Below are 55,028 nucleotides of genomic sequence, written 5' to 3' on the forward strand. Positions count from 1 at the left end.
CCGAAGGTGATGAGTTCGTCACTTCCAACGACGAGATCGCCGCTGAGGGTATCGCTATCGTAGCCGGCAACGGTGTCGTAACGATCCAGGGCGCAGCCGGTAAGTCTGTAGTGATCACGAACATCTTAGGTAAGGTAGTCGCTGAGACGGTTCTTACTTCCGACAACGCCGCGATCGCCGTACCGGCAGGTATCGTAGCAGTGGCTGTTGAAGGCGAGGAGGCTGTGAAGGCTATCGTAAAATAAGAATGATGAAATAATAAGATAATCAAAAATCATTCCCGTGCGGGAAACCAAGTACCCCGAGAGGGCGAACAGGCGGGAATGGATTAATATTAATACTAAAATTAAAGTTCATCCGCCGTTACCTCCGTGAGGAGGGAAGGTGGGAAAAAAATACAGGCCTTGGCGATTTTGATTGCCAAGGCTTGTTGTGTAATGACGGTAGAGGATCCGACCTCCGGGTCTTCTTCTGGGTTATCCCCGCGTCTGTATGTATTATCCGTTCGTGTCTTTGTCCCGGATCTCTACCCGTCGGATCTTTCCGCTGATGGTTTTCGGCAGTTCGTCCACGAACTCGACGACGCGGGGATATTTGTAAGGAGCGGTGACGCGTTTCACGTGGTTTTGCAACTCCTTGATCAAGGCTTCGCCCGCTTTCTCCTTATAATCTTTCGCCAATACGATCGTAGCCTTTACGACCTGTCCGCGGATCTCGTCGGGGACTCCGGTGATCGCGCATTCCACCACGGCCGGGTGGGTCATCAGGGCGCTTTCCACCTCGAACGGCCCGATGCGATAGCCGGAGCTCTTGATCACGTCGTCCGCGCGGCCTACGAACCATAGGTAACCGTCCTCGTCGCGCCAAGCCACGTCTCCCGTGTAATACAAGCCATCGTGCCAAGCTTCCCGGGTACGTTCCGCGTCCCGGTAATATTCCTTGAACAGGCCGATCGGCTTGCCGTTTTCCGTATGGATCACGATCTGTCCCTGCTCGCCATCCTCCGCACGGCTTCCGTCCGGACGCAATAAATCGACGTCGTACTGCGGGTTGGGAACCCCCATGGAGCCGGCTTTCGGCTCCATCCACGGGAAGGTGGCGACGGTCAGCGTGGTCTCCGTCTGGCCGAAACCCTCCATCAATTTAATGCCGGTCAACTTATAGAACGTGTCGAACACGGCGGGGTTCAAGGCCTCGCCGGCGATCGTGCAATATTGAAGGGAGGATAGATCGTATTTAGTCATATCCTCGCGGATCAAGAAACGGAAGATCGTAGGAGGCGCGCAAAGCGAGGTGATCCGGTAATCCTGTATCATCCGCAACATATCCGCGGGCGTGAATTTCTCGTGGTCGTAGACGAATACGGTCGCCCCGGCGATCCATTGCCCGTATAGCTTGCCCCACACCGCCTTGCCCCAGCCTGTATCCGCGATCGTCAGGTGAAGGCTGTCTTTACGCAAGTTGTGCCAGAAGCTGCCGGTCACGATATGTCCCAACGGATACGTGAAGTCGTGGGCTACCATCTTGGGGTTTCCGGTCGTACCGGAGGTGAAATACATCAAAGAGATATCGTCGTTGCTATTCGGGTGAGAGGGGCGGACGAACGGGGCGGCGTCTCGGATACCCTGTTGGAAATCCTCGAAACCTTCCGGTATTTCCGGTCCCACGGATACGACGCTTTTTACGGTTGGCGATTCCGGCAGAGCCTCTATGATATGTTTGGTTATCACCTCCTCCCCGGCGCAGACGATCATCTTGATATCGGCGGCGTTCGCGCGATAAACGATGTCTTTCTTGGTCAACAGGTGCGTAGCCGGTATCACGACAGCCCCCAATTTGTGCAGCGCGATGATAGAGAACCAGAACTCATAACGACGTTTCAGTATCAGCATCACCATATCGCCATGTCCGATCCCCAAGGATTGGAAATAAGAGGCCGTCCGGTCGGTGTACCGTTTCATGTCGGCGAACGTGAAATCGATATGCGCCCCATGATCGTTTGTCCAACACAACGCTTTCTTATCCGGTTCTTCCTCCGCCCAGGCGTCTACCACATCATATCCGAAGTTGAAGTTCTCCGGAACCTTGATCTTGAAGTTCTTGATAAAATCCTCTTGCGACTCAAACGTCGTCTTATCGATAAATCTTTCTAACATGCTGTTGATCGTTTATAAAATGATGGCCAGGAAACTGACCTTTTCCCCATCCAGCGCTTTCATGCCGTGAGGAAGCTCTGAGTTAAAATAAATGCTGTCACCCTCTTCCAGGATAATGTCTTTACGGTTGATCTGTAGTAACAGACGTCCCTTTAATACCATATTGTACTCTTGCCCCGGATGGGAATTGAGATACATCGGCTCATCCTCCGGCTTGGGATGTACGGTTACCAAGAAGGGGTCCGCTTTACGCCCGGCGAAACCGGCGGCCAATGACTGGTACTTATAAGCTTTCGTACGCTCTACGGCCACACCTTTTCCGTTACGAGTAATAAAGTAGGTACTCATCTTAGGCTCGTCGCCAAACATCAACGTGGTTAACTCCACGCCATAAGCCTGTGAGATCTGGTGCAATACGCTGACGGAAATATCCACCGTGCCACTTTCCAGCAGCAAATATTGCTCAGTCGTGAGGTTGCAGACCTTTGCCATCTCTTCCGGCGTGATCTCCAGTGCGTCCCGTAGTCCGGCCAGACGCTCCGCGATTTGTTGTATCTGTTCGTTCATTTTGCTGAAGTTATTGTATTATGTCGCCCCAAAGATAGGGATAAAAAGCAAAACGGCGGCGAATGCCTGGCTTTTTCTAATGGGTGGATGAATTATCATTTTGACACTTTGTAAACTCAAATGCCCGAGAGTGGCATATTCCGGACGGAGAACGCTTTTTGTGGAGGGAAAAGGATTTTAACGTTTATAAGCCATTGTATTAATATAAATTTGCTACGTTTACGGCGCGAAAGTTTCATTGAATAACCATTTAAAAAAATCTGAAGTGTTATGGATAATGCTATTTTTAGATTTCCTAAACCCATTAATGAACCGGTAAAAGCGTATGCTCCCGGATCAAGTGAAAAAGCATCCTTAAAGAAAGCGTTGGCACAGCTTAGTTCCGAGGAATGGGATATTCCGCTGGTGATTGGTGGAAAAGAGATCCGTACGGGTAATACCGGTAAGGTTGTCATGCCGCACGACCATCATCACGTATTGGCTACTTACCACAAGGCGGGCGAGAAAGAGGTGCGAATGGCTATCGACGCCGCCCTGAAAGCGCATAAGGAATGGTCTGAGCTGCCCTGGGTGGAACGCGCGTCCGTCATGCTTCGCGTCGCCGAGCTGTTGGCTACGAAATATCGCTATCTGTTGAACGCGTCGGTTATGTTGGGACAGAGCAAGAACCCGTTCCAGGCGGAGATCGACGCACCCTGCGAGTTGATCGATTTCTTGCGTTTCAGCACCTTCTACGCCAGCCAGGTATATGCCGATCAACCCTATTCCGAGACGGGTATATTGAACCGTATGGAATACCGGGCCTTGGAAGGCTTCGTGTTCTCGCTCACACCGTTTAACTTTACGTCGATCGCCTCCAACCTGAACATGGCCCCCGCCATGATGGGTAACGTGGCGGTATGGAAACCCTCCAGCACGGCGATCCATTCGAACTATTTCTTGATGAAAGTCTTCCAAGAGGCCGGCCTGCCCGATGGCGTGGTCAATTTCATCCCGGGGCAGGGTAGCGTGATCGGCAAGGTGATTACGGCGAGCCCCGATTTGGCGGGATTCCACTTTACCGGCTCTACCACTACGTTCAACACCTTGTGGCGTCAGATCGGGGAGAACCTGGGGCACTATAAATCGTATCCCAAGATCGTAGGCGAGACCGGCGGCAAGAACTTTATCTTCGCCCATCCCTCCGCCTCTGCGTTGGATGTGGCTACCGCTATCGTACGCGGCGCGTTCGAGTATCAGGGGCAGAAGTGCTCGGCGGGTTCCCGGGCCTATATCCCGGCTTCTCTCTGGAAAGCGGTGAAAGATTACGTGGGCGATATGCTGAAAGAGATCAAGATGGGTGACGTGCGGGACTTCACGAACTTCGTCAATGCCGTGATCGACGAGGCCTCGTTCGATAACATCATGCGTTATATCGATTACGCGAGACAGTCTCCGGACGCGGAGATCCTCTTTGGCGGTAACGGCGACAAATCGGTCGGCTACTTCGTGGAGCCGACGGTGATCCGGACCACGGACCCGATGTTCAAGAGCATGGTGGAGGAGATCTTCGGGCCGGTGATCACGATCTACGTATACGACGACGCTAAATATGAGGAGACGTTGGAGCTTTGCGATCGTACCTCCCCGTACGGATTGACGGGCTCGATCTTCGCCCGCGACCGTTACGCGATCGATAAGGCATTCAATACCTTGCGCTATTCGGCCGGTAATTTCTATATCAATGATAAACCGACCGGCGCCGTGATCGCTCAGCAACCCTTCGGCGGTTCCCGTGCGTCCGGGACGAATGACAAGGCGGGTGGCCCGTTGAACTTGATTCGCTGGACGAACCCTCGTTGTATCAAGGAATGCCTGGTCCCCCCGACGAGCTACGGATACCCGTTCTTAGGTGAGAAATAATTGGCATAAGTAAGAAACACCGACTCATCGCGGGGGCGCGCCCGCCCCCGCGATACGTTACCGAAAGATTATATCGCCGGCGTGAAATTCGTGCGCGGGGCTTATTTGCTGGCCTTCAGCCCCCGGATCACGGAGGATCAAGTATGCTTTTCGCATCAGCTAGATTTTGTTTGGTATTCATGAGCTTCTTTCTACATTATTTTTCGATTATAGTCCTGTATTATTTTCCTTAGATTTATTCTCGATCCATTCCTTTGCAGTTTCTGTCAAGCGGTATCTTTGCTTGGGATGGTTGGGTTGGTCGGGATACAGACGTTCCAAAGTCCCATCAGCTAATGCCGGAAGAATATAATTCTCACGGAACCGTTTAAGGCTCTTCAGTCCACATAATGTCATAATTTCTTTCATATCTGCATATCCGTCAGGCATGATTTCTATGAGCTTGCGTACTTGGGTCGTACTTGGGTCGTACTTGGGTCCTGCTTGGGTCCTGCTTGGGTCTTGCTTAGGTCGTACTTGGGTCGTACTTGGGTCGTCTGACGCTTTAACAGTCGGGCGTTTGAATGTGACAATCACGAAGCCGCCGTCCCATCGCCATATTGGTTCTTCCACACCTTGTTCTCGGCATGCATCCATGATGCGCTTGGCTCCAGAGCCCCAACTTTCCAAATAGGTGGATTTATAGAGGGCTTCGGCAATTTTCAGATTGTATGGATATGACTCATGAAGTTCTTTGATTGATTCCGGCGTAATTTGTGGAGGGAAGATCCCCGGATTCGCAATCTCTATGCGGTCATCATAGATTGCAATGCTGTTAGTCAGGTTATATTTCTCCCATTGACGGTGGCAAAGCGAGTTTAGAAGAGCCTCCCTCAAAGCCTTGTATGGTACTTCAAGATGTTCTTCTCGCTGTAAGCTATAGTTGGTTATCTTCCCACTGAGGTTAAGATGCTTAAAGAAGAATGCCATACCGGCATCGAGGAGATCGAAAAAGCTACCCTCGACGCGTTGATTATCAATAAACTCATTTTTGTCAGTTCCAACAAAACGAGCCATTCTCAATCGGAACTGCGGAAATTCATCTATATTGTCGGAAAATAACATGGCAGCTCCATTTGTCGGCACACCGTTCTTCAGTAATTTCCATTTTGCCAAAGTCTCCTCAATCGGAGCACTCATGGCACTTGCCGGAATACGTCCGCCCTCTACACCAAGACGTATGCAACCTCGGATATGTTTTTCGTTCAAATCTGCAAGAGTGACACCATCTGCCGTTTGATTTTCCCATGAATAAATTTGTGGCTGATGCGCACGGATTCGTTCATCATACATATCCTGCGGCATGACTTTCGTAGTGCTTTCGATCTTATAATAGGGGCAACCATGAAAGGTATGTGGACGCTCGCCCCAAACCCAACCGTCAAAGTGCATGGCAATAATTTTGTTGCCCGGATACTCCGGCACATCAACATACTCCACTTTGACATCAACAGCCGGTTCCAGTCCTGCTAAAGCCTGTGCTATCTCCTGTTGCGTCTTATCTGTTACTTCCTGTCCGATTATCTTCAATGACTTAGGTGCAACACCAAAAATCAGCCAACCGCCTTCGGTGTTGAGAAACGCACACGCAGAGTGCATCCCGTCTTTCAGTTCGCCAGTAGTTTTCTTTAGTTCCAGAGTCCGAGACTCATCTGAGGATACCAGTTTCTTTATATCGTCAATTGTCATACAACAAATCTATTACTTCGTATTTGGATTATAGTTGCGGCATCTCCATATTTGCCCAAACTTAAAGAGAAAAATAATATTCTTTCAGACGCTTGGCTATAAGTATTCTCCTTTGCGAAAGGAATTCTTGATAATCAGCCAAAGACATTCCAGATGTTGCAACAGGAATACAGTTTTCTCCCATATTTCGTTCCCAATCAGATATATTTGTAATGCCTCCGTATTTGCATTCTCCTTCATGGCATTGCTGGTTTACGACATAACCAAGATAATCAGACGGAGCTTTTTTGCCAATTTTGATATTTATCTCCGACTGAATGTATGTATAGTTTGCAACTTGGTTATATTGTCCTCTGGATAATCCATTGTCTTTAAGGTACTGACGAGGGAAGATGTGATGAACATCGCCCCTCTGCTCTATCAAGTCCTTTACTGTTATATCAGTTGATAAAAAGCCTCGGACTCCCATTTTGCACTGTGATGCAAGAAAAACATTGAACACCGGACTACTTGCCACAGAAGTGTCAAGACGCTGTATCAACTCAACATCCCAAAATGCATTGGATAGTCGGGCATTTTCTACGTCTTTAAGAAAGTCCTCAAAGTGACGCAGTTCTGTTTGCTTGATGTCATAATCGAATTGTGATTCCGGGCTACTGCTGTATCGACCAGTCAGAAATGCCATAACGATCCATCGGCGAACATATTTCTCAATCTTTTCGGGAGCGTACTTTTGAGAGCGCAACTTTAGGTATAAGATGTAACCGAAGTTTAGTACATTCTGCGAGCGTATAAGTTTAATGTGGCAAAACCCAGCGGAACGTACTATCATAATGAAACGCTTAAAGTTTGTCTCGTTGATAAAGTCCATTACTCCGGCTTTCAGTTCACGATAAGTATTTTCCTCGATGCTTTGCTCGAAGCCGCGTGTCTCGAAGTTCCTACCTGAAAGTAAGCTCACAAGGTCGCTCATCTTACCGCGACTGAACTTGTATGTAAAAGCGACACGTAAAATATCTACATACGAGGGATCATAGATGTCATCGTTCTCATTGCGCAACCAGCTGATAGGTTGAAAATACTCTGAATTGACAAATTCAATGTCGTTCTCCTTTAATTTGCCATAAAACTCAGGTTTTACTGCAAGATGGCTAAAATGGTCTATACACTTTCTTAGAAGATTTCCACCGTATGATTCATTGGCAGCAATCTTAGACATTACGAAGTCTGCTTGACTTAGAGGTACTCCTTGGCTATTGATACGGATAAAGATTTCGGTTACTGCATCAATATCGAGATTTCCGGCGAGTTGAATCACTCCAACTTCTTTTGTTTTAATCTCCTTTAAACCCTCAAGTAGTTCGTCAAACTCATCTTCATCTACGTCTGGATTTAGAGAACAATATGACTTGCGGAGGGCACTCTGTTTCTGCTTTCCACTTAGGAAAGGTGCAATATCAGGAATCCATGTAACATCTTTCTCAATGGCAGGATTGTTAACCTCAAATTTCTCTTTTTTAGGGTTAAAAGCGATTTTTATACGAACATCTTCATAGTCCGTATTCTTTACAGTGTGACCTAAGATAGCTGCAGTGAGCGCAGTTACACGTTGCTGTCCATCAATCAAAATCTTCTTGCCTGTTGATACAGAACCGTCTTTTAGTTTTACATCCGGGTTCTGCCATGTCACTATGAATCCGATGGGATAGCCCTGATACAGGCTGTCAATCAGATCGCGCACTTTAGCAGCGTCCCAAACGAAAGGTCGCTGAATTTCTGGAATAGCAATCTCCTTATTATCGACATAATTTAGTAGTGCCGACACGAGATAATGATTTACTGAGTATTTTTGTTCTATGTCCATGTACTTAATTACTCAAGTTTCGCAAGTACTAAAATGATGTAAATAAAAAAGGCTAAAGTGTTTAATAATCCAAAGATTATCACTATATTAATATCGCTAAACAAAAAATATAGAACCCTTTAGTCATGAACAAAAATAGACATATTATCGGTGAATTCCAAGAGCTTTTCGCAAATAATGATGCTGGCAAGGCAATAAACAGCATATTCCTCTTCAAAAGGGGAATTTAGATTCTTTATCCTGTCTGTATAGATGCATTGCGATTTTTTTATTACTTTTACACTAAGACGAGAGGTCAGTTAAGCAACTCACAGCAAAGCGCAGAAATACGAACGGTTGCCAATTCGTTACCCGAATTTCTACCATTCTTCCAAACCTCCTATCTTTAAAGAGGTTATAAGATTCTTCCAAAATTAGGGGAAATATCTCAAATACGCACGATTTTGTAGAGCTAGCTACGGATAAAAAACTTACATTCGCGGATGATACGAACTTAATACTAATATAAATGTAAAAATTCACATGAAAAAGACTATTCTAGTTTCAAGCATGCTATTCGCTCTGACGATGTCCGCTACGATCCAAGCGCAGGACACGGAGAAGAAAGAGGGCGAGGAGGGATTCGTGTTCACGACCGTGAAAGAGAACCCGATTACATCTGTCAAAAACCAAAGTCGTGCGGGCACGTGCTGGTGCTACTCCTCGTACGCTTTCTTGGAGTCGGAGTTGCTCCGTCTGGGAAAGGGCGAGTATGACTTATCCGAGATGTTTACGGTGTATAACACCTATCTGGATCGTGCCGACGCCGCCGTGCGCACGCATGGGGATGTCTCGTTCTCGCAAGGCGGATCTTTCTATGACGCGCTCTATGGGATGGAAACATTCGGCTTGGTTCCGGAAGAGCTGATGCGCCCGGGCGTGATGTATTCCGATTCATTGAGTAACCATACCGAGCTTTCCGCTTTGACGAACGCTATGGTGGCCGCTGTCGCGAAAGGGAAGTTGCGCAAATTGCAGTCTGACGAGAATAACGCCCTGTTGTGGAAGAAGGCGGTCGCTGCCGTACATCAGATCTATTTGGGTACCGCTCCGGAGAAATTCACCTATAAAGGAAAGGAGTATACGCCGAAATCTTTCTTTGAGTCTACAGGCTTGAAGGCGTCTGATTATGTCTCGTTGACTTCGTATACGCATCATCCGTTCTATACCCAGTTCTCGCTTGAGATTCAGGACAACTGGCGCCATGGCATGTCGTACAACTTGCCGCTGGATGAGTTGATGGAGGTTTTTGATAACGCCATTCATACGGGGTATACGATCGCTTGGGGCTCCGACGTGAGCGAGTCGGGCTTTACCCGCGACGGAGTGGCTGTCCTGCCGGACGCTGAGAAGGTACAGGAGTTGAGCGGTTCCGATATGGCTCACTGGTTGAAATTGAAACCGGAGGAAAAGAAGCTGAACACAAAACCGCAGCCTCAGAAATGGTGTACCCAGGCAGAGCGCCAGCTTGCTTATGATAATTATGAGACGACCGACGACCATGGCATGCAGATCTACGGTATCGCCAAGGATCAAGAGGGCAACGAGTATTATATGGTGAAGAACTCTTGGGGAACCAACAGCAAGTATAACGGTATTTGGTATGCTTCCAAGGCGTTTGTCCGCTATAAGACGATGAATATCGTGGTTCACAAAGATGCCCTGCCTAAGGCAATCAAAGCCAAGTTAGGTATCCAATAACCGATCCGGAGTCGCCGACCCGTCGAAATAATAACGCGGTGACGTGATAGAGTGACCGTTGGCAGGAAACGGATTCCTGCCAACGGTCGTTTTTCATGAAATCTCTTGACTATTATCTGCCACCGGCCGGAAGATGCTCCAGCCAGTATTTAGCCATTGTCTTACGTAGGTGAAGAGTCGTCCCTTTCCCCTCATAGATGCCATGGCTACGCATCGGGTAACTGATTTGCGTAAACATCTTTCCATTCTTGATCAACTCGTTCACCAACATCTCGCAATTCTGGTAATGCACGTTGTCATCGCCCGTGCCATGGATAAGCAGCAGATTCCCCTCCAATCCACCGGCATAGGTAATCGGTGAGCCTTTGCGGTAACCTTCCGGATTGTTCTGCGGAGTATTCATGTAACGTTCTTGGTAGATCGTGTCGTATAAACGTTGGTCGGCGACAAAAGCGATCGCTATGCCGGTATGGAACACTTTCGGGTAACGGAACATGCAGTTCAGGGTCTGGCTGCCGCCGCCGCTCCATCCGGTAATGCCGATCCGGCCGGCATCGATAAACGGATATTGACGGGCCATATCTAAAATACCCCTGCTTTGATCCTCGGAGGAGAAAGTACCCACTTCTCCGTAAATACATTTACGCCATTCACGTCCGCGGGGAGTATTCGCGCCCCGGTTCTCGATACTTACCACGATATAACCTTGGTTCGCCATATATTGTTGCCACAAATCTCCGTTGCCCCATACATCCTGTACGGTAGCGCTCGCCGGTTCGCCGTATACCTCTATGATAACCGGGTATTTCTTGGATGCGTCGAAACCGACAGGTTTTATCATCCACGCGTCCAAGGTCAGATCGCCGGACTTGACCTTGATGAATTCTTTCGGGTTTAATCCCAAGGCGGCGTATTGCTCCTTGGCTTGGGCATTATCCTCAAGCAGGCGTACGGATTGATGTTTGGGGAAAGAAACCATGTCGATAACGGATGGGGTAGAGGCGTTACTGTACGTATGTACGGCCCATTTGCCGGTGGGCGACATGTTGTAGCGGTGCTGTCCGGATTGTTCCAGGGGGCTTACACGCTCCACTTCCCCTTTGCCGAATACGTTAGCCCGGTACAAGTAGCGTTGGGTGAAATTATCCGGTGAGGCGATGAAATAGATCCAGCCCTTTTGCAGATCGGTCCCGACGGGCGAGATATAATCAAAATCACCTTTAGTGATCGGCTGCATCTCTTTGCCGTCGCGGCTTACCCGATATAAATGCCGCCAGCCGCTACGCTCGCTTTCCCACGTGAAATAGCGGTTGTCCTTTAACCATTGTATGTTGTCATTCGTGTCCAACCACGCGGCATCCGTATCGGTGAAGATATTGCTCAACGAGTGATCGGATATTTTGGCGATCCATACCTTATTTGTATTTTGGGGGCGGTTCAGCTGCTGTATGAACAACTCGTCGCTTCCGGGGATAAATTCCATACGGGGCAGGTAATTATTCCGGGGATCTCCGGGTATGGCGATCCAAGTGGTGTTCCCGCCGGTAGAGGAAACGTAGCCTACTTTTACGGCTGAATTGGTGGTCCCTGCCTTGGGGTATGGGAAATGGATCACCTTCGCGTAGATGGAGTCCACATTATTGATGATGTCGAACACTCCGGTTCCTTTCGTATCGCTTTGCCAATAGGCGATATGCTTTCCGTCCGGGCTCCAGCGGAAACCATCCCGACAGCTGAACTCCTCCTCGTATACCCAATCGAAGGTCCCGTTGACAATCGTATCGCTTCCATCTTTTGTTAGCTGGATGATGTTCCCGGAGTCTAGATCCTCTACATATATATTGTTGTGGAAAACATAGGCCACACGCATACCGTCCGGAGAGAATTTAGCGAACATCAGGGAGGATTCCGGCATCCCTTTTCCCAATTGACGTAAAGTGCCGTCCTTTAGGTTTAATACCCAATAGTCACCTCGCGTGTCATAACGCCATACTCGTCGGGTATTGTTATAAATCAGGACTTTCTCATTATCCGCGCTCCAAGAGATGCTACGTACGGGAATAGGCTTTCCGGTAGATTTGTCTGTCAATAGGGATGAGGGGATGATGACTTCACGGGAGTTGTCTTTCGCTTGATAGGCGACGATATCCGTGCCTCCGGTTTGCTTGTTCTTTTCCAAGCGGCTATAACGTTCACCGTCTTTTAGCCAAGTCATGCTTCCGATGCCTTTCGTTTGTATAACATTACCGGCAACGATATCCTCAAGATTCAACGCTTTTTGTGCCATGCTTATACCTCCCGACAGAAGGCTGATCGTGGCGATCGCTAGTAATTTATTCAGTTTCATATTGTATTAGTTGGTTATTACTATATCTGTGCAAAGAACGGAAAGTTAGTTGATATAACAAAATGGATTTGTATATTTGCGCCTCGGAAATCAAGAATAATCATAATTTAATTGGATATAGAATCGGAATGAAAGCACTTTCAATGTATGTAGGATCACTTTTAGTGATCATGGTGATGGGATTTGTTTCTTGTGGGGATGATGAGCCTCAATTCTCGGAAGAGCAATGGGCTTATATCAACAAAAACAAGGAATACATCTGGGAAAAGAAAGCGGAGAAAGACGAGAAAGGTGAATTGAGATATAAACAAGTTGTCATGGGAGGCGATACCGCCTTATACCGGATCCTTCAGAAAGAAAATGAGTGGCAGACGATGCCTACGATGGCTTCCGTGGTCTATTTGTTGGGTCTGGAAGGGAAGTTTATAAATGGACAGGTCTTTCAAAACAAGTTGGAGAAATCCCACTTCCCTATGAACAATATTATCCCGGGCTTAAGTGGTGTCTTATTGAATATCCATCTGGATGAGACCGTGGAGGCGATTATCCCGGCTTCGCTGGGTTATGGATATGGAGATGACCGAAGTATCCCCGGAGGTTCTACCTTGATCTTTACCTTTACCTTGGATAAGGTGGAATGAATGACCGCCCGGGTACGGTTCCACGCGCCTCACTCCCCGGTCGTGAAGACGGGGCATTCCCCGTCTTTACAAGTCGTACGATAGATGGCTATCTTTTGAATAACCGGAATAGCTCGCCGATCCATAAAACCAAGGAGGAGGATCCGATAAGGATCGCCCAATCTTTCAAGGACAAAGGTATGACGCTAAACATCTCGCCTCCAAAAGTGACGATTAGGTATTGACCGACAAAAATCAGTAAAGCGACCAGCAAGAAGCTCTTGCTGTCCTTTAAATTGGTGAAAGCGGAACGTCCTTCCATAAAGGCCTTCGCGTTAAACATATTCCAGAACTGTAGCATCACGAAGAAGCTGAAGAACCATGATAAGTCGTGCGGCGTTAAACCGTCTTGCGCATGGAAATAGAACAACAAGCCCATCAGGATTATGACAAACGCGAATCCGACACCGAAAATATGGTAAGCCATCGGGCGGGTGATAATGAAATCTCCATCCTTGCCGCTCCGGCGAGGTTTATCTTTCATCACTCGCTCATTCGGTGGGAGAGAGGCCAACGCCCCGGCAGCGAATGTATCCATGATCAAGTTTACCCATAACATCTGCGTGATAGTCAGAGGAGATTCCGTACCTACTAAAGAGCCCAACAGTACGATCAAACAAGCGGCCACATTGATGGTCAATTGGAATAACAAGAATTTCTGGATATTCCGGTACAAGGAGCGTCCCCACATTACCGCACGGGTGATGCTGCTGAACGAGTTGTCGATAATCGTGATGTCGCTGGCTTCCTTGGCAACAGAAGTCCCGTCGCCCATGGAGAGGCCCACTTGTGCCGCTTTCAGGGCCGGGGCATCGTTTGTGCCGTCGCCGGTAACCGCTACTACGGCGCCTTTCTGCTGTAATAATTGCACCAAGCGCTGTTTGTCCGTAGGACGGGCACGGCACATGATCTTCAAGTCTAAGACACGCGCCAAGGCCTCTTGGTCGCTAAGCGCCTCGAATGCGGGACCCGTGATGATGTTCCGGTCGGTATCATCCGCTTCCCACGTGCCGATCTGGCGCCCGATTTCTTTAGCCGTACCCGGTGTATCTCCGGTGACGATCTTCACGTCGATACCCGCGTCTAAGCAACTTTGAACGGCGGAGGGTACATCCGCACGTACCGGATCGGAGATCGCGACGATACCTAGATACGTTAAATCCGTATCCTGCAAACGACCCTCCACGAAGAAGGCCCCATCCTTTCCATCCTCGATTATCTGGTAAGCGAAGCCAAGCGTACGCATCGCTTGGTTCTGGTAATCCGATAATTGTTTCTCGATGCCGGCTTTACATTCCGCCACCGGTTTGTAGGTCCCGTCTATCGCCACCCGGTTACTATGGGCCAGTACGATCTCGGGAGCGCCTTTCACGTAAAGAACCTTCCTGCCGAGTAACGGTGATTGTACGATTGTAGCCATATATTTCCGTTCCGTAGAGAAAGTCAGTTGATCCAGGATCGTAGCATTCTCCCTTAACTCCAGATAATTCAGATGTTGTTCGTACAGCCAGAGTAAAAGGGCGGCCTCCGTCGGGTTTCCCAGGGTTTTTACCTTTTCTTCCGAGAAATCGAGGAATGCCGTGGAATTTGCGGAGATACCTTCTTTGATTAGGTCGCTTAACTCATCATTCCCTAGCTTCTGACCCGTTAGGTTGTAGAATTTCGTCTGGTAAACTTGCATTTGGTTCTGTGTCAACGTTCCGGTCTTGTCCGTACAAATTACGGTAGTCGCTCCCATGGTCTCGCAGGCATGCATTTTACGGACAAGGTTATTCGTCTTTAACATACGGTTCATGCTGAGGGCCAAACTTAGCGTGACACTCATCGGCAATCCTTCCGGAACGGATACCACGATCAACGTAACCGCTACCATAAAGTAGTTGAGGATATGGGCGATGATGTCCATCGTCGGCATCCCGGGGAAGCTGTCCGATAAAAGGAATTTTGCGGTCAAGGCGACGAATGTCACTCCGGCGATCGTATACCCGGCTTTGCTGATCACTCCGGCCAAACTTCTCAATTGGATCTGTAAGGGAGTCTCTATATCGCTCTCGATTTGCGAGCCTTCGTATACTTTGCCGTATCCGGTGGCGTCACCCACTTTTTCTACTTGCATGACACCATGTCCGTCCACGACGGTTGTCCCTCGCATGGCTACATTGGACGGATAAGTCGCTTCCGTATCGAAATCCGCCTCGTTGGTTGTCTTGCTGATAACCGGTTCGCCGGTTAACGTGGATTCGTTGATCTGTAGGGAGATGGCTTCAAGCAAATGACCATCCGCGGGAACCTCCTCACCGGTCTCCAAAACAACGATGTCGCCTACGACGACCTCTTTTTTCGGTATCTGGCAGATATTCCCGTCACGGATTACCTTCACTAAAATATCATCATTGACTGTATTCAAGATATCGAATGCCTTGTTCGCTTTCACCTCGAAGAAGAATCCCACGCAACTGGCCAGCATGATCGCGAAGAAAATGCCGATCGGCTCCAAGAAGGCCGTAAAACCTTTCGCCTCAGGCCCCCAGCAATGTACACCGGCAATAATCATGGATAAGAACCATGCCACTAATAATATGCGAATAATAGGATCTTCGAATTTCTCCAGGAATTGGCTCCATAACGAAGCTTTCTCGGGCGGGGTAAGTACATTCTCGCCGTGAAGGCGCCTGCTCTCTTCTACTTCTTGTTTGGTTAATCCTCGGTACTGATGTTTTTTCTCCATAAATTTATCAATCTAATTAAGAAAATAGGACGGCAAATTACGTAAAGTTATACGACATATACAAGGGTTTAACCTTTTTGTATGTAGGAGCTTCTTCTTGGATAGTTTGCGTTAACGTAGAGTCGTCCTTGCCGCGTATTCCTTTCCTCGATCCGCTTATTTACCTTAGCGGTAAATTCAAAATTCTTTAAACCCCAATCCGGGGCGATCAGTAGCTCTTTGGGGGATTGTGACACGAACCGCTCTACAACGATAGAGGGGCTCAGTCGTTCTATAAAATCAATCACTAATTCGATATATTCATCAGCCGTATATAAATGGAAATCCGAAGGATCTTCCTGGAACTCTCTCGCCATGCGGGTATTTCGGATGAGCTGCAATTGGTGCAATTTAAGTGTCGTGATCGGGAGGCGTGACAAGACAACCGCGTGGTGTAATAGCTCGTCCCGGTTTTCTCCCGGTAATCCGAGTATCAGATGCGCCCCGGTGTAAATGCCTTTTGCCGCCGTACGACGGATAGCGGATTCCGATTCTTCATGGGTATGCCCCCTGTTTATGCGGACTAAGGTCTTATCCAACGTACTCTCCAAGCCATATTCGATCATGACGAATTTACGGCGGGAAAGCTCCGCGAAATAATCCAATAAATCTTCCGGCACACAGTCCGGGCGAGTGCCGACAATCAATCCTTCCACCCTGGGAAAGGCGAGTGCTTCCTCATATTTGCGAATAAGAGCGTCTAATCGGTCGTATGTATTCGTGTAGGCTTGGAAGTAGGCCAGATACCGCATATCCGGATATTTGCGGGAAAAAAAGCGTACGCCTTCCTCTAATTGCTCGGTAACGCTTTTCTCCGTATGGCAGTATTCCGGGCTGAAGGTCTGGTTATTACAATAAGTACAACCGCCCCATCCTTTCGCTCCGTCCCGGTTCGGACAAGTGAAGCCGGCGTTGATGGAGATCTTCTGTATCTTATGGTCAAAACATTCCCGAAGGAACACTCCGTATTCGTAATATCGTTTCGTCTTTTCCATGGGGCAAAGGTAAGCGAAGTCTTTTGGAAAACACGTACGTCTTTTCCAAAAAAAGCTGTACGTGTCTTGACGAGAACATAATCCCGTTTTTTCTGGGGGCAAGTAAGTACTGCCGCGTAAAAATAGCTGCTCTACATGTTGACCTGAGGAAATAGAGAATCTCTGTTAGTGGTATCGTTTTTTATACTAACTTCGCGTCTTAAACAGAATTAAATAAGAGTATAAATGAAACGATTAGGTTTTAGTTTATTGCTTTCGTTGGGCGTATTCGGGAGTGTGGCCGCACAAACCGGAAGCAAGCAGGTTGACTTAAAAGAAATAACCGATGGGAAATTTCGTCAGGTGACGGCAATCGGAGAGATGCGTTCCCTTCCGGATGGAGAACACTACACAGCCATGAACGCCGATAAAAGTATGATCATTAAGTATTCCTATCGAACGGGAAACCCGGTGGATACCTTGTTCAATGCCCGTAAAGCGCGCGAATGTACCTTTACGGACTTTGATGGATATACAATCAGCAGTACAGGGCATCATATCTTGGTCTGGAGAGATACGGAGGCTATTTATCGCCGCTCCCGCAAGGCGATGGTTTATGACTATGACGTACGTCGTAACTATGTGAAGCCGATTTCCGATGCCAAAGGTAAGCAAATGATCCCGACATTCTCGCCGGATGGTCGTATGTGCGCTTATGTACGGGATAATAATATTTGGATACGTAAGTTTGATTTCGATACCGAGGTGCAAGTCACCAAGGACGGTGCGTTGAATAAGGTATTGAATGGCATTACGGATTGGGTGTATGAGGAAGAGTTCTCGGTGACCAACCTGATGGCCTGGTCGCCCGACAGCCAGTATCTGGCCTTTGTCCGTTTTGATGAGTCCGAGGTACCCGAATATTCCATGCAGGTGTATGGTGAGGGCCTTTATCCGGGGTATTACGCGTATAAATATCCGAAGGCTGGACAGAAGAATTCAAAGGTCTCCGTACATTCTTATAGCGTAGTTACGAAAGACACCAAAGAAATGAAGGTCCCGGTGGAAGGTGACTTCTATATCCCTCGCATTACTTTCACGCGGAATTCGGATCAGCTGGCTGTCATGACATTGAATCGCCAGCAGAATGTATTCAACATGTATTATGCCAATCCCAAAAGCGGTGTGTTTCGTTTGATTTTGCGTGAGGAAAATAAATGCTACGTGGATTCGGAGTGGTTGACTTCCATCCGCTTCTTGGACAATGGGTTTACCTATGTGAGCGAACAAGACGGTTATTCCCATATCTATTTGTATTCTCCGACAGGTGTCATGCAACGTCAGGTAACCCAAGGGAACTGGGATGTCACGAGGTTCTTGGGCGTGGATGAGAACGCGAAGACCTTCTATTACGAGTCTGCCGAGGAAAGCCCGATCCGCCGTTCAATCTATAAGATCGACGCGAAAGGCGTGAAGACGAAACTCTCCACGGAAGAGGGTGTGAATAAGGCGGTCTTTAGCGACAATTTCGCCTATTTCGTGAATACGTATTCCAATGCGAATACCCCGGCGAAGATTACGGTGAATGAGACGAAGTCCAAAAAGGAACTACGCGTCTTGCTCGATAACGCCGCGTTGAAAAGCAAGTTGAAAGAATACGCTTTCGCCAAGAAGGAATTTATGAAGGTGCATACGGCCTCGGACTATGAGTTCAACGCTTGGATCGTAAAACCCGCTGATTTTGACCCGTCGAAGAAATATCCGGTGATGATGACGCAATACAGCGGTCCTAACTCCCAGCAAGTGTTGGATCAATACGGTTTCGATTGGGAACGATACCTGGCGGCTAACGGTATCATCGTGGTATGCGTGGATGGTCGCGGCACGGGTGCCCGCGGTGAGGCATTCCGTAAATGTACTTATTTGAGAATGGGCGAGCTGGAATCCAGAGACCAAGTGGAGGCTGCGCAAGCGTTAGGCAAGTTGCCTTATATCGATAAGGATCGCATCGCGATCTGGGGCTGGAGCTTCGGGGGTTATAATACGTTGATGGCCTTGAGTACCGGAAACGGAACGTTTAAGGTGGGTATCGCGGTAGCTCCTCCGACGGACTGGAAATATTACGACACCGTTTATACGGAGCGTTTCATGCGTACCCCGCAAGAGAATTTCGAGGGCTATGCGGCTACCTCTCCGTTACAACGTGTGAAAGACTTGCAAGGCAAGTTATTGTTGGTTCATGGAACCGCCGATGATAATGTCCATTTTATGCAGACAATGGAATATGCCGAGGCTTTGGTTCAAGCCGGTAAGCAGTTCGATATGCATGTTTATAAGGATCGGAACCATAGTATATACGGTGGTAATACCCGTTACCATTTGTATACGAAGATGGCCAATTATTTATTCAATAATTTGTAGGCCATGGCGCAGCATGTAAGAAAGCCGGATTGGTTGAAGATCCGGCTTGGCGGAAATGAGCAATTTACGAAGACAAAAAGTATTGTTGAATCTCATTGCCTTCACACAATATGCACAAGTGGTAAATGCCCGAACATGGGTGAGTGTTGGAGCCGGGGAACAGCTACATTCATGATCGGTGGTGAGATCTGTACCCGCTCTTGTCGTTTTTGTAATACGCTGACAGGTAAACCGCTTCCGTTGGATCCGAAAGAGCCTGCGAATGTAGCGGAGAGCATCCGCTTAATGAATCTCAAGCATGCGGTGATCACCTCCGTTGACCGTGACGACTTACCGGACTTGGGCGCTTCTCATTGGGTAAATACGATCCGTACGATCAAAGCGATGAATCCTCAAACGACCGTGGAAGTTTTAATCCCGGATTTTCAAGGACGATTGGATCTGGTCGATCAGGTGGTGGATGCGGCGCCTGAGATCATTTCCCATAATATGGAGACTGTACGCCGTATCAGTCCGCAAGTGCGTAGCGCCGCTAAGTATGACGTAAGCTTATCCGTTTTGCGACGAATCGCCGAGCAGGGTACAGTGGCTAAAACCGGTATCATGGTCGGACTGGGTGAGACTGAGGATGAGGTGCTTGAATTAATGGATGACGTTTTGCGCGCGGGTGTTTCTGTCTTAACGATCGGGCAGTATTTACAGCCCTCTCGCAAGAATATTCCCGTCTCTGAATATGTGACTCCTGAACGCTTTGAATATTATAGGAAACAGGCTGTTAACAAAGGATTTAAGAAAGTAGAGAGCGCTCCGCTGGTACGCTCGTCATACCATGCGGAAAAGCATATATGATTCATGAACTTTTGACAATCTTTGTTGTTATTAATATAAAAGAGGACTAAAGAGAGAGGGGGAGGAATGAACAGAGTAAAGAAAGGTCTGGATAATCAGGTGATAGGTCTATTGCCGTTGTTGTTGTTCATGTTTTTGGACAATTATTTTTCTTATTTATTATCCTTTATAATTGGAACTACGTTCTGTTTCGTCTGTATCTTTTTGTTTCAAGTGTTGAGCAAGGATAGGGTGTACCAATTTATGCTTCTGCCATCGGCGGGCACATTGGTCTTATATTCCGTATTTCTTTGTCTCAAGCTTGAACCTGTGTTGTTTATATACTCTCCTCTTATTACGGAAGTATTACTCGTCGTGGCGTTAGCGATCGTGGGGTTCACGAAGAGAACGGTCATACAACGTATACGCGATTCGAAATACCCCTCTTTTAAACGTACGTTGCTCCGTACTACCTTGAACGAATTTTATTTTCTCGCTCAGTTGGTGCAGAACCTGTATACGTTGCATCTATTCATCATCTTGCTATATAGTATCTTGCCGGAAACGATGCAGAATATGCGTACCGAACGTTTCTTATACCGGGAGTTGGGATTGGTGATCGGTGTTTTGCTCTTCGTTTATGAGCAAATCCGTTTGTCCTTGATGCAAGGTAGCCTGAAAAAGGAAATGTGGGTTCCCGTATTGAACGATAATGGAAAGGTGATCGGCTGCATCGCCCGTTCGGTCAGCCGCTCCTTACCCAAGAAATACTATCATCCGATCGTGCGTATCGCCGTTGTTTATAATGGTATGTTATATTTGGTGAGACGAAGCAAAGATGAGTTTGTCTCTCCGGATACGATGGATTATCCGTTCCATAATTACGTGCTCTTCCGGCATCGCATAGATAGTACGGTCAAAGAAACTCTCGGAAGTTTGGCGCACGATAAATTAATTGTTCCGCGCATCCTGATCCGTTATACATTTGAGAACGAGAAGGTGAAACATTTGGTATCTCTCTATGTCGTTTGCTTACGCACGGAAGAGCAATTGAATCAATGTAAGCGCCAGAGCGGAAAGCTTTGGACAACGAAACAAATCGAGGAGAACCTGAACTCCGGGGTGTTTAGCGAATATTTTGAGAAAGAGTTCGCTTATTTGCAAAATACGATTCTTTTCGCCGAGAGTTTCTGCTGCGGTAACTAATCATCTTACAATGCCCGTTTCCTTAGTCCTATGACTTCCAAATCTTTGGTATCCAACTTTAATCATAACAATTTCTTTTATTGCTCGAAAGTATCTATATTTACACGCCGAAGATAAGATTATTATGGAGAATTCATATCAATATTTCAAACGAGACTTAAGCTGGTTGTCGTTTAACTACCGTGTCTTGCTGGAAGCGGAAGATGATACATTGCCTATTTATGAGCGTATTAAGTTCCTTTCTATCTATTCTTCGAATCTGGAAGAATTTTATGAGATCCGGGTCGCGGAACATCGGGGGGTAATCATGAAAAAGAATTATTCGGAGGAGAGCGCCGCAGAGGCAGAAGAGACCTTGGCGGCTATCACCCGGGAGGTGAACCGCCAGCAACGGGACTATTACCGTATTTTCTCGGAGAAGATATTGCCGGAATTGAATCGCCGGAATATTTACTTATACCAGAATGAGAAGCCGGAACCTTTCCATGAGGAGTTTGTCCATAATTTCTTTAATGAGGAGGTTTTCCCATTCCTGTCGCCGGTCATGATTCAAGCCGGTGATATACGTACGTTCATCCGGGATCGTCGGCTTTACCTTGTGATCCGTATGATTAAGCGGAGCAAGCGGATGAATGAGCCGGGCTTCGTACCCGAGTATCATTATGCGTTGATGAAGATCCCTTACGCGAAAGTTCCCCGTTTTATCGAGTTGCCTCCGCACAACGGGAAATATTATATCATGTTTATCGACGACATTATCCGTGCGAATTTGCAGAATGTTTTTCCCGGTTATAGGATTGATGGCTGTTACAGCATCAAGATTTCCCGGGATGCGGATATTTATTTGGATGACGAGAGCCGGGCGAATATCGTGGAGAATATCCGTAAGAAGGTGAAGAAGCGTAAGATCGGAGCCTTGAGCCGTTTTATGTATGATCAAGCGATGCCGGATGATTTTCTGGCTTTTGTTTGCGATGCCTTTGGTATTACGTCGGAGGACTTGGTGCTGGGTGGACGATATAATAATTTGCAGGATTTGATGAAATTGCCGAATCCGGCAGGAAAGCATCTGGAACAGCGGCCGCCGGTGCCGATGCGTGTGCCTTTCCTCGATGAGATGGGGTCGGTGTTCAAGGCCGTGAAGAAGCGGGATGTGTTATTGCATTTCCCGTATGAGTCGTTCGATTATTTGATCCGCTTCTTGATGGAGGCAGCCTTTGATCCGAAGGTGGATGAGATCAAGATTACCCAGTACCGGGTAGCCGAGAATTCGGCTGTGATTAATACGCTGGTCAGCGCTGCCCAGAATGGTAAGAAAGTGACGGTATTCGTGGAATTGAAAGCCCGTTTTGACGAGGAGAATAATATGAGTACGGCGGAGCGTATGGAGCAGGCCGGTATTCGTATCATTTATAGTATTCCGGGCCTGAAAGTCCATGCGAAGGTCGCGGTCATTCTTCGGAAGGATACGTCCGAGGGGCTTAAACGGCGTGATTTCGCCTATTTGAGTACCGGTAATTTCAATGAGAAAACGGCTAAGATCTATTCGGATATGGCGCTGTTGACCTCGAATACTGAGATTATTACGGATATCAATAAAGTATTCGCTGTTTTGGAGGGGCGTATGAAAGAGCCTACTTTCCGCCATTTGCTGGTAGCCCGCTTCAATATGGTCCCGGAATTGACTCGTAGGATCCGGCGGGAGATCGAGCATGTGCAGGAAGGCCGGAAAGGCCGGATCGTATTAAAGATGAACGGACTGCATGACCAGCATATGATCGAGGAGCTCTATCATGCGAGTGAGGCGGGGGTGGAGATCGATCTGATTGTCCGGGGGATTTGTTGCCTGGTACCGGACCAGCCTTATAGCGCGAACATCCGGGTTACTCGTATCGTGGATATGTTTCTGGAGCATTCCCGGGTTTGGTATTTTTTGAATGACGGTCAGGAGGATCTTTTCCTTACCTCGGCTGACTGGATGCGTCGTAATTTGAACCGACGGATCGAGACGGCTTTCCCGATCCTTGATCCGGACTTGAAGAGGGAGATAATCGATATATTAAATATCCAGCTGAGTGACAACGTGAAAGCTTGTTACCTGGATGGCGAGTTACGTAATAATTTCAAATGTGATGATAATCCGGTAAAAGTGCGTTCGCAATTGGCTATCTATGATTATCTGAGAAATAAATCCATACGGTGATTGTCATAAAAACAGTTTGATTTCATCCGGAATATATCCCGTCCGTATACGCCACTCTTGCGGATACAGGTTATTGGCTCGGTTGCCAAGGTTCTTTACGAAACCCAGCGGAAGTCCTTGGTAGCGTATCAACACATATCCCTTATCTGTACCGGAAGGTAAGACGAGTGTCTCCTTCTTTAAGAATTTAATAGCGTCTTCCCATTCCAGCTCTACGGATGGAAAGGCGTTGGGGGGTAAGGCGGTGCTTAAAGCCAGTTCTTGGGACGGGATAAAGTCTTTCCCTCTCGCTTCGCCCAGGCAAATACCGGCGGAGAGTACTCGTAAAGGCTTGGTATTGATGAGTGAAAATAGATCCGAATGGGCTTTTGGATATGCTCGAAGGAAACGGTCGTTCCATTCGAGAGAAAATGAGGTTTCATCCGAAAGGAACAGATGGGTCTCCTGTGGGATGGACGGAGCGGCTTTTCCCCGCTCTTTTTTCCCTCTGGACTTGATGCGAATCTCCTCGATCTCGCCTTCCGCTTTCCGGAGGGCGGCGAGGGAAAAGCCTTCGCCCCGTGTCTTATGCGGGAAGAAGCGGTAAACCGGATGTTCAAACCGGAGGGTGCCGGTGATCTGCCATTCCTCTTGGGTAGGGATAGGCAATGCCTCGGCTCCCAGCTCCTCTATTATATAATGTATGTTCTCCTCATTCTCTTCCGTATTATAGGTACACGTGCTGTAGATCAAGATACCTCCGGGTTTCAAGGCGTTCCAGATATCATGGATGATGCGCCGTTGGCGAGAGGCGCAAAGCCGTACGTTATCTATGCTCCATTCGCCTGTGCTATCCGTATCTTTCCGGAACATACCCTCACCGGAGCAAGGTACGTCGGTGACGATCACGTCGAACTGATGAGGCAATGCCTCGCCGATCTCTTCCGGGTCATTATTGATAACGATCGTGTCCGGGCGGCCCCATTTAGCGATATTTTCGGCCAATACATAACTCCGGCTGCGGATCACCTCGTTACTGACGAGCAGACTACCCTCCGGCAATAAGCTCGCCAGGTGCGTGGACTTGCCGCCCGGGGCGGCGCATAAATCCAAGCAACGTACCGGCTCTTTTACATATGCCTTGATCGCTTGTTCCAGAAACATGGAAGACGCTTCCTGTACGTAATAGGCCCCCGCATGGAATAGAGGATCGAAGGTGAAAGATAACCGTTCCGGCAAATAAAAACCGCTCTCGCACCAAGCGACCGGAGCACCTGCTTTGGGAGCAGGAGTCCCTTTCATCGGGTTGATACGGATACTTACGGGAACATCAGCGCTTAACGCTGCCTCTAAACAATCGAACTCCTCGCCAAGTAAAGCCTGTGTACGGGTAACAAAATCAATAGGAAGTGCCATGATTATTCTGCTAGTTTGCGGCAAAAGTACTACTTTCGCGGAAAACAAACAGTATGCGAGCTTCTCTTTTCCTTATACCGGTTACCTTGGGCGATACGGAACATCGCCGTGTCTTGCCTGCGTACAACCGTGACGTGGTCGTATCTATCCGGCATTTTATCGTGGAAAACGTGCGTACGGCACGCCGTTTCTTGAAAAAGGTGGAGCCGGGGATCGTGATCGATGACTTGACATTTTATGAACTGAATAAACATACCTCGCCGGAACAAGTCGCCGGCTATCTGGCTCCTTTGGCGAAAGGCGAGAGCGTAGGCGTGATCTCGGAGGCGGGCTGTCCGGCGATCGCGGATCCGGGCGCTGACGTAGTGGCCATCGCCCAACGGAAAGATTATCCGGTGGTACCGTTGGTAGGGCCTTCGTCTATCTTGATGTCGGTGATGGGATCAGGCTTCAACGGGCAGAGTTTCGCTTTTCACGGTTATCTGCCGATTGATGCTTCCGAGCGAACGAACACGATCAAGAAATTGGAGGGAAGGATTTATTCCGAGCATCAGACGCAATTGTTTATCGAGACTCCTTACCGGAATAATAAACTGGCCGAGGAGTTGATCCGTTCGTGCCGTCCGTCTACGAAACTCTGTATCGCCTCAAATATAACTTGTGAGGATGAGTATATCCACACTCGCCCGGTCAAGGAATGGGCGGGCAAAGTTCCCGACCTGAGCAAGAAGCCTACGATTTTCCTAATCTATAAATAAGAGGATTGATATGAGTTATCAAGCGCACGAGACAGCGGTAATCGATGCAGGTTGTGAGATTGGGGAAGGAACCCATATCTGGCATTTTTCCCATATCATGACGGGATGCGTGATTGGCAAGGCGTGTAATATCGGCCAAAATGTAGTCGTATCGCCGGGTGTGATCCTGGGGAATAACGTGAAGGTACAGAACAATGTCTCTATTTACACGGGTGTGATTTGCGAGGATGATGTGTTCTTAGGGCCTAGTTGCGTGTTTACAAATGTAACCAATCCGCGTAGCGCTATCTCCCGGAAAGATCAGTATAAGGAGACGGTGATTGGCAAGGGAGCCTCGGTCGGCGCTAACGCCACGATCATTTGCGGCCATTCGATCGGAAAATATGCCATGATCGGTGCCGGGGCGGTGGTGACGAAGGATGTTCCGGCTTATGCGCTGGTCGTAGGGAATCCGTCCCGCCAGATGGGGTGGGTAAGCGAGTACGGCCATCGCTTGGTGTTTGACCCCGAAGGATTCGCTACCTGTCCGGAAAGCGGTCAACGATATAAGTTGGAAGGAAATACATTAATTTCTATACAAGCATAAAAATATCTATTTTTTAAACAGGGATTCATCGCGGTCGCGATGGCTTGTTGTATTCAAGTATCGGAGCGCCCGATTCCAATGCCACACTTGGAGAGGAGAAATGCCATACTTGGAGAGGAGAAATGCCATACTTCGCAGGGTGAAACACCATACTTCGCAGGGTAAAATACCACACTTGGAGAGGGCTGAAGTATTGTTTATTGGGTCGTGAATGAAATGTCGCAATGTATCTCTATCCTCTCGGATGTGATAGGATGTGTGAACGATAGATATTCAGCGTGCAGATAGAGCCGTTCCGCCTTTCGTCCGTAAAGCTCGTCGCCAAGGATGGGGCAATGAAGACCTTGGGGATGGGCAGCGTGTACCCGTAGCTGGTGGGTACGTCCGGTCTGGGGATAAAAGGCGATAAGGGTTTTCCCGGAAGCCCGTTCCAATACCCGGTAGCGTGTAAGGGCGGGTTTCCCGAACTCCTCGCTTACGATTTGCCGGGGCCTGTCCAATGGATCGGGGCATAGCGGGAGACGAATCTCGCCCTCTTCCTGAGGAACTTCGCCCTCTAATAAGGCGATATACCTTTTCTGGATGGTCCGGTTCTTGAATTGGGCTTGCAGGTCCTGATGTGCTTCTTTGGTTTTGGCGGCAAGCAGCAAGCCCGATGTTGCCATATCCAGACGATGCACGATAATCGGGCCGGTGGCATCCGGATAAAGGGTACGCAGCCTGTGATAGACGGAGTCCATATCTTCCTTGCCGGGGACGGAGAGCATACCCGCCGGTTTATTGACGACCAACAGATAGTCGTCCTCATAAAGGATATCCAGCTTCGTCTCCCGGTGAGCGTCCGCCAATAACGGATTCTCATCTACCCGCAATCCCTGTAGCATATGATGGAGGATCGGCTCGCATTTCCCTTTGCAAGCCGGATAATAATATCCATGGTGCCGGATCTCCGTCTTGGGAGAATCGCCCCACCAGAACTCAGCCATGGCGATCGGTTCCAACTGATGCTGGTAGGCGTATTGTAAAAGTTTAGGGGCGGCGCACTCTCCCGCTCCGGCAGGCGGCGCACCTTGGGAGGTGGGGGAGAACAGTTCGCGTAAGTCCTTCACCTCGCCCCGGGCGTTCAGGATCCGGAATTGCTCGAACAACTTGTGTTGCAAGGCCGCCGACCTTCGTTTGCGCTCTTGCTTCAGTTGCTCGATCTCTTGTTCAAGCTGGTTTACCGTTGCCTGCTCCTCTTCCACAAAAGCCTGCATTTCTTTCTTCAGTTGCTTGTATTCGGCATTCGTTCGTTGGCTTTTTTTTATGAGAAGAGCAGCCTCCTCTTCCGTGAGAGGAGATTGCCGGCATAGGTCGCGGGCTCTTTTCCGTTCCTTGACCAACATTTTGGCAGATTGTAACATGAGATCTGTAAACCGGGTCGCATGTTTTAGCCTGAATCGTGCCTCTTTAAGGGCGGGAGAGGCTTGCAAGATCCGGATACGGGCATTGATCTCATTGATCTGCTCCTCCTCTCGCCGGAAGAAACCATCCGGTTGTAATAGGTCATAGATCGGGGGGACGAAGAAATGATGTACATTCTTCCCCGCTAGGTTGCCGGAGAACGCGGCCAGATAACCGACCTCTCCGGCGGAAGTCCGAACTACCAATACACCGAACATTTTTCCGGTTTGTAACTCTTCCCTCCATTCGATTCGTTCTTTCAGATATGCCTGAGTCTCTTCAGCCGCTATCACGCATAGGGGATGCGGTGTATAGTGGAAAGGATACGTGAATCGTTCCGGTAAGGGGATCGATTGTATCGGTCGGGTAAACATGTGAAACTTAGATTCCATCATCCATTATAATATTCTCGCCATTAATGAAATCGTTTTCTTCTTGGCAGAGGAATAGGCACATGCGGGCGATATCCTCCGAGTTGTTTTCTGTCGAACCGATTTCTTTTTTCGGGTTATCTGAGAGGACAGCCGATGCTCTATGGGGTTGAACTTTGAAAAAGCCAGTCGTACTGTGTGAAATCTCAGAACAAACTCCAAGCCACCGTCAATCCCGCCATCACGATCGCTACCATGCTCATCAGCTTGATAAGGATATTCAAACTCGGGCCGGAAGTGTCTTTGAACGGATCGCCAACCGTATCGCCGACAATGGTTGCCTTATGCGCCTCGCTACCCTTGCCGCCGTGGTTTCCTTCCTCGATGAATTTCTTCGCGTTATCCCATGCTCCTCCGGCGTTCGCCATGAATACGGCTAATACGAAGCCCGTGCTCAATCCACCGATCAATAGTCCGACAACGCCCGCCACCCCAAATAGGAGTCCGGTTAAGATGGGGGCGATAATAGCTAAAACGGAGGGAAGTACCATCTCATGCTGCGCTCCTTTCGTCGAGATCTCCACGCAACGGGCATAATCCGGTTGTGCCTCTCCGGTCAGGATCCCCTTGATTTCCTTGAACTGACGGCGAACTTCCTCCACCATGTGCCCGGCCGCACGCCCTACGGCATTCATCGTAAGGCCACAGAACATGAATGCCATCATGGAACCTAGGAACATTCCGGCCAAAACCTTCGGATTCATTAAGGTGACATCATAATATGCCATAAAGTCCGGGAATGAGGCTTTGGATATCTCGACCGTTCTGCCATCGGTAAAGTTCAAGGCGGTCTCGCCCAAACGGAGCAAACCGATCTTGATCTCTTCTACATAAGAGGCCAACAGAGCTAATCCGGTTAACGCTGCGGAACCGATGGCGAACCCTTTACCCGTAGCGGCGGTCGTATTTCCTAATGAATCCAATGCGTCTGTACGTTTGCGCACTTCTTTCCCAAGGTTACACATCTCGGCGTTGCCTCCGGCATTATCCGCTATGGGACCGTAAGCGTCTGTAGCCAACGTGATGCCTAAGGTCGATAGCATACCTACAGCCGCTATGCCGATTCCGTATAATCCCATGCCCACGTTCGTGAAGTCGAATCCGGAGGCGAACAAGAAGGAACAAATAATACCGACTACAACGGCTAGTACCGGGATGGCTGTCGAGAGCATCCCGAGTCCGAGTCCGGAGATAATAACCGTTGCCGGCCCGGTCAGTCCCGCTTTGGAAACGAGCCGAGTCGGTTTATAGGATTGGGAGGTATAATACTCTGTCGCTTGCCCGATCACGATTCCGACTAGCAAACCTATGATCACGGAGCAACCGATCCAGAACCAATTCTCTATGCCTAATACATAAAGAATCCCGAACGTAGAGATAGCGATCAATACGGAACTCAAGTTTGTTCCTATGGCTAACGCTTTCAAGAGTTGCTTGATCGTCGCATTCTCATTCGTACGGACGGCGAAAATACCAATAATGGATAAAATGATACCGATAGCGGCGATAAGCATTGGAGCGATAACTGCCTTATATTGTAGTTCTACGCTTCCGGTAGAAACGAATGCGGCGGCTCCCAATGCGGCGGTCGCCAGGATAGAACCGCAATAAGACTCATATAGATCGGCTCCCATACCGGCGACGTCACCTACATTGTCGCCTACGTTATCGGCGATTGTCGCCGGGTTGCGAGGATCGTCCTCCGGGATTCCAGCTTCTACTTTACCTACCAAATCCGCTCCGACATCGGCGGCTTTCGTATAAATTCCTCCTCCCACACGTGCGAACAAAGCTTGTGTAGAGGCACCCATTCCGAATGTAAGCATGGTTGTCGTGATCAGGGTGAGTTTATGAGTCGGGTCCAAAGCCTCGCCTGGGATGAAAGCGTTTAACAGGATATACCAGAATGAGATATCCAGCAATCCAAGCCCTACGACTACCAGGCCCATGACCGCCCCGCTTCGGAAAGCCACTTGCAAACCTTTGTTCAAGGAGGTGCGGGCTGCGTTCGCTGTACGAGCCGAGGCATAAGTCGCTGTTTTCATGCCTAAGAAACCCGCTAATCCGGAAAAGAAACCTCCTGTCAGGAAGGCGATCGGCACCCATTCGTTTTGTACATGGAAGCCATAGGCCATAACAGAGAATAAGATCACTAGGACAACAAAGACCGAGGCGACTACTTTGTATTGTTGTTTCAGATACGACATCGCCCCTTCACGCACAAAGGAGGCGATCTTTTTCATCAACTCGGTTCCTTCACTCTCTTTCATCATTTGCATGAAGAAGAACCAGGCAAATGTTAGCGCTAGGACAGAGGCTAACGGGATAATCCAGAAAATACGCGTAATCATGACACGGTAGATTTAATGTTATACTTAAGTAAGAAAGCAATGTGACAACATTTTTGCTTTCTGTGTAAATGTAGCAAAAATAAAAAGACGATGGAAACTTTTTCCCCAATAATAATGTTTGTAATTAAAAAAAACAGCATATTTGCCACTTGATTAAGAGATGAGAGATAAATGGCAGAAGAGACAAACCATAAACCCTATCGGTTGGGCTTGGCGCTTAGCGGAGGCGGAGCGAAAGGTTTTGCGCATATCGGTGTGTTTCGAATGATGGAAGAATGTGCGCTGAGACCGGATATTATAGTCGGTACCAGCGCGGGGGCTTTAATGGGTGCTTTGTTTGCCGATGGTTATTCGGCGGCGGAGATCCAAGAGCTTTTTACCGGACGTGAGTTCTCTGAATTCGCCCAGTTGCAGATCCCTAAGGCGGGTTTGTTCGATAGTAAGCGTTTTCGTTATTTCTTGAGGCGACACTTGCGGACCAAGAATATCGAGGACTTGCGGATTCCGATGGTGATTGTCGCTACAGATTTGGATAATGGCGAAAGCCATGAATTTAGGAGTGGTCCTATAGTTGAGGCGGTGACAGCTTCTTGTAGTATCCCGATTATTTTCAGCCCTGTAGTCATCAATGGTGTTCATTATGTGGATGGAGGATTATTTCACAACTTTCCGGTCTCCATCATCCGTGAGGAATGTGAACGTATTATCGGGGTGAATGTAAGCCCGTTGATCCCGCAAAAATATAAGCAGACCCTGTTCCATATCGCCGAGCGCTCTTATCATTACATGTTTCGGGCAAATACGCTGGAGGATCGAGAGATGTGTGATGTCTTAATAGAAGCGGAGGAGTTCGGCTTATATAAGACATTCGATCTTGAGAATGTGGGCGTGATTTGTAATATTGGCTACGATGCCGCTGCCCGGAGTTTTGAGAAAGTATTGAGCGAGAATAAATATGAAACCTTGGTGAAAGCGATCGCGGCAAGAAAGAATGGCCTGATGCCGTAACAAATCGTCTGTCTGGACAAAGCGCTTTTCCTCAAAAACTTTATATAGAGATGAACGCAATGGAACAAAAAAACAAGATGGTAATTTATCAGGTATTTCCCCGTTGGTTTGGGAATCTGCGACCATCTCCTGTAATGAATGGTAGTTTGGCCGAGAATGGAGTGGGTAAGTTCTCGGCTTTTACTCCTTTGGCTCTATCTAAAATCAAGGAATTAGGTATTACCCATGTATGGTATACAGGGGTGATAGAGCACGCTACGAAAACCGATTACACCCTGTTTGGTATCCGGAAAGACCATTCTGCCGTAGTAAAAGGCAAGGCCGGATCTCCGTATGCGATAAAAGATTACTATGATATAGATCCGGATTTGGCGGATAATATCCAGAACCGTATGAGCGAGTTCGAGGATTTGGTGGAACGTACGCATAAGGCAGGGATGAAGGTTATTATCGATTTTGTACCCAATCATGTGGCACGTCAATATTTCTCGGACGCACGGGAGTCCTTCGTGGAGGACTTAGGTCAAACGGATAATGTGTCCAAGGCTTTTGATGTGAATAATAACTTTTATTATCTTCCGGGGCAGACCTTGACGCTTCGTTTTGATCCGCAGCGTGAGGAGGATTTTGCCTATAGTGAGTTTCCCGCGAAGGTAACTGGTAACAATCATTTCGATGCCTATCCAAGCCAGAACGATTGGTATGAGACGGTGAAGCTGAACTACGGCGTGGACTATATGCACGGAGGTGTTTGTCATTTCAATGCCATTCCCGATACGTGGAAGAAAATGCTGGATATCTTGTCGTTCTGGGCTGATAAGGGAGTAGATGGTTTCCGTTGTGATATGGCGGAGATGGTTCCGGTCGAGTTTTGGAGCTGGGTGATTCCTCAGGTAAAGAAGGTACGTGATGTAATCTTTATAGCGGAGGTGTATAATCCGGATGAGTATAGGAATTATATTTATACGGGACACTTTGATTATTTGTATGACAAGGTGGGTCTTTATGATACGGTTCGTGCGGTGATGTGCGGACAGGCTCCGGCTAGTAATATATCGCATTGTTGGCAATCGTTGGAGGGAATCCAGAAAAATATGTTGAATTTCTTGGAGAATCACGATGAACAGCGTATCGCATCTGATTTCTTTGCGGGGGATGCCCGTCCGGGTATTCCGGGCATGATTGTCTCCGCGGCCATGAATACGAATCCGGTTATGATCTATAGCGGTCAAGAGCTCGGCGAAAGGGGAATGGACGCCGAAGGCTTCAGTGGACGTGATGGACGCACGACCATCTTCGATTATTGGAGTGTCGAGAGTTTGCGAAACTGGAATAATAATGGACTCTTTGACGGGGCTAAATCAACGCCGGCAGAACGCTCGTTGCGTGAGATGTACGCTAAGCTATTGAATGTGGTACGATCCGAGCCGGTGATTGTCGAGGGAGCGTTCTATGATTTGATGTACGCGAACTCCGATAATCCGTATTTCAATCCGAACCGTCAGTATGCGTTCTTGCGCAAATGGAAGAACGAGGTGCTTCTGGTTGTCGTAAATTTCGACCGTGCCGATCAATGTGTATGGGTAAATATCCCGGTCGAGGCATTCAAGGCTCTTGACTTTGAGGATAACAAACCGGCTGAATTGACCGATTTGTTAACTGGGGAAACGACAATCAGCACGCTAACGGACGCTTATCCTTATCAAGTGAAACTCCCGGCTTATTCAGGCAAGATGCTTAAGTTTTCTTTTCTCCATAAGAAAGCGCTTTTTTGAAGGGTTAGGAGTGCTTAGTATAAAATGCTTCATCGCGGTTGCGAATGTAGAAAGTTTTCCAAATATAAAGAGACTATTGTAAATAAGTTTTGTACTTTTGCGGCACAATTCAAATCTATTCACTTTAAGATAAATATTCGGAATAATGAGTGCACAAACTCCTTTCTTGGTGTTCTCGGGAACAAACTCCCGGTATCTTGCAGAGAAAATTTGCAACAGTTTAGGTTGTCCTCTGGGACAGATGAATATTCAGCACTTTGCCGATGGTGAGTTCTCCGTTTCCTATGAGGAGTCTATCCGCGGCAGAGATGTATTCTTGGTACAATCCACATTCCCTAATTCTGACAATCTGATGGAGTTGCTTCTGATGATTGACGCGGCTAAGCGCGCTTCCGCGCATTCAATCATCGCTGTAGTCCCTTACTTCGGTTGGGCTCGTCAGGATAGAAAGGATAAGCCTCGTGTTTCCATTGGCGCAAAGTTGATCGCTGATATGTTGAGTACGGCAGGCATCAATCGCTTGATTACGATGGATCTTCACGCTGATCAGATCCAAGGGTTCTTTAATGTTCCGGTAGACCACTTATATGCTTCTTCCGTATTCTTGGATTATATCAAGACGTCTTTGTCTTTGGATAACTTGTGTATCGCGACTCCGGATGTAGGAGGTACGAAACGAGCCAGCAGCTATTCCAAGTATTTAGGTTTGCCGATGGTTATTTGCCACAAATCTCGTTTGCGTGCCAATGAGGTTGCCGAGATGCGTATTATTGGTGATGTGACGGGACTGGATGTCCTTTTGGTTGATGATATGGTGGATACGGCCGGGACAATTACGAAAGCCGCGAACTTGATGTTAGAGAATGGGGCGAAGTCTGTTCGTGCTATCGCCAGTCACGCTGTGATGTCGGATCCGGCTTCTACTCGTGTAGATCAGTCCGCTTTAACGGAAATGATCTTTACGGATTCTATTCCTTACGCTAAGAAATGCGAGAAAGTAAAGGTGTTATCTGTCGCCGATATGTTCGCTGAGGCGATCCGTCGTGTATGTAGCGGTGAATCTATCAGCTCTTTGTATGTGATTAAATAGAACACAATAAGGTAGAAAAATAAAAACGGTCGTTTCCAAAAGAGGCGGCCGTTTTTTGACAGCGAATACAGGGAACGGAGTAGCGAAGCAGGTTAAGCCTTGAACTTTTGGTTACTTAATGAATAATCGCAACATTAACCCGATTTTTTTATATTTTTTTCTATATGATCTAATATTTTTAGTACTTTTACGCCGACTTTCAAGTGGCTATTTGCTTGAGAATTGACCTTATAATCAAATCATAGGTAACGTCCGCTTAACCATCGGATACAAAATTGACCAATTATGGCGACAGAAAAGACCATTTTGACCGTCGGCTTGTACGAAAACGTGTTAACAATTTCAATATATTATGCGTATGAATGATTTTTTTACTTTTAGAAGGAAAACCCTTCTTGCGCTTATGTCGCTAATAGTCTGGTGTTTACCAGCACTGGGGGGGTAGAAAACAACGGGTATAACCTGACCTCATTGTCGGGAGAGCATTATATTGATCTCTCCTGCAGCGAGAGCACGAGCGATTGTTGGTTGGAAAAGCCCGAAGGGGCACCCGAAAATGTGTATATCTTGTTTCAGTTGGAAGGCAGTGTTCCTACCGATGAGTTCCAATTTATCGTAAACGAGCAGAGTACGGATGCGGAAGGCAAACTCTGGATCACCCCGGAGATGTTTCAAGAGGAGGGACGCTATTTCTATTACACCTTACTAAGACGTAAGACCTCCCCTTCGTTGGCAGGTAAAACGTATGCCTATACCCTGACGCTGTATGCTTCGCAAGACACAAGTACCACTCCGCTTGCCGTTTTCTCGGGAAGTCAGACAGTGAAACGGATGGTATGGTTGCGAGTTACACCAAATCGGATCACCGGTGATCTATCGACATCTATTCCTTTTACGGTCACGGTTGAAGCGAACGACTTCGTCGGTACGCCGGATGCAATGTTGGTGATCCGCAAAAATGAGGGGGTGTCGATAACGTCCAAAGACCTGGAACAATTGCAAGGCACGGAGCTTTCTCAGTCCAATTATTATCATTATTTCCGGATCGGTGAACTTCAGAATGACACTTACAACTTCACGCTTTCGTCTACGCAAGAGTTCCGCCAAACGATTGAGATAAGTATCGTGGATGGCAACGGACAACATATTCCTAATAGTAGTTGGGTACAAGTATCGGTTCCGTTCAATGTCTCGCAAACCGATATTGACGGTCTGGAGAAGATCGCGAATGACAACAACAACGCTTATCTGCGCGATTATGTCTCAAACGAACGATATCTGAACAGTAGTAGAGAAGACTCCATTTACATCGAGTGGGATGATAATTTGTCGCCTGCTCGTATCAGCAACTTAAACTTCATGTTCCAAAGCCTGACAACATTGGATGTCTCCGCTTTCGACTCACTGATGTACCTGACCGTTAACCACGCCGCCATCGACAAGTTGGATCTGAGCATGTTAAAGAGGTTAAGGGGCGTAGGTTTACACAACACCGGCATCACCTCTTTGAATCAGGTGAAACTACCGGACAATCCGGATCTGGAAGTTAGAGGCAGTTACGAGATAGCGGTGGGTAAACAGATCAACGAATACACCTGCCAACTTGTTTCCGGCGAACAGGTCAATCTCTCGGAATATGCCACCATCGATGGTGAACCGACCACGATCAAGTGGTTCAAAAGCTCCGACTCTGGCAGCGTAGAGGTAACAGCGGAATGGGTAGAAACCGCTCCCTATATTTTCGTGGTCCCCGCTCTCAAAGAGGAGGATGCCGAGAAATGGGTTCGCTACTGGTGCGAGATCAGCACGGCACGATATCCGGAGTGGAAAGGTTGCTCAAGGAACATCCAGATCGTCCGTGGGGCGAATATCGACTACAGCGAAGACGACATCCAGCTGCTGAAAAACCTGGCGGCCGCCAACCCCAACTGTCATGAGTTGCAACAGTTCGTGGCAGACACCGTAAAGGGATGGGAGGAATCCTGGCAGGAATCCTGGGTGGACCGGAACCGTAAGGTGGCAGTCGATTGGAACTATGAGACGCCGGCGCGGATCAACAGACTACGTATTTCTGACCTGTCGACAGTGACAAATCTGGATCTTTCGGGGTTCACCGAACTGACCTATTTGGATATCACGCATCTGAGTGAATGGTCGAAAGAACAACAGAAATATATTGGTCTCAAAACACTCGACCTCACCAAAAATACAAAGTTGAGACAGTTGGAGGCTCAGAGTAATTATGGTCTGAAATCGTTGAACACTTCCGGATTGACAGCATTGGAGATTGTTTCGGTTCGTGGTAACACCGAATTGACCGGATTGGATTTGGCTGCAAGTCGGTCTGTATTGTCCAATTTGAATCTTGAACGTTGCCAGTTTGATATCGATTTGATGCAATTTACGGCGTTAAGAGTCTTGAATCTTGATTATACAAGCCAATATGGTAACTATCTCGATAAGCTGGTAAACCTGGAGGTGCTTAATTGTTGTGGAACAAAATATCCTTTGTTAGACTTCTCCAAATATCCAAACTTGACGGATTATGGCGTTCCCATGGGCGTACCAGCACTTGACATCACCAATACGAGAATCAGTGGATTGAATATGAGTGGGTCACAAGTCCGTTATTCAACCCTGAAAGCAGGCAGCAATGTTATCATAAATGGAGGCAGCCAGATCCCCATACCGAACCTTCCGGAGTCTACCGAATATCCTGAGTGGAAGAGATCTGTGTACGACATCGCAGTCGGTGATACGGTCGACCTCTCTTCCGAAGCGTATATCGACAACATTGCCTCCCGTTATCTCTGGGTGGACGAGACTAACCAGACCGAATCGACCGGCGTATTCATTCCGGTAGAAGGAGCACCCGGCAAATTCGTCTACAAGGGAGGTGGCCGTCCTGGAAAATTCTACCATTGCATCATTGCTAACGAACGGTATAGCAAATACACAGAAGTCAACCGATGGAACGGTTGGCGTTTGGAAACCTATCCGATCCAGCTTCCTGAAATCAAAGCCACCTACGAACCGACCGAAGTGGCGGCTCTTAAAGCCATCGTCGACGGCACGGACAGCCCGGCATTGAAGCAGTGGTGGGAGAGCGAAGCTTGGAAGACCGGCAGTGGTACGGATCCGCGTTTCGGTACGTCTTGGATATTAGATGAAGGAACAAATATCTACCATTTGGGCTATCTGCAACTCCTCGATTTGGGAGATACGCTTAAGACATTGAACGTCGATGCGTTTACCGAACTGGTCGATTTAAACTGCAATGACAATGGAATAGAGGAGCTATCCTTGCAGAAAAACGCCAAACTGGAGTTCTTGCAAGTCGACTCTTGCCCTCATCTGAAGACAGTGGCACTTCCTGACGCAAAAGAGAGACTAAGGTCGCTGAATATATGTTGGAGCTACGAGTTGGACAGCCTCGATGTTTCCGGATATACCAACCTGGATACATTAAATCTGCGTGGTTGCAATTCGTTGACCTATGCAGGCGAACTGTCGCAGCTCGTCAACTTGGAATACCTGTGGCTGAATAACACGCTGCTCGAACCGCTCAAAACGGATAGCAACAACTATTCAAAGCTGAAACGACTGGGTGTTCCAAGGAAAACGAAGGCATTGGATGCCAGCCGGATCGAAAACCTGGAGGATCTGGATGTCGGCGGCTCCATGCTTACCATCTCGACCTTGCAACTCAAGAATACAGACTCTTGCTTTGTCCATGGGTGGACCTATCCGGACATCGAGGGCATCAAGAAAGTGACCAACCCCGACGGGGACGAGTTCACCCCGTTCTATCTCTTCCCTGCAAACGAGAAGATCGACCTCTCTTCCGAGATGGTGATAGGTGATGAACCAACCTATGTGTTCGGGGCGGATGGTTCCGATGGTTTATACACCGTAAGAGGGAATATACACGATCGTGTCACCCTCCAATGGGTGAATTTGACATACGGGGACTGGGCAGTGGTGCTGATGGGTCAGATCGTCTCTTGTAAGGGCGATGCCAACCTTGACACGAAGGTGGATGTGCGCGACCTTGTTGTGACCGCCAACTATATCGTCCAAAACGAAGACGCACTGCCGGAGGATCAGTTCGGACGGTATGAAGCCGATGTAGACGACAACAACAGCGTCGATGCCGTCGATATGCAGAAGATTGTCAACCTAATCTTGAAACCGGCGACGAAAGGCACGATAGGGCTGCGTGGCGGCTATGTGCCGGCGGTTGAACTGTCGGTGGAGAACGGTTACCTTTATATGGAGGCTGAAGTGCCTGTCACTGCCTTGCAACTTGAACTGACCGGCATGACGCAGACTGAACCGCTGCTCGGAAAGGCAGCCGGGCTGACGCAGGTGTCGGCTGCAGGCGATACAACACGTATCCTCGGCTATAGTTTCAAGGGTGTGGCTATCCCCGCAGGGAAGTCTGTCCTGATGAAGTTCCCCGCAGGGGCACGTCTCGCCAAGGCGGTCTTCTCCGACGAGAAGGCGCAGCGTCTTGAGGTACGGACCAAGGGGGATATCGCCACGTCGAACGAGACAATCCGCCCGATGGATGACCAGCGGATTGGCAACTACCCGAACCCGTTCCGCGGGACGACTACACTGGTCTACCGGCTCGACGAAGCGGCGGACGATGTCTGCCTGCAGGTATTCAGCTTCAACGGTGCGTTGGTGGAGATCGTCGGTGGCTTGCCCGCTGCGGCAGGTGAAAACCGCTTCGTCTACTCCGCCCGCCTCGGTGCCGGGACCTACCTCTACCGCCTTGCCGTCCGGAATCAGGGCAAGACATCTTATAGCAAGTCTAACACGTTTATCATTAAATAAGAGATGGATATGAACAAGATAAGAAAAAGTTTGACGATGGGGTTACTGCTGCTTTTGGCGGCAGTGACCACCACTGCACAGAATGTCTTCAGCATAAAAGACACGACTGTGTACAAAACCGAGGAAACCGAGACGATCACGCTCGAACTGGCACTGAACAATACCGATCCGGTTACCGCCCTGCAATTCGACCTCTCCGTCCCGCAGGGGATGACGTTGCAAACTGGTTCCGTCCGGTTGGACAGCATGCGGATCATAGGCAAACACGAACTGAAGATGGCGCAGCAGGATTCCGTAACGTGGCGTTTCGTAGTTGTCGCCGCAAACAACGGCAACGAGCCGTTGGCGGGGAACAGCGGGACACTGATGTCGCTGCCGGTCACGCTCGACAATTCGTTCCGCTCGGGCCGGCTGACGATGAAGAACATCGTGCTGACCGACCGGATCGGGAATGATCTCCCCTCCTCTGCGGAGATGGGACAGGTCTTCTTGGTGGAGAAACAGAAACAGTCGTTGCAGATATTCGGCTTAGAGCAGATCGTGAACCCGAGCAAGGCAGCCGAAATCACCTGGGAACCGAAAGATGTGGCTGTCGATGTCAAATACTACGAGGATGGAGCCTGTACAAAAATAGCTTCGGATAGCGCCCGGAAAGCAGTAGGCATTGTTTACGTTGTCGTCGGTTTTGGCGGGAATGAGACGGTCGCCGCTTACCAAGACACCTTGCGGATGGTGATCACCGATAAGAAGCCAGTCAATCTGGGAGAAAAAGGGACGGTCCTGCCGACTGCCTCCACGATCTTGGAGGGGCAACCACTGTCGACCTCCATCCTGTCGGGCGGCAAGGTGGTCATTGCTACCGGAAGCGATACGATTCCGTTGCCCGGCACCTTTGCCTGGACAAACGGGAACGAGCTTGCTACAACTACGGGAGAGTATGCCGTCACTTTCACACCCGATGATGGGACTTATCACCGCGTCGGTACGTCGATTCCTTTGGAAGTGATCCCGGTATATGACGTGTTCGTCAACAATCCTGAAAACGGTTCGATCTCGGCAACGGGGTTGAAAACCGACAACCGCTACGCAAAGGGAGAGAAGCTGGTATTGAAAGCATTGCCGGCAGCCAACTACCAATTCGACCGCTGGTCGAACGGGGTGACGACCGACACCACGACCTGGGAAGTAAACAATAACGGGACGATCTCCGCCACGTTCACACCGATCATGCATACCGTATCGTTCAGCACGACCGGTTCCGGTGCGCTCTCTATCAAGACGGCGAAGGGGGAAACGGTCTCATCCGGTGGCCAAGTGCAGCAAGGAACCGAACTGTTCATCACAGCCGAGCTCGACTTTGGCTATGTTTTGAAGGAGCTGACATTGAACGGAACCCCCTTCACCTCCGGCAAGTTCATCCTCGGGCAGGATGATGTGACATTTGCAGCGATATTCGAGGAGGCGGAAAGCCTGTATCCGGTCAAGGCGAACGGAATATCAAACGGGGTGATCCGCCTGTTCAAGGCTGACGCTGACGGCACGCCGATCCCGTCCGGCACCGCCATGAAAGAGGGGGAGAGCTTCAAAATAATGGCGCTGCCCAATGCAGGGTATGAACTGGGGCGTGTATCATTCAACGGGAAAGATCTCACTCCAAGCGGAGGAACCAATATCTTTACCGCTACGGTTACCACAGAGTATAACCTGGTCGATGCGACCTTCACGGCGAAGGAATATACATTGAAGATAACGACAGGTGATGGTGGCACGGTATCGGTGACAGGTAACGGGAAGGATCTTTCTAACGATGACAAGATTCTCTACGGCTCCACCATCCAAATTAAGGAGCCGGAGCCGACCAATTCCGATTCGCATAAGTTCACCTCTTTGGTCATCAACGGCCGCAAGATCGAAACCTTCCCGCACACACTGACGGTCAACAGCGACGTGCGCATTGCCGCCACATTCGAGGAGCTGACGACCATTGAAGACGAATATCTTATCAATGAGGCTCAGTCCTATAACTACAACGGGCAGGACAAGCGGTTCTTCATCTACACGACCCAGACATACGCAAGGAAGTTCAATATCACCTATATCAATGAGGATGGGGAACGATTTGAGGATTGTGTCATAAAAGCCGATACCTATAGTTTGAAAGTCACCCGTCCGGCAGACGAGATTTACAAGGCGTACATATCCAGTGATGAACATTTCAAAAAGAAGTTGATCATCAGGAAAGCCAAGATGGCGGTAAAGACGCCTCCGACCTCTGATTCTGAGGGTGAGGCTACACAACCGGCAAAAGTCGATAGTGTGAAAGAAGGGGATATCATGAAATATACGTATACAGCTACAGGTGAAAATGCAGAAAGCTACGAACCTGCCATCTACTATCTGTCAACTAAAGATTCTGTGAAAGTTACATCCAGCAACCAGATCTGGTATGACAACAGTGCTCCAAGGACGAAAGCTGCCGGGTTGCGGTCAGCCCGAATGATGACAAAGGCGGATACAGAGACAGCTCCTGTAACAGGATATGTCAAAGTCACGAACGGTGATTTCCCGTGCGAACCGGAAGAAGATGATAATAGAAGCTTTTCGATACGGGAAGGCACGCCAATTACGCTTGAAGCTATTCCGGCCGAAGGGTATAAGTTCGTAAGCTGGTCTGATAATAAGAGGGATCAGACAAGAGAATTCACAGTAACAGCCGATGCCACCCTCCCTACGGCAACATTTGCGCCGAAAGATGACGTGACAGCCTCTTTGGTCTCCAGTGAAGCGGTTTATAACGGTAAGATACAGGTGGTTTCCGTAAGTGGCAATATAGAGAATGCTCAAGTCAATGCCTACAAAGACCGGGAGTGTACCCAGATCGCCGATCTGAAAAATGTGGGCGAGTACTGGATCAGCATCTACCGTCCGGAAAACGAGACTGCCCTTGAGGTGAGAGACACGGTCGGGTTCAAAATCACTCCTGCCCCGCTGCCGGATATCATCGCTCCTACGACCATGGAGATCGCTGCCGACGAGACATTGGCTCAGGTGCAGCTGATGGGTGGAAATGCCGGAAGCATTCCCGGTTCGTTCAGCTGGAAAAACTCTGCCGAACCTGTGACGGCCGGGACCAAGACATACACGGCTATCTTCACCTCTTCTGATCCGAACTACGAACCGACCAAGGAGGTGAAGGTTTCCGTGACAGGCTTGTCTGTGACATCGTCCGGTACCAATCCGAACCCCGGGCCTACCCCCGGCACTGATCCCGATACCGACCCTGACACCAATCAAGGGAACCCGGATGTCCCGACATCAATAGAAGAGATCGCCTCCGAGACATTGTTAGTCGTCCGTGAAGGTGGGTTGGAGATCCATCCGGCGGCTCCGGTGGAGGTGGCAGTCGTCTCGATCAACGGGAAATATCTGTATAATGGCGAGATAGCAGCCGTCACGACGGTTCGGATCCCTCAGCCAGGCATCTACATCGTCTCCTTCGTCAAAGAGGGCAAGGCCGTCGCACGCAAAGTCAGAATCATGTAACCGCTCTCCTTCCCAAAGGAACAACATCGAAAAAGAGGCTGTGTCATAATTAAGGTTTTACGACACAGCCTCTGTTTTTTGGTTGTGAGGATTGGGGCTTTGTAGCAGAGGCAGATGTCCGTAGCGGTTGAGGAATGTGTGTTACTTCGTCTCGTCGATAATCATGCCGCTGCCCAGACATAGATGATGGTCTTTGTCATAGATTACACAGTATTGGCCGGGAGCGATACCTTGAATCTTATCATCGGATTCTACACGATATAGATCTCCGATACGATAGATGTAGCCATGCGTGAATTCCGGGGTATGACGGATCTTGAAAGTGATTTCTTTCTCACCCTCAAATTCTCCCCAAGGATCTTCCGTGATAAAATCGAAACCTTGCATATGAATCACCTTGCCATATTGCGTTTCCGGGTCGTAGCCGTTAGAGACATAAATGATATTTCGCTTAATGTCCTTTTGAATAACGAACCAAGGGCCGCCACTTAATCCCAATCCCTTGCGCTGGCCGATCGTATGGAACCAATACCCATTGTGTTTACCCAAGACTTTACCCGTCTCCAATTCTACGATTTTTCCCGGGCGTTTCCCTAAATAACGCTCGATAAAGTCGTTGTAGTTAATCTTGCCTAAGAAGCAAATGCCTTGGCTATCCTTACGCTTGGCGCTCGGTAGTTTCTGGGTCTCGGCGATGGCACGCACCTCGCTTTTCATTAAATGCCCGATCGGGAACATGAGTTTCCGTATCTGTAGGCGGGTGATCTGCCCTAAGAAATCAGTCTGGTCCTTTACCGGGTCCTTGGCGGTAGAAAGCCATGTCTTGCCATTTATCTCCGTGGTCGTGGCATAATGACCGGTCGCGATCTTATCGAAATCCTTGCCCCATTTCTCCTCGAAACAACCGAACTTGATATATTTATTACACATCATATCGGGGTTGGGGGTAAGGCCTCGTTTGACAGAGTCGATCGTATAGCTTACCACCCGATCCCAATACTCGTCGTGCAAGGAGACGATCTCGAACCGGCATCCATACTTGCGGGCGATATACGAGGTGATCTCGATATCCTCTTCCGCCGGGCAATCGATATAGCCGTCCTTGTCTTCCATGCCGATGCGGATATAGAAGATGGTCGGATCGTATCCCGCCTCTTTGAGTTGATGCACTACGACAGAGCTGTCTACTCCTCCTGAAACTAATGCCGCTATTTCCATGCTCTCGTTTTTTAGTCTTTGCTTTTGAACGCACAAAGGTAGGGAAAAATCTCAAACCTTTGATATTGACCGTATATTCTCTATCTTCGCGGCTGGCTCTTATGGGAACGCTGGCTTTCAAACCATGAGCTTTAGATGTAATGTATTATAGGGAAAGCAAATCGTAGTAAATATGAAAAAAATAATGTTATCGCTTATGACAGCTATGGCTATGACGGCTTGTACGGGCCAAAAGTCGGATACGGCATCTCAGGATTCCGATAAAGATTTCAATTATGTGGTGGATCAGTTCGCCGATCTAGAGATTCTTCGTTATAAAGTTCCGGGGTTCGAGTCCCTCTCCTTGCGACAAAAGCAACTGCTATATCATCTTTCCGAGGCGGCCTTGATGGGACGCGATATATTCTTTGATCAGAATGGACGCTATAACCTGGCGATCCGCAGGACATTGGAGGCTATTTATACGAATTATAAGGGAGATCGGGAGGACGCCCAATTCAAGGCTTTGGAAACCTATTTGAAACGGGTATGGTTCGCCAGCGGTATCCATCATCACTATGCCTTGGATAAATTCGTGCCGGGTTTCACGCCGGAGTTCTTTATGGATTGTGTCCACCAGATCGACGCTAAGCAGTTACCTCTTCGTGAGGATCAAAACGTAGATCAGTTCATGGCGGAGATCGCTCCGGTAATCTTTGATCCGGACGTTATGCCAAGGCGCAGCGTACAAAGCGGTGACGGTGATCTGATCAAGGCTTCTTCTAATAATTATTACGGGGGAGGCATTCGTCAAAAAGAGGTAGAGGACTTCTATACGCGAATGAAAATGGGAAGGGATACGATTTCCCCGATTTCTTACGGCTTGAACAGCCGTTTGGTAAAAGAGAATGGTACAGTCGTTGAAAAGGTATGGAAAATAGGAGGGCTTTATTCCGCCGCGATCGAAAAAATCGTAGATCAATTGCGACAAGCCTTGCCCTTCGCCGAGAATGATACGCAGAAAGCGATCATCGGGAGATTGATCGAATATTATCAAACAGGCGATTTGAAGACTTTCGATGCTTATTCGATCCTTTGGGTAGAGGATACCGTGTCGGAGGTGGATTTCGTGAATGGCTTTATCGAGACGTATGGAGATCCGTTAGGAATGAAAGCGAGCTGGGAGTCTACCGTGAATTTTACGAATAAGGAGGCGACAAAGCGTACGAAAATCATAAGTGATAACGCACAATGGTTTGAGGATCATTCTCCGGTCGATAAGCGTTTCAAGAAAGAGCAGGTGAAAGGAGTCAGCGCTAAAGTAATCACGGTGTCTATGTTGGGAGGTGATTGCTATCCGGCTACCCCGATCGGTATCAATTTGCCAAACGCGGATTGGATTCGTAGAGATCATGGCTCAAAGTCTGTCACGATTGAGAATATCACGGAGGCTTATGATAAGGCATCTCAGGGAAACGGCTTTAGCGAAGAGTTCGTTTGGAGTGACGCGGAGCGGAACGGTATGCGGAAGTACGGCTTCTTGACGGATAATCTACATACGGATTTACATGAGTGTCTGGGACATGGTTCCGGTAAATTGTTGGAAAATACGGATCCGGATGCCTTGAAAGCCTATAGCTCTACATTGGAGGAAACCCGTGCGGATTTGTTTGGCTTGTATTATTTGGCGGATCCGAAGCTGGTGGAACTGGGATTGCTTCCGGACGGCGAGGCTTACAAATCGGAATACTATAAATATATAATGAATGGCTTGATGACCCAGTTGGTCCGTATTGAGTTCGGCAAGAATGTAGAGGAGGCACATATGCGTAACCGCCAGTTGATCGCGAAATGGTCTTACGAGAAAGGGCAGGAAGCGAATGTGATTGAATTGAAAAAACGGGATGGAAAGACCTATGTGGTTGTGAATGACTATCCGAAGTTGCGTGAGCTGTTTGGAACATTGCTCGCTGAGATTCAACGTATCAAGAGTGAGGGTGATTATGTGGCCGGAAAGAATCTTGTTGAGGGATATGGCGTGAAAGTAGATCCGGAGTTGCATGCGGAGGTCTTGGAGCGCTATGCTAAGTTGAACTTGGCTCCCTATAAAGGTTTTGTCAACCCTGTGATGAGAGAGGTAAAGAAGGCTAACGGTGAGGTTACCGATATCGTCTTAGACTATACGGAAGGTTATACCGACCAGATGCTTCGTTATGGCCGTGATTATTCTTTTTTGCCGACTTATAATGATTAATGGATGGAAAGTTTACAGGACGAGATAAGGGAGATCCGCAAGGAACTTCGTTTGGCGATGAACGGGGTGATTTCCACGAGTATGCGTGAGAAAGGGATCGTATATAAGTTGAATTTCGGGGTTCCGTATCCCGAGATAAAGGGAATCGCCCGTAAGCATAAACCGGATGGAAAGCTAGCGGCGGCTTTATGGAAAGAAGACATCCGTGAGTTTAAGATATTGGCAACATTTCTCCAACCCGCCGAGACGTTGCCTTCGGATGAGGCGAAACGTTGGGTCAAGGAGATTCCTTATTTGGAGATAGCGGAGCATTGCTGCCGGAACTTGTTCGTTCATCTGCCTTATATGGAGAACTTCACGTCTGATCTGGTCGCAGATAAGGAAAATGCGTTCGCCCGCACGGTCGCCTTTCTTACTTGGGCCGAGAATTTCAAGCGAGGTGGTAGTTTGTCTTCCGCGGTTTTTGGATCTTTCTTGACAGAAACCTTACGTAGTCTGGCGGAGACGAAGGGTTTTAAGTCTACGCTGAAAGAGAAACAAGCGTCTGTTCTAGCCATGAAGTTATACGGGCGTCAATCCGCGGAGAATGCGGAAAGGATCCTACACGGTTTTAAGGAATTTCAGGAGGCCGCGGGAAACACGCCGGGATTACAAGAAATCTATAATGAATTAAAATTCGAGTTTGAATATTATCGGTAAGGCTTTGCGTTTAAAATAAATGCGCTAACTTTGTCGTTCATGCGGCCTTTAGGAGATGGAAGCGAAAGTTTATACGGAGATACGTGAGTTGTTTACCGAATATCTAACGGAGAAGAAACTGCGAAAAACCGAGGAGAGATATACTATATTCAAGGAGATATGTGCTTTCCCCGGCCATTTTGACGTGTGCATGCTTTTGGATCGGTTGGAGCGAGACAACTTCCATGTCAGCAAGGCGACACTCTATAATACGTTGGATGTACTGGTTGACGCCGGTTTGGTGGTGCGTCATCAAGTGACCGCCCAGTCGGTGCAATATGAGTTGAGGATATATGCCGATACGCATTTGCATTTGGTTTGTACGAGATGCGGGGGCATCCGGGAGCTGCGAAACGGTACGTTGAAAGCGGATATGAGAAACCTGAAAGTCTCTCGTTTTACGCCGGAGTATTATTGTTTGTATATTTATGGCCTGTGCAGTAAATGCAAGTTTAAGTCGCAGAGGTCTGGTAAATAAGAATATTAATAGCCTATAATAAATATAGAAAAGATGAAAGTAGACGTTTTGTTAGGATTGCAATGGGGCGACGAGGGCAAAGGCAAGGTTGTCGACGTGCTGACTCCGGATTACGATGTGGTAACTCGTTTTCAAGGAGGTCCCAATGCCGGACATACATTGGAGTTTAACGGGGAAAAGTATGTGTTACGTTCGATTCCTTCCGGTATTTTCCAAGGTGGAAAGATAAACGTAATCGGTAACGGTGTCGTTCTGGACCCGTTATTGTTTAAGCAGGAAGCGGAATCATTGGCAGCGAGTGGACACGATATCACCAAGCAGCTTTATATCTCTAAGAAAGCTCACCTGATTTTACCTACTCACCGGATCTTGGATGCCGCTTACGAGGCCGCTAAAGGGGCCGGAAAGATCGGTACGACAGGAAAGGGTATCGGCCCGACTTACACGGATAAGATTAGCCGTAATGGTGTTCGTGTAGGCGATTTGTTGCATAACTTCGAAGAGAAATACGCGGCCGCTAAAGCAAAACATGAAGCGATCCTGCGTTCGTTGAACTATGCGTATGATATTACCGAGATGGAGGCTCAATGGATGGAGGCCTTGAACTACCTCAAACAATTCAAGTTGATTGATAGCGAGCATGTCATCAATAGCTATTTGAAGGAGGGAAAGGCAGTCTTGGCGGAAGGAGCCCAAGGTACGATGCTGGATATAGATTTCGGTTCTTATCCATTCGTGACTTCCTCTAATACGATTTGTGCCGGATGTTGTACGGGTCTGGGTGTCTCTCCCCGGAATATCGGTGAGGTATATGGTATCTTCAAGGCTTATTGTACACGTGTAGGTAGCGGTCCGTTCCCGACCGAGTTGTTCGATGAGGTAGGAGATAAGATCGGTCAATTAGGCCATGAGTTTGGCGCGGTTACCGGACGCAAACGTCGTTGCGGCTGGATTGATTTGGTCGCCTTGAGATATGCCGTGATGATCAACGGTGTGAGCCAATTGATTATGATGAAGAGTGATGTGTTGGATACCTTCGATACGATCAAGGCTTGCGTGGCTTATAAGGTGAACGGTATCGAGACCAATGAGTTCCCGTATGAGATCGATGATACGATCGAACCTGTATACGTGGAATTACCGGGTTGGAAGACGGATATGACGAAGATGCGGAGCGAGGACGAGTTCCCTGAGGAGTTCAACGCTTACCTTTCTTTCTTGGAGGAGGAACTGGGTGTGCCTGTGAAGATCGTTTCCGTAGGACCGGATCGAGAACAGACGATTGTCAGATATACAGAAGAATAAACGCGTTATAAATCGTACAAAATGGCAGAAGACCACGTTCCTCAAGGGGTGCCTCCTGCCATTCTTGTCTTTGGCAAGCTTTTTGTCGTTGCTTTATAAAACTAAATAAGATAGAAATTTATGAGCATGTATTGGATTCTGTTTATTGGATTTGCGCTATTGAGCTGGCTGGTGTCATCCCGCCTTCAGGGTAAGTTTGAGAAGTATTCGAAAGTTCCTATGCCAAATGGCATGACAGGAAAAGATGTCGCGGAGAAGATGTTGCGAGACAATGGCATCTATGATGTGAAGGTGATTTCTACACCCGGACATTTGACGGATCATTACAATCCCGCTAACCAGACGGTGAATTTGAGTGAGTCGGTTTATTATAGCAATAGTATCGCCGCCGCCGCGGTTGCCGCCCATGAGTGCGGTCACGCTGTGCAGCATGCTACCGCTTACGCTCCGTTGAGAATGCGTTCGGCTTTAGTCCCGGTTGTTAGTTTCGCCTCTAATATCATGACATGGGTGTTGCTGGGTGGTATGTTGTTATTGCATACGTTTCCCCAGCTGTTGTTATTCGGTATAATCTTGTTCGCTACGACTACGCTATTTAGCTTTATCACGCTTCCGGTCGAGATCAATGCCAGCCAACGTGCTTTAGCGTGGTTGAGCAATGCCGGCATAACGAATGCCTATACGCATGATAAGGCAGAGGATGCCTTACGTTCCGCCGCTTATACGTATGTGGTAGCCGCGTTGGGTTCGCTTGCTACATTATTATATTATATAATGATATTCTTGGGGGGAAGAAACCGGGATTGATAAGCCTCGGAAGAGGCTTCCCGCGGATGCCCATTGTAAGGAGGTTAGAATGCCCATTGTAAGATGCTTATGACTGCGATTGTAAGCTCCTTACAATGGGCATTGTTATTTTCTTATTTATTTCGAGCAAAAAACATTACCTTTGCGGCCAAAATAATCAGTTAAAACGTAAGATCATGCAAAAACCTTCCATACCCAAAGGTACCCGGGACTTCTCGCCGGAGGAAATGGCGAAACGTAATTATATATTCAATACGATCCGTGAAGTATTTCACTTGTATGGCTTCCAGCAAATAGAGACTCCTGCCATGGAGAACCTTTCTACATTGATGGGTAAATATGGCGAGGAAGGGGATAAGCTCCTTTTCAAGATATTGAATTCCGGTGATTGTTTCGCAGGTATCTCGGATGAGGCGTTAATGGAAAAGAACCCGTTGAGATTTGCCGCTAAGGCTTGTGAGAAAGGTTTGCGTTATGATTTGACCGTTCCGTTCGCCCGTTACGTGGTACAACATCGTAATGAGATTAGTTTCCCGTTCAAACGTTATCAGATCCAACCGGTCTGGCGTGCCGATCGTCCGCAGAAGGGACGTTACCGGGAGTTCTATCAATGTGATGGCGACGTTGTCGGCTCCGACTCCTTGATCAATGAGGTGGAACTGATCCAGATTATGGACGAGGTGTTCCATCGTTTTGGCATTCGTGTGTGTATCAAGATGAACAATCGTAAGATCCTTTCCGGCATTGCCGAAATCATAGGCGAGGCGGATAAGATCGTAGATATTACGATAGCTATCGACAAGCTGGACAAGATTGGCTTGGACAACGTGAATGAAGAGCTTCGTTCTAAGGGCTTGCCCGAAGAAGCGATCGAGCGTTTGCAGCCAATCATCATGTTGGAGGGTTCGAATCAAGAAAAGATCACTACCTTGAAAGAGGTATTATCTGCCTCTGAGACGGGTTTGAAAGGCGTTGCCGAATTGGATTTTATCTTGGAGCGCATCTCTCATGCGCCCATCCGTGCGGAATTGGAGCTTGATCTGACATTGGCTCGTGGCTTAAACTATTATACAGGCGCGATTTTCGAGGTGAAAGCTCTGGACGTACAGATCGGCAGCATCACGGGGGGGGGGCGCTATGACAACCTGACCGGGGTGTTTGGCATGGAAGGCGTATCCGGTGTCGGCTTCTCTTTCGGCGCTGATCGTATCTTTGATGTATTGAACCAATTGGATTTGTACCCGGAAGGGTCTTTGAAGACTACACAGCTTCTATTCGTGAACTTCGGACAGAAAGAGGAGATTCATTTATTGCCGCTGATCGCCAAGGTTCGCCAGGCGGGTATTCGTACGGAGCTATATCCTGAGCCTGCCAAAATGAAAAAGCAAATGGGCTACGCCGACGCTAAGAAAATCCCGTTCGTCGCGATAGTCGGAGAAAATGAGATAGCCGAGAATAAAATCAACGTAAAGAATATGCTCACGGGTGAGCAAACCCTTGTGACTATCGAGGAGCTGATAGAGCGCTTTTAAAGACAAGTTGTCAGTTATTCCTCCGGAGGCTTGTCCATTTCGTCCGAAATATTGTCAGTCGAACCCGGTTGAAATCGTTTGGCACACTATTCGCATAGACTTAGGCGTGAACATAAAGTTCATAACTGGAAAAGTAGTATTATTAACATTTAAAATACCAAGAAGATGAACATTAAACCATTAGCAGACCGCGTGCTGATTAAGCCGGCCGCTGCGGAAGAGAAAACATTAGGTGGAATTATTATTCCTGACTCGGCGAAGGAAAAACCTTTAAAGGGTGAGATTGTAGCCGTAGGTAATGGAACGAAAGACGAGGAGATGGTTGTAAAGGTTGGTGATAACGTATTGTATGGTAAGTATGCAGGTACGGAAATCGAACTAGACGGTGAGAAATACCTGATCATGCGCCAAGCAGACGTTTTGGCTGTTATCTAATTCATTTTTATAAACGACAATATTAAAAAAAAGATACAATCATGGCAAAAGAGATTAAATACGATATGGATGCCCGCGACCTTTTGAAGAAAGGTGTGGATGAGTTGGCTAATGCCGTTAAGGTAACGTTAGGCCCGAAAGGTCGTAACGTAATTATCGAGAAGAAGTTCGGAGCTCCTCACATCACGAAAGATGGTGTAACGGTCGCTAAAGAAGTTGAGTTGGCTTGCCCGTTCGAGAACATGGGCGCCCAGTTGGTTAAGGAAGTGGCTTCCAAGACAAACGATAACGCCGGTGACGGTACGACTACAGCTACGGTTTTGGCTCAGTCTATCATTGGTGTCGGTTTAAAGAACGTTACAGCCGGAGCGAACCCGATGGATTTGAAACGGGGTATCGACAAGGCTGTCGCTAAGGTTGTAGAGAGCATCGCTGACCAAGCTGAGGCTGTTGGTGATAAGTTCGAGAAGATCGAGCATGTAGCGAAGATCTCCGCGAATGGTGACGAGGCTATCGGTAAGTTGATCGCAGAGGCTATGCAACGCGTGAAGACTGAAGGTGTTATCACGGTTGAGGAAGCGAAAGGTACTGAGACTACAGTCGACGTAGTTGAGGGTATGCAGTTCGACCGCGGTTATATCTCTCCGTACTTCGTGACGGATACAGAGAAGATGGAGTGCCAGATGGAGAATCCGTATGTCTTGATCTACGACAAGAAAATCTCCGTATTGAAAGACCTTCTTCCTATCCTTGAGCCGACTGTGCAGAGCGGACGTCCTCTTTTAATCATCGCTGAGGATATCGATAGCGAAGCTTTGGCTACATTGGTAGTGAACCGTTTGCGTGGTTCCTTGAAGATCTGTGCCGTTAAGGCCCCGGGCTTTGGCGACCGTCGTAAGGCGATGTTGGAAGATATCGCTGTATTGACAGGCGGTACGGTTATCTCCGAGGAGAAAGGTTTGAAGCTGGAAGGTGCTACTATGGATATGCTAGGTACCGCTGAGAAGATCACGGTAGACAAGGATACCACTACCATCGTAAACGGTGCGGGTGACAAGGAGGCTATCCAAGCTCGTATCGGCCAGATCAAGATCCAGATGGAGAATACGACCTCTGATTACGATAAAGAGAAATTGCAAGAGCGTTTGGCTAAGATGGCCGGCGGTGTAGCTGTTCTTTACGTAGGTGCTCCTTCCGAGGTGGAGATGAAGGAGAAGAAAGACCGTGTGGATGATGCGTTGCATGCGACTCGTGCCGCTATCGAAGAGGGTACGGTACCCGGTGGTGGTGTCGCTTATATCCGTGCTATCGAGGCATTGGAAGGCATGAAGGGTGACAACGAGGATGAGACTACCGGTATCGAGATCGTGAAGCGCGCTATCGAGGAACCACTTCGCCAGATCGTAGCTAACGCAGGTAAGGAAGGTGCCGTTATCGTTCAGAAAGTGAAGGAAGGCAAGGGCGACTTCGGTTACAATGCCCGCAAGGACTGCTTCGAGAACTTGTGCGAGACGGGTGTTATCGACCCGGCTAAGGTAACTCGCATAGCCTTGGAGAACGCAGCTTCTATCGCTGGTATGTTCTTGACTACAGAGTGCGTGATCGCGGAGAAGAAAGAAGAGACTCCGGCTATGCCTCCGATGAACCCGGGTATGGGTGGCGGAATGGGCGGTATGATGTAATCGACTCCCGTGATTAATGATATGGGCGGCCGTTCCGGAAGGGGCGGCCGTTTTTTTATTTTCATTTGCTTGCTAATTGGAAAAAATAATTACCTTTGTATGCGTGCGATGCCGATAGGCCGCGCTTCAGAATGATTTAAAGAAAGCCCAGGTGGCGGAATGGGTAGACGCGCTCGTTTCAGGTGCGAGTGGTTTTGCGATCGTGCAGGTTCGAGTCCTGTTCTGGGCACTTCCCAAAATAGAAAGAATGCAATCCTATACAGAAGACGAAATTGTAGTACAGCTTCGGGATCCGGCCCGACAACGGGAGGCCTTCGCCAAGGTCGTAGGCCTGTATGGCGAGAAGTTGTATTGGCATATACGAAAGATGGTACTGGATCATGAGGATGCGAACGACTTACTCCAAAATACGTTTTTGAAAGCTTGGACGAACATTGAGCTTTTTCGCGGTGAGGCCAAATTATCTACATGGCTTTATAAGATCGCGATTAACGAATGCATTACTTTCCTGAATAAACAGCGAAACATGAATAACGTATCTATCGACGATGCGGATACCTTTTTGCTGGAACGTTTAAAAGGAGATGAATATTTCGATGGTGACGAGGTACAGGTAAGATTGCAAAATGCGATTCTTACCTTGCCGGAGAAACAACGCTTGGTTTTCAATATGAAGTATTACGAGGAGATGAAGTACGAGGAAATGTCCGAGATATTAGGTACCTCTGTCGGGGCTTTAAAGGCCTCGTATCATCATGCGGTGAAAAAAATCGAGGAGTTTTTAACAAAAGAGATTTAAACCTTTTGCCCGAATCGCTGTCAAAACAATATAAAAAGAGAAAAAGTATGAAAAAAGAAGAAAACAACCTAGATCGCTTGAAAGGAACGAATCCTTTCACTGTACCCGAAGGGTATATGGAAGGGCTTACGGAGCGGATCATGAGTCAGCTCCCCGAGAAGCCGGAGGAGAGGGCGAAATCGATTTCCTGGATGGATCGTGTTCGTCCGTGGTTGTACATGGCCGCGGTATTCGCCGGTCTTGGCTTGTTTTTCAAGGCTATCGTGGGAATAAATGGTTCCGATGGTATCGCGTCTGATTCTTTACTGGTCCGGATGGAAGTCCCTACAACGACTTTAGACGCTATTGAAGCGGAAGAAGATGAGGAGTATTTGGAGTATTTGGAAGCCCAATACGCCAATTATCTTTTAGATGAGGAGCTTTCCTATTCTGAATAAAGTTTAAAATAATATTTTTATCGAAGATTTTTGTAATAATAGTTGTATGAATAAAATGTTTTTTATTACATTTGCGGCGATTTCGATCCTGCTCTCTTTTGATGCTACGGCGCAAGAGCGGAAAGGACAAGGACGTTTTGATAGAGAAGCGTTCGAAGCAAGGCGGAACGCTTTTATTACGGCTGATATCGGCCTTACGCCTGAGGAAGCTGCACAATTTATTCCTTTATGCAATGAGTTGCGACAGAAGAAATTTGAGGCGGGTCGCGCATGTCGTAAGTTATCAAAAGAGATTCGACATAAGGAGAATCCGACAGATGCTGATTATAACAAAGTGATAGATGAATGTCTGGACGCTGGGGTTAGAGAGGCACAGTTGGAGAAGGAGTATTTCGAGAAATTCAGAAAGATACTCTCTCCTGAAAAGATCTACAGGTATCGAGACGCGGAGTATAGGTTTGTCCGGGACTTTATGAAGAGTGGTCGAGACAATAAGAAGGAAGAAAAACGGAAAAAGTAAAATATTATCATTATTTGTGTTTTTTGTTTAGATTTAGTTTTGGCGTTTAAGTTAAGGGGGGGGGCGACGTGATGTCGGTTCCCCTTGTATTTTGCCCGGGCTTGCTTTATAAGGGTCAGCGGATTTTTCCGGTTGGGGGGATGACGTTCTCAACTATATTGATTAACTTAGGGGCATGAAACCCGAACAATTGTTACGAGCCATCCTGCCGGATGTGCTGATAGACAACTTCGATGTTG

The 55,028-nt window shown here is 48.1% G+C and carries 37 protein-coding genes, 1 tRNA gene and 1 pseudogene; 27 read left to right on the forward strand and 12 right to left on the reverse strand.

Features of this window, described 5'->3' with window-relative positions:
• On the forward strand, positions 1-245 hold a 245-nt coding region (locus tag G7Y39_RS06470), incomplete at its 5' end, for a DUF6383 domain-containing protein (protein ID WP_165156225.1).
• Positions 246-497: 252 nt separating this feature from the next.
• Here the strand turns inward: G7Y39_RS06470 and G7Y39_RS06475 are convergent.
• Both G7Y39_RS06475 and G7Y39_RS06480 read right to left on the reverse strand, forming a co-directional pair.
• Positions 498-2,156, reverse strand: a complete 1,659-nt coding sequence (locus G7Y39_RS06475; protein ID WP_165156226.1) for an AMP-binding protein — start codon at positions 2,154-2,156, stop codon at positions 498-500.
• A gap of 12 nt (positions 2,157-2,168) precedes the next feature.
• On the reverse strand, positions 2,169-2,723 hold the full coding sequence (locus G7Y39_RS06480; protein ID WP_165156227.1) for a helix-turn-helix domain-containing protein: 555 nt from the start codon (positions 2,721-2,723) through the stop codon (positions 2,169-2,171).
• A gap of 270 nt (positions 2,724-2,993) precedes the next feature.
• On the opposite strand from G7Y39_RS06480, the gene pruA reads away from it, so the two are divergent.
• Positions 2,994-4,625: an L-glutamate gamma-semialdehyde dehydrogenase gene (pruA, locus tag G7Y39_RS06485; protein ID WP_165156228.1), complete on the forward strand. Its 1,632-nt coding sequence runs from the start codon at positions 2,994-2,996 to the stop codon at positions 4,623-4,625.
• A 207-nt stretch (positions 4,626-4,832) separates the two neighbouring features.
• Here pruA and G7Y39_RS06490 read toward each other — a convergent pair whose 3' ends face one another.
• Positions 4,833-6,353 (reverse strand): Fic family protein, encoded by a 1,521-nt coding sequence (locus tag G7Y39_RS06490; protein WP_165156229.1) that lies wholly within the window; start codon positions 6,351-6,353, stop codon positions 4,833-4,835.
• A 61-nt stretch (positions 6,354-6,414) separates the two neighbouring features.
• Positions 6,415-8,217, reverse strand: a complete 1,803-nt coding sequence (locus G7Y39_RS06495) for a DUF262 domain-containing protein (protein WP_165156230.1) — start codon at positions 8,215-8,217, stop codon at positions 6,415-6,417.
• Between the two features lie 522 nt (positions 8,218-8,739).
• Here G7Y39_RS06495 and G7Y39_RS06500 point away from each other — a divergent pair.
• On the forward strand, positions 8,740-9,957 hold the full coding sequence (locus tag G7Y39_RS06500) for an aminopeptidase C (protein ID WP_165156231.1): 1,218 nt from the start codon (positions 8,740-8,742) through the stop codon (positions 9,955-9,957).
• Between the two features lie 112 nt (positions 9,958-10,069).
• Here G7Y39_RS06500 and G7Y39_RS06505 read toward each other — a convergent pair whose 3' ends face one another.
• Positions 10,070-12,304, reverse strand: coding sequence for a S9 family peptidase (locus G7Y39_RS06505; RefSeq protein WP_165156232.1), 2,235 nt, complete (start codon positions 12,302-12,304; stop codon positions 10,070-10,072).
• 128 nt (positions 12,305-12,432) lie between these two features.
• Here G7Y39_RS06505 and G7Y39_RS06510 point away from each other — a divergent pair, with 128 nt between their 5' ends.
• Entirely contained in the window at positions 12,433-12,945 is a 513-nt protein-coding gene (locus G7Y39_RS06510) for an FKBP-type peptidyl-prolyl cis-trans isomerase (protein WP_165156233.1), read from the forward strand.
• Positions 12,946-13,033: 88 nt separating this feature from the next.
• Here the strand turns inward: G7Y39_RS06510 and G7Y39_RS06515 are convergent, their stop codons facing one another.
• Together G7Y39_RS06515 and G7Y39_RS06520 are read right to left on the reverse strand one after the other, a co-directional pair.
• Entirely contained in the window at positions 13,034-15,712 is a 2,679-nt protein-coding gene (locus tag G7Y39_RS06515) for a calcium-translocating P-type ATPase, PMCA-type (protein WP_165156235.1), read from the reverse strand.
• A 68-nt stretch (positions 15,713-15,780) separates the two neighbouring features.
• Entirely contained in the window at positions 15,781-16,746 is a 966-nt protein-coding gene (locus G7Y39_RS06520; protein ID WP_165156236.1) for a TIGR01212 family radical SAM protein, read from the reverse strand.
• Positions 16,747-16,971: 225 nt separating this feature from the next.
• Here G7Y39_RS06520 and G7Y39_RS06525 point away from each other — a divergent pair, with 225 nt between their 5' ends.
• The 4 genes from G7Y39_RS06525 to G7Y39_RS06540 all read left to right on the forward strand — a co-directional run bounded on the left by G7Y39_RS06525 (position 16,972) and on the right by G7Y39_RS06540 (position 23,383).
• Positions 16,972-19,146 (forward strand): S9 family peptidase, encoded by a 2,175-nt coding sequence (locus tag G7Y39_RS06525; RefSeq protein WP_165156237.1) that lies wholly within the window; start codon positions 16,972-16,974, stop codon positions 19,144-19,146.
• Between the two features lie 3 nt (positions 19,147-19,149).
• The gene (lipA, locus tag G7Y39_RS06530) at positions 19,150-19,995 is read left to right on the forward strand and encodes a lipoyl synthase (RefSeq protein WP_165156238.1); all 846 of its coding nucleotides are present in this window, start codon (positions 19,150-19,152) and stop codon (positions 19,993-19,995) included.
• A gap of 66 nt (positions 19,996-20,061) precedes the next feature.
• Positions 20,062-21,180, forward strand: a complete 1,119-nt coding sequence (locus tag G7Y39_RS06535) for a hypothetical protein (RefSeq protein ID WP_165156239.1) — start codon at positions 20,062-20,064, stop codon at positions 21,178-21,180.
• Between the two features lie 124 nt (positions 21,181-21,304).
• Positions 21,305-23,383 (forward strand): RNA degradosome polyphosphate kinase, encoded by a 2,079-nt coding sequence (locus G7Y39_RS06540; protein WP_165156240.1) that lies wholly within the window; start codon positions 21,305-21,307, stop codon positions 23,381-23,383.
• A 3-nt stretch (positions 23,384-23,386) separates the two neighbouring features.
• On the opposite strand, the gene G7Y39_RS06545 is transcribed toward G7Y39_RS06540, so the two are convergent.
• Positions 23,387-24,778: an rRNA cytosine-C5-methyltransferase gene (locus G7Y39_RS06545; protein ID WP_165156241.1), complete on the reverse strand. Its 1,392-nt coding sequence runs from the start codon at positions 24,776-24,778 to the stop codon at positions 23,387-23,389.
• 53 nt (positions 24,779-24,831) lie between these two features.
• Here G7Y39_RS06545 and G7Y39_RS06550 point away from each other — a divergent pair, with 53 nt between their 5' ends.
• Together G7Y39_RS06550 and G7Y39_RS06555 are read left to right on the forward strand one after the other, a co-directional pair.
• The gene (locus G7Y39_RS06550) at positions 24,832-25,536 is read left to right on the forward strand and encodes an SAM-dependent methyltransferase (protein ID WP_165156242.1); all 705 of its coding nucleotides are present in this window, start codon (positions 24,832-24,834) and stop codon (positions 25,534-25,536) included.
• 10 nt (positions 25,537-25,546) lie between these two features.
• Positions 25,547-26,122 (forward strand): acyltransferase, encoded by a 576-nt coding sequence (locus G7Y39_RS06555; protein ID WP_165156243.1) that lies wholly within the window; start codon positions 25,547-25,549, stop codon positions 26,120-26,122.
• Between the two features lie 197 nt (positions 26,123-26,319).
• Here the strand turns inward: G7Y39_RS06555 and G7Y39_RS06560 are convergent, their stop codons facing one another.
• From G7Y39_RS06560 to G7Y39_RS06570, 3 genes and pseudogenes are all read right to left on the reverse strand, one after another.
• Positions 26,320-27,957: an RluA family pseudouridine synthase gene (locus G7Y39_RS06560; protein ID WP_165156281.1), complete on the reverse strand. Its 1,638-nt coding sequence runs from the start codon at positions 27,955-27,957 to the stop codon at positions 26,320-26,322.
• Positions 27,947-28,039, reverse strand: a pseudogene (locus G7Y39_RS06565) (oxidoreductase); the annotation flags it as partial. The pseudogene G7Y39_RS06565 and the gene G7Y39_RS06560, both read right to left, overlap by 11 nt.
• A 103-nt stretch (positions 28,040-28,142) precedes the next feature.
• Positions 28,143-30,347, reverse strand: a complete 2,205-nt coding sequence (locus tag G7Y39_RS06570) for a sodium-translocating pyrophosphatase (RefSeq protein ID WP_165156245.1) — start codon at positions 30,345-30,347, stop codon at positions 28,143-28,145.
• Positions 30,348-30,518: 171 nt separating this feature from the next.
• Between G7Y39_RS06570 and G7Y39_RS06575 the strand changes: the two genes are divergently transcribed.
• From G7Y39_RS06575 to G7Y39_RS06595, 5 genes are all read left to right on the forward strand, one after another.
• A complete protein-coding gene (locus tag G7Y39_RS06575) occupies positions 30,519-31,355 on the forward strand; it encodes a patatin-like phospholipase family protein (RefSeq protein WP_165156247.1) in 837 nt (278 codons plus the stop codon).
• 59 nt (positions 31,356-31,414) lie between these two features.
• Positions 31,415-33,130: an alpha-amylase family glycosyl hydrolase gene (locus G7Y39_RS06580; protein ID WP_165156249.1), complete on the forward strand. Its 1,716-nt coding sequence runs from the start codon at positions 31,415-31,417 to the stop codon at positions 33,128-33,130.
• Positions 33,131-33,275: 145 nt separating this feature from the next.
• The gene (locus G7Y39_RS06585) at positions 33,276-34,220 is read left to right on the forward strand and encodes a ribose-phosphate pyrophosphokinase (protein ID WP_165156251.1); all 945 of its coding nucleotides are present in this window, start codon (positions 33,276-33,278) and stop codon (positions 34,218-34,220) included.
• A 420-nt stretch (positions 34,221-34,640) separates the two neighbouring features.
• Positions 34,641-39,062, forward strand: coding sequence for a hypothetical protein (locus G7Y39_RS06590; RefSeq protein ID WP_165156253.1), 4,422 nt, complete (start codon positions 34,641-34,643; stop codon positions 39,060-39,062).
• A gap of 9 nt (positions 39,063-39,071) precedes the next feature.
• Positions 39,072-42,605: a hypothetical protein gene (locus tag G7Y39_RS06595; RefSeq protein ID WP_165156255.1), complete on the forward strand. Its 3,534-nt coding sequence runs from the start codon at positions 39,072-39,074 to the stop codon at positions 42,603-42,605.
• A 141-nt stretch (positions 42,606-42,746) separates the two neighbouring features.
• On the opposite strand, the gene mnmA is transcribed toward G7Y39_RS06595, so the two are convergent.
• Positions 42,747-43,823: a tRNA 2-thiouridine(34) synthase MnmA gene (gene mnmA, locus G7Y39_RS06600; protein WP_165156257.1), complete on the reverse strand. Its 1,077-nt coding sequence runs from the start codon at positions 43,821-43,823 to the stop codon at positions 42,747-42,749.
• A gap of 172 nt (positions 43,824-43,995) precedes the next feature.
• Here mnmA and G7Y39_RS06605 point away from each other — a divergent pair, with 172 nt between their 5' ends.
• From G7Y39_RS06605 to G7Y39_RS06660, 12 genes are all read left to right on the forward strand, one after another.
• Positions 43,996-46,056 carry a dihydrofolate reductase gene (locus G7Y39_RS06605; RefSeq protein WP_165156259.1) on the forward strand — a complete coding sequence of 687 codons (2,061 nt, stop codon included), beginning with the start codon at positions 43,996-43,998 and terminating at the stop codon, positions 46,054-46,056.
• Between the two features lie 3 nt (positions 46,057-46,059).
• Positions 46,060-46,755: a DNA alkylation repair protein gene (locus tag G7Y39_RS06610; RefSeq protein WP_165156261.1), complete on the forward strand. Its 696-nt coding sequence runs from the start codon at positions 46,060-46,062 to the stop codon at positions 46,753-46,755.
• Positions 46,756-46,810: 55 nt separating this feature from the next.
• A complete protein-coding gene (locus G7Y39_RS06615; protein ID WP_165156263.1) occupies positions 46,811-47,272 on the forward strand; it encodes a Fur family transcriptional regulator in 462 nt (153 codons plus the stop codon).
• 33 nt (positions 47,273-47,305) lie between these two features.
• Positions 47,306-48,577, forward strand: coding sequence for an adenylosuccinate synthase (locus G7Y39_RS06620; RefSeq protein ID WP_165156265.1), 1,272 nt, complete (start codon positions 47,306-47,308; stop codon positions 48,575-48,577).
• Positions 48,578-48,697: 120 nt separating this feature from the next.
• Positions 48,698-49,384 carry a zinc metallopeptidase gene (locus G7Y39_RS06625; RefSeq protein WP_165156267.1) on the forward strand — a complete coding sequence of 229 codons (687 nt, stop codon included), beginning with the start codon at positions 48,698-48,700 and terminating at the stop codon, positions 49,382-49,384.
• Between the two features lie 176 nt (positions 49,385-49,560).
• Positions 49,561-50,916, forward strand: a complete 1,356-nt coding sequence (gene hisS / locus G7Y39_RS06630; protein WP_165156269.1) for a histidine--tRNA ligase — start codon at positions 49,561-49,563, stop codon at positions 50,914-50,916.
• Positions 50,917-51,081: 165 nt separating this feature from the next.
• Positions 51,082-51,351, forward strand: coding sequence for a co-chaperone GroES (locus G7Y39_RS06635; RefSeq protein ID WP_165156271.1), 270 nt, complete (start codon positions 51,082-51,084; stop codon positions 51,349-51,351).
• 41 nt (positions 51,352-51,392) lie between these two features.
• Entirely contained in the window at positions 51,393-53,033 is a 1,641-nt protein-coding gene (gene groL / locus G7Y39_RS06640; RefSeq protein WP_165156273.1) for a chaperonin GroEL, read from the forward strand.
• A 145-nt stretch (positions 53,034-53,178) separates the two neighbouring features.
• Positions 53,179-53,262: transfer RNA gene (locus G7Y39_RS06645), tRNA-Leu, on the forward strand.
• An 18-nt stretch (positions 53,263-53,280) separates the two neighbouring features.
• Complete coding sequence (locus G7Y39_RS06650) at positions 53,281-53,832, forward strand: RNA polymerase sigma factor (RefSeq protein ID WP_165156275.1); 552 nt, start codon at positions 53,281-53,283, stop codon at positions 53,830-53,832.
• Between the two features lie 47 nt (positions 53,833-53,879).
• Positions 53,880-54,269, forward strand: a complete 390-nt coding sequence (locus tag G7Y39_RS06655) for a hypothetical protein (protein WP_165156277.1) — start codon at positions 53,880-53,882, stop codon at positions 54,267-54,269.
• A 46-nt stretch (positions 54,270-54,315) separates the two neighbouring features.
• Entirely contained in the window at positions 54,316-54,789 is a 474-nt protein-coding gene (locus tag G7Y39_RS06660; RefSeq protein ID WP_165156279.1) for a hypothetical protein, read from the forward strand.
• Positions 54,790-55,028: the final 239 nt, after the last annotated feature.

This window comes from Parabacteroides sp. ZJ-118 (assembly GCF_011038785.1).
Lineage (GTDB): Bacteria > Bacteroidota > Bacteroidia > Bacteroidales > Tannerellaceae > Parabacteroides.

Bases quoted from the DNA above. Each gene is read 5' to 3' on its own strand.
- G7Y39_RS06610 (WP_165156261.1), top strand. From the start codon at position 46,060: ATGGAAAGTTTACAGGACGAGATAAGGGAGATCCGCAAGGAACTTCGT.
- G7Y39_RS06490 (WP_165156229.1), bottom strand. From the start codon at position 6,353: ATGACAATTGACGATATAAAGAAACTGGTATCCTCAGATGAGTCTCGG.
- G7Y39_RS06580 (WP_165156249.1), top strand. From the start codon at position 31,415: ATGGAACAAAAAAACAAGATGGTAATTTATCAGGTATTTCCCCGTTGG.
- G7Y39_RS06660 (WP_165156279.1), top strand. From the start codon at position 54,316: ATGAATAAAATGTTTTTTATTACATTTGCGGCGATTTCGATCCTGCTC.
- pruA (WP_165156228.1), top strand. From the start codon at position 2,994: ATGGATAATGCTATTTTTAGATTTCCTAAACCCATTAATGAACCGGTA.
- G7Y39_RS06500 (WP_165156231.1), top strand. From the start codon at position 8,740: ATGAAAAAGACTATTCTAGTTTCAAGCATGCTATTCGCTCTGACGATG.
- G7Y39_RS06620 (WP_165156265.1), top strand. From the start codon at position 47,306: ATGAAAGTAGACGTTTTGTTAGGATTGCAATGGGGCGACGAGGGCAAA.
- G7Y39_RS06480 (WP_165156227.1), bottom strand. From the start codon at position 2,723: ATGAACGAACAGATACAACAAATCGCGGAGCGTCTGGCCGGACTACGG.
- G7Y39_RS06560 (WP_165156281.1), bottom strand. From the start codon at position 27,957: ATGGAATCTAAGTTTCACATGTTTACCCGACCGATACAATCGATCCCC.
- G7Y39_RS06655 (WP_165156277.1), top strand. From the start codon at position 53,880: ATGAAAAAAGAAGAAAACAACCTAGATCGCTTGAAAGGAACGAATCCT.
- G7Y39_RS06650 (WP_165156275.1), top strand. From the start codon at position 53,281: ATGCAATCCTATACAGAAGACGAAATTGTAGTACAGCTTCGGGATCCG.
- G7Y39_RS06575 (WP_165156247.1), top strand. From the start codon at position 30,519: ATGGCAGAAGAGACAAACCATAAACCCTATCGGTTGGGCTTGGCGCTT.
- G7Y39_RS06585 (WP_165156251.1), top strand. From the start codon at position 33,276: ATGAGTGCACAAACTCCTTTCTTGGTGTTCTCGGGAACAAACTCCCGG.
- hisS (WP_165156269.1), top strand. From the start codon at position 49,561: ATGCAAAAACCTTCCATACCCAAAGGTACCCGGGACTTCTCGCCGGAG.
- G7Y39_RS06605 (WP_165156259.1), top strand. From the start codon at position 43,996: ATGAAAAAAATAATGTTATCGCTTATGACAGCTATGGCTATGACGGCT.
- G7Y39_RS06520 (WP_165156236.1), bottom strand. From the start codon at position 16,746: ATGGAAAAGACGAAACGATATTACGAATACGGAGTGTTCCTTCGGGAA.
- G7Y39_RS06495 (WP_165156230.1), bottom strand. From the start codon at position 8,217: ATGGACATAGAACAAAAATACTCAGTAAATCATTATCTCGTGTCGGCA.
- G7Y39_RS06615 (WP_165156263.1), top strand. From the start codon at position 46,811: ATGGAAGCGAAAGTTTATACGGAGATACGTGAGTTGTTTACCGAATAT.
- G7Y39_RS06635 (WP_165156271.1), top strand. From the start codon at position 51,082: ATGAACATTAAACCATTAGCAGACCGCGTGCTGATTAAGCCGGCCGCT.
- G7Y39_RS06515 (WP_165156235.1), bottom strand. From the start codon at position 15,712: ATGGAGAAAAAACATCAGTACCGAGGATTAACCAAACAAGAAGTAGAA.
- G7Y39_RS06525 (WP_165156237.1), top strand. From the start codon at position 16,972: ATGAAACGATTAGGTTTTAGTTTATTGCTTTCGTTGGGCGTATTCGGG.
- G7Y39_RS06505 (WP_165156232.1), bottom strand. From the start codon at position 12,304: ATGAAACTGAATAAATTACTAGCGATCGCCACGATCAGCCTTCTGTCG.
- G7Y39_RS06625 (WP_165156267.1), top strand. From the start codon at position 48,698: ATGAGCATGTATTGGATTCTGTTTATTGGATTTGCGCTATTGAGCTGG.
- G7Y39_RS06545 (WP_165156241.1), bottom strand. From the start codon at position 24,778: ATGGCACTTCCTATTGATTTTGTTACCCGTACACAGGCTTTACTTGGC.
- G7Y39_RS06510 (WP_165156233.1), top strand. From the start codon at position 12,433: ATGAAAGCACTTTCAATGTATGTAGGATCACTTTTAGTGATCATGGTG.
- G7Y39_RS06595 (WP_165156255.1), top strand. From the start codon at position 39,072: ATGAACAAGATAAGAAAAAGTTTGACGATGGGGTTACTGCTGCTTTTG.
- mnmA (WP_165156257.1), bottom strand. From the start codon at position 43,823: ATGGAAATAGCGGCATTAGTTTCAGGAGGAGTAGACAGCTCTGTCGTA.
- G7Y39_RS06535 (WP_165156239.1), top strand. From the start codon at position 20,062: ATGAACAGAGTAAAGAAAGGTCTGGATAATCAGGTGATAGGTCTATTG.
- G7Y39_RS06570 (WP_165156245.1), bottom strand. From the start codon at position 30,347: ATGATTACGCGTATTTTCTGGATTATCCCGTTAGCCTCTGTCCTAGCG.
- groL (WP_165156273.1), top strand. From the start codon at position 51,393: ATGGCAAAAGAGATTAAATACGATATGGATGCCCGCGACCTTTTGAAG.
- G7Y39_RS06550 (WP_165156242.1), top strand. From the start codon at position 24,832: ATGCGAGCTTCTCTTTTCCTTATACCGGTTACCTTGGGCGATACGGAA.
- G7Y39_RS06540 (WP_165156240.1), top strand. From the start codon at position 21,305: ATGGAGAATTCATATCAATATTTCAAACGAGACTTAAGCTGGTTGTCG.
- lipA (WP_165156238.1), top strand. From the start codon at position 19,150: ATGGCGCAGCATGTAAGAAAGCCGGATTGGTTGAAGATCCGGCTTGGC.
- G7Y39_RS06555 (WP_165156243.1), top strand. From the start codon at position 25,547: ATGAGTTATCAAGCGCACGAGACAGCGGTAATCGATGCAGGTTGTGAG.
- G7Y39_RS06475 (WP_165156226.1), bottom strand. From the start codon at position 2,156: ATGTTAGAAAGATTTATCGATAAGACGACGTTTGAGTCGCAAGAGGAT.